General features: G+C 45.6%; 48 protein-coding genes (1 of these 48 running past the window's edge). 30 read left to right on the forward strand and 18 right to left on the reverse strand.

Going from position 1 to position 57,671, the window contains the following annotated elements; translation table 11 throughout:
• Nucleotides 1-156: 156 nt before the first annotated feature.
• Nucleotides 157-1,158 (forward strand): branched-chain amino acid aminotransferase, encoded by a 1,002-nt coding sequence (locus GVO63_RS13135; RefSeq protein WP_159580458.1) that lies wholly within the window; start codon nucleotides 157-159, stop codon nucleotides 1,156-1,158.
• Between the two features lie 65 nt (nucleotides 1,159-1,223).
• Here GVO63_RS13135 and gpmA read toward each other — a convergent pair whose 3' ends face one another.
• Nucleotides 1,224-1,970, reverse strand: coding sequence for a 2,3-diphosphoglycerate-dependent phosphoglycerate mutase (gene gpmA, locus GVO63_RS13140; protein ID WP_159580460.1), 747 nt, complete (start codon nucleotides 1,968-1,970; stop codon nucleotides 1,224-1,226).
• 177 nt (nucleotides 1,971-2,147) lie between these two features.
• A complete protein-coding gene (locus tag GVO63_RS13145; protein ID WP_236552145.1) occupies nucleotides 2,148-2,801 on the reverse strand; it encodes a cupin domain-containing protein in 654 nt (217 codons plus the stop codon).
• A 261-nt stretch (nucleotides 2,802-3,062) separates the two neighbouring features.
• On the opposite strand from GVO63_RS13145, the gene acnA reads away from it, so the two are divergent.
• A complete protein-coding gene (gene acnA, locus GVO63_RS13150; RefSeq protein ID WP_159580462.1) occupies nucleotides 3,063-5,780 on the forward strand; it encodes an aconitate hydratase AcnA in 2,718 nt (905 codons plus the stop codon).
• Nucleotides 5,781-5,907: 127 nt separating this feature from the next.
• Here the strand turns inward: acnA and GVO63_RS13155 are convergent, their stop codons facing one another.
• Nucleotides 5,908-8,124, reverse strand: coding sequence for a GspE/PulE family protein (locus tag GVO63_RS13155; protein WP_159495433.1), 2,217 nt, complete (start codon nucleotides 8,122-8,124; stop codon nucleotides 5,908-5,910).
• A gap of 418 nt (nucleotides 8,125-8,542) precedes the next feature.
• Here GVO63_RS13155 and rpsJ point away from each other — a divergent pair, with 418 nt between their 5' ends.
• The 12 genes from rpsJ (at nucleotide 8,543) to GVO63_RS13215 (ending at nucleotide 15,326) form a co-directional block, all read left to right on the forward strand.
• Nucleotides 8,543-8,854 carry a 30S ribosomal protein S10 gene (rpsJ, locus tag GVO63_RS13160; RefSeq protein ID WP_010179497.1) on the forward strand — a complete coding sequence of 104 codons (312 nt, stop codon included), beginning with the start codon at nucleotides 8,543-8,545 and terminating at the stop codon, nucleotides 8,852-8,854.
• An 18-nt stretch (nucleotides 8,855-8,872) separates the two neighbouring features.
• Entirely contained in the window at nucleotides 8,873-9,511 is a 639-nt protein-coding gene (rplC, locus tag GVO63_RS13165; RefSeq protein ID WP_014947975.1) for a 50S ribosomal protein L3, read from the forward strand.
• Between the two features lie 18 nt (nucleotides 9,512-9,529).
• Complete coding sequence (gene rplD, locus GVO63_RS13170; RefSeq protein WP_012516958.1) at nucleotides 9,530-10,135, forward strand: 50S ribosomal protein L4; 606 nt, start codon at nucleotides 9,530-9,532, stop codon at nucleotides 10,133-10,135.
• On the forward strand, nucleotides 10,132-10,431 hold the full coding sequence (rplW, locus tag GVO63_RS13175; RefSeq protein WP_159495431.1) for a 50S ribosomal protein L23: 300 nt from the start codon (nucleotides 10,132-10,134) through the stop codon (nucleotides 10,429-10,431). The genes rplD and rplW overlap by 4 nt, the downstream gene beginning before the upstream one ends.
• Nucleotides 10,432-10,445: 14 nt before the next feature.
• Entirely contained in the window at nucleotides 10,446-11,270 is an 825-nt protein-coding gene (rplB, locus tag GVO63_RS13180; RefSeq protein ID WP_105930585.1) for a 50S ribosomal protein L2, read from the forward strand.
• Nucleotides 11,271-11,285: 15 nt separating this feature from the next.
• A complete protein-coding gene (rpsS, locus tag GVO63_RS13185) occupies nucleotides 11,286-11,561 on the forward strand; it encodes a 30S ribosomal protein S19 (RefSeq protein WP_012516961.1) in 276 nt (91 codons plus the stop codon).
• Between the two features lie 11 nt (nucleotides 11,562-11,572).
• Entirely contained in the window at nucleotides 11,573-11,905 is a 333-nt protein-coding gene (gene rplV, locus GVO63_RS13190; RefSeq protein WP_105930584.1) for a 50S ribosomal protein L22, read from the forward strand.
• A 9-nt stretch (nucleotides 11,906-11,914) separates the two neighbouring features.
• On the forward strand, nucleotides 11,915-12,619 hold the full coding sequence (gene rpsC, locus GVO63_RS13195; RefSeq protein ID WP_014947978.1) for a 30S ribosomal protein S3: 705 nt from the start codon (nucleotides 11,915-11,917) through the stop codon (nucleotides 12,617-12,619).
• Between the two features lie 2 nt (nucleotides 12,620-12,621).
• Nucleotides 12,622-13,032 (forward strand): 50S ribosomal protein L16, encoded by a 411-nt coding sequence (gene rplP, locus GVO63_RS13200; RefSeq protein ID WP_014997065.1) that lies wholly within the window; start codon nucleotides 12,622-12,624, stop codon nucleotides 13,030-13,032.
• On the forward strand, nucleotides 13,032-13,223 hold the full coding sequence (gene rpmC, locus GVO63_RS13205) for a 50S ribosomal protein L29 (protein WP_014947980.1): 192 nt from the start codon (nucleotides 13,032-13,034) through the stop codon (nucleotides 13,221-13,223). Before rplP ends, rpmC begins: the two co-directional genes overlap by 1 nt.
• Nucleotides 13,223-13,480 carry a 30S ribosomal protein S17 gene (rpsQ, locus tag GVO63_RS13210; RefSeq protein ID WP_012516966.1) on the forward strand — a complete coding sequence of 86 codons (258 nt, stop codon included), beginning with the start codon at nucleotides 13,223-13,225 and terminating at the stop codon, nucleotides 13,478-13,480. The genes rpmC and rpsQ overlap by 1 nt, the downstream gene beginning before the upstream one ends.
• Nucleotides 13,481-14,015: 535 nt before the next feature.
• Nucleotides 14,016-15,326: a 3-deoxy-D-manno-octulosonic acid transferase gene (locus GVO63_RS13215; RefSeq protein ID WP_159580464.1), complete on the forward strand. Its 1,311-nt coding sequence runs from the start codon at nucleotides 14,016-14,018 to the stop codon at nucleotides 15,324-15,326.
• A 330-nt stretch (nucleotides 15,327-15,656) separates the two neighbouring features.
• Here the strand turns inward: GVO63_RS13215 and GVO63_RS13220 are convergent, their stop codons facing one another.
• Nucleotides 15,657-17,492 carry a sodium:proton antiporter gene (locus GVO63_RS13220; protein ID WP_159580466.1) on the reverse strand — a complete coding sequence of 612 codons (1,836 nt, stop codon included), beginning with the start codon at nucleotides 17,490-17,492 and terminating at the stop codon, nucleotides 15,657-15,659.
• Between the two features lie 288 nt (nucleotides 17,493-17,780).
• Between GVO63_RS13220 and GVO63_RS13225 the strand changes: the two genes are divergently transcribed.
• Nucleotides 17,781-18,635 (forward strand): hypothetical protein, encoded by an 855-nt coding sequence (locus GVO63_RS13225; RefSeq protein WP_159493132.1) that lies wholly within the window; start codon nucleotides 17,781-17,783, stop codon nucleotides 18,633-18,635.
• Between the two features lie 148 nt (nucleotides 18,636-18,783).
• On the forward strand, nucleotides 18,784-19,395 hold the full coding sequence (locus GVO63_RS13230; RefSeq protein ID WP_236552146.1) for a hypothetical protein: 612 nt from the start codon (nucleotides 18,784-18,786) through the stop codon (nucleotides 19,393-19,395).
• A 134-nt stretch (nucleotides 19,396-19,529) separates the two neighbouring features.
• On the opposite strand, the gene GVO63_RS13235 is transcribed toward GVO63_RS13230, so the two are convergent.
• The 3 genes from GVO63_RS13235 to GVO63_RS13245 form a co-directional block, all read right to left on the reverse strand.
• Nucleotides 19,530-21,440: a methyl-accepting chemotaxis protein gene (locus tag GVO63_RS13235; protein ID WP_159580468.1), complete on the reverse strand. Its 1,911-nt coding sequence runs from the start codon at nucleotides 21,438-21,440 to the stop codon at nucleotides 19,530-19,532.
• Between the two features lie 534 nt (nucleotides 21,441-21,974).
• Nucleotides 21,975-24,164, reverse strand: a complete 2,190-nt coding sequence (locus tag GVO63_RS13240; protein WP_159580470.1) for a M3 family metallopeptidase — start codon at nucleotides 24,162-24,164, stop codon at nucleotides 21,975-21,977.
• Between the two features lie 68 nt (nucleotides 24,165-24,232).
• Nucleotides 24,233-24,415, reverse strand: coding sequence for a hypothetical protein (locus GVO63_RS13245; RefSeq protein ID WP_236552147.1), 183 nt, complete (start codon nucleotides 24,413-24,415; stop codon nucleotides 24,233-24,235).
• Between the two features lies 1 nt (nucleotide 24,416).
• Between GVO63_RS13245 and GVO63_RS13250 the strand changes: the two genes are divergently transcribed.
• Nucleotides 24,417-24,935, forward strand: a complete 519-nt coding sequence (locus tag GVO63_RS13250; protein WP_159493147.1) for a YgjV family protein — start codon at nucleotides 24,417-24,419, stop codon at nucleotides 24,933-24,935.
• Between the two features lie 63 nt (nucleotides 24,936-24,998).
• A complete protein-coding gene (locus GVO63_RS13255) occupies nucleotides 24,999-25,358 on the forward strand; it encodes a hypothetical protein (RefSeq protein WP_201284898.1) in 360 nt (119 codons plus the stop codon).
• 95 nt (nucleotides 25,359-25,453) lie between these two features.
• Here GVO63_RS13255 and purU read toward each other — a convergent pair whose 3' ends face one another.
• Both purU and thpR read right to left on the reverse strand, forming a co-directional pair.
• Nucleotides 25,454-26,308, reverse strand: a complete 855-nt coding sequence (gene purU / locus GVO63_RS13260) for a formyltetrahydrofolate deformylase (RefSeq protein WP_159493136.1) — start codon at nucleotides 26,306-26,308, stop codon at nucleotides 25,454-25,456.
• Between the two features lie 133 nt (nucleotides 26,309-26,441).
• Nucleotides 26,442-27,131: an RNA 2',3'-cyclic phosphodiesterase gene (thpR, locus tag GVO63_RS13265; RefSeq protein ID WP_236552148.1), complete on the reverse strand. Its 690-nt coding sequence runs from the start codon at nucleotides 27,129-27,131 to the stop codon at nucleotides 26,442-26,444.
• A 95-nt stretch (nucleotides 27,132-27,226) separates the two neighbouring features.
• Between thpR and GVO63_RS13270 the strand changes: the two genes are divergently transcribed.
• Nucleotides 27,227-29,902, forward strand: coding sequence for an ATP-dependent RNA helicase (locus GVO63_RS13270; RefSeq protein WP_159580472.1), 2,676 nt, complete (start codon nucleotides 27,227-27,229; stop codon nucleotides 29,900-29,902).
• A gap of 305 nt (nucleotides 29,903-30,207) precedes the next feature.
• Nucleotides 30,208-31,020: a DUF4198 domain-containing protein gene (locus tag GVO63_RS13275; RefSeq protein ID WP_159580474.1), complete on the forward strand. Its 813-nt coding sequence runs from the start codon at nucleotides 30,208-30,210 to the stop codon at nucleotides 31,018-31,020.
• Between the two features lie 83 nt (nucleotides 31,021-31,103).
• On the opposite strand, the gene GVO63_RS13280 is transcribed toward GVO63_RS13275, so the two are convergent.
• Nucleotides 31,104-32,369, reverse strand: coding sequence for a lytic murein transglycosylase (locus GVO63_RS13280; RefSeq protein ID WP_159580476.1), 1,266 nt, complete (start codon nucleotides 32,367-32,369; stop codon nucleotides 31,104-31,106).
• Between the two features lie 265 nt (nucleotides 32,370-32,634).
• Between GVO63_RS13280 and mrcB the strand changes: the two genes are divergently transcribed.
• Nucleotides 32,635-34,986: a penicillin-binding protein 1B gene (gene mrcB / locus GVO63_RS13285; protein WP_159580478.1), complete on the forward strand. Its 2,352-nt coding sequence runs from the start codon at nucleotides 32,635-32,637 to the stop codon at nucleotides 34,984-34,986.
• Between the two features lie 263 nt (nucleotides 34,987-35,249).
• Here the strand turns inward: mrcB and GVO63_RS13290 are convergent, their stop codons facing one another.
• Both GVO63_RS13290 and GVO63_RS13295 read right to left on the reverse strand, forming a co-directional pair.
• Entirely contained in the window at nucleotides 35,250-35,534 is a 285-nt protein-coding gene (locus tag GVO63_RS13290; protein ID WP_159493142.1) for a hypothetical protein, read from the reverse strand.
• Between the two features lie 380 nt (nucleotides 35,535-35,914).
• Complete coding sequence (locus tag GVO63_RS13295; protein ID WP_159580480.1) at nucleotides 35,915-36,838, reverse strand: DUF808 domain-containing protein; 924 nt, start codon at nucleotides 36,836-36,838, stop codon at nucleotides 35,915-35,917.
• 176 nt (nucleotides 36,839-37,014) lie between these two features.
• Here GVO63_RS13295 and GVO63_RS13300 point away from each other — a divergent pair, with 176 nt between their 5' ends.
• A complete protein-coding gene (locus tag GVO63_RS13300; RefSeq protein WP_159493144.1) occupies nucleotides 37,015-37,737 on the forward strand; it encodes an AraC family transcriptional regulator in 723 nt (240 codons plus the stop codon).
• A 55-nt stretch (nucleotides 37,738-37,792) separates the two neighbouring features.
• Here GVO63_RS13300 and GVO63_RS13305 read toward each other — a convergent pair whose 3' ends face one another.
• Nucleotides 37,793-38,683, reverse strand: coding sequence for a hypothetical protein (locus tag GVO63_RS13305; protein ID WP_159580482.1), 891 nt, complete (start codon nucleotides 38,681-38,683; stop codon nucleotides 37,793-37,795).
• A gap of 242 nt (nucleotides 38,684-38,925) precedes the next feature.
• On the opposite strand from GVO63_RS13305, the gene glnK reads away from it, so the two are divergent.
• From glnK to GVO63_RS13325, 4 genes are all read left to right on the forward strand, one after another.
• Entirely contained in the window at nucleotides 38,926-39,264 is a 339-nt protein-coding gene (gene glnK / locus GVO63_RS13310; protein WP_012516988.1) for a P-II family nitrogen regulator, read from the forward strand.
• Nucleotides 39,265-39,296: 32 nt separating this feature from the next.
• On the forward strand, nucleotides 39,297-40,544 hold the full coding sequence (locus GVO63_RS13315; protein WP_159580484.1) for an ammonium transporter: 1,248 nt from the start codon (nucleotides 39,297-39,299) through the stop codon (nucleotides 40,542-40,544).
• 342 nt (nucleotides 40,545-40,886) lie between these two features.
• A complete protein-coding gene (gene ggt / locus GVO63_RS13320) occupies nucleotides 40,887-42,578 on the forward strand; it encodes a gamma-glutamyltransferase (protein WP_159580486.1) in 1,692 nt (563 codons plus the stop codon).
• Between the two features lie 184 nt (nucleotides 42,579-42,762).
• Nucleotides 42,763-43,689: a Dyp-type peroxidase gene (locus GVO63_RS13325; RefSeq protein WP_159580488.1), complete on the forward strand. Its 927-nt coding sequence runs from the start codon at nucleotides 42,763-42,765 to the stop codon at nucleotides 43,687-43,689.
• Between the two features lie 29 nt (nucleotides 43,690-43,718).
• Here the strand turns inward: GVO63_RS13325 and GVO63_RS13330 are convergent, their stop codons facing one another.
• The 4 genes from GVO63_RS13330 to GVO63_RS13345 form a co-directional block, all read right to left on the reverse strand.
• Nucleotides 43,719-44,795: an adenylate/guanylate cyclase domain-containing protein gene (locus tag GVO63_RS13330; protein ID WP_159580490.1), complete on the reverse strand. Its 1,077-nt coding sequence runs from the start codon at nucleotides 44,793-44,795 to the stop codon at nucleotides 43,719-43,721.
• A 185-nt stretch (nucleotides 44,796-44,980) separates the two neighbouring features.
• Entirely contained in the window at nucleotides 44,981-46,261 is a 1,281-nt protein-coding gene (hemL, locus tag GVO63_RS13335) for a glutamate-1-semialdehyde 2,1-aminomutase (RefSeq protein WP_159580492.1), read from the reverse strand.
• 4 nt (nucleotides 46,262-46,265) lie between these two features.
• Nucleotides 46,266-47,279 (reverse strand): aspartate carbamoyltransferase, encoded by a 1,014-nt coding sequence (locus GVO63_RS13340; RefSeq protein ID WP_159580566.1) that lies wholly within the window; start codon nucleotides 47,277-47,279, stop codon nucleotides 46,266-46,268.
• Between the two features lie 242 nt (nucleotides 47,280-47,521).
• Nucleotides 47,522-48,163 (reverse strand): TetR/AcrR family transcriptional regulator, encoded by a 642-nt coding sequence (locus GVO63_RS13345; RefSeq protein ID WP_159580494.1) that lies wholly within the window; start codon nucleotides 48,161-48,163, stop codon nucleotides 47,522-47,524.
• Nucleotides 48,164-48,284: 121 nt separating this feature from the next.
• Here GVO63_RS13345 and GVO63_RS13350 point away from each other — a divergent pair, with 121 nt between their 5' ends.
• The 3 genes from GVO63_RS13350 to GVO63_RS13360 all read left to right on the forward strand — a co-directional run bounded on the left by GVO63_RS13350 (nucleotide 48,285) and on the right by GVO63_RS13360 (nucleotide 53,427).
• Nucleotides 48,285-49,424 (forward strand): efflux RND transporter periplasmic adaptor subunit, encoded by a 1,140-nt coding sequence (locus GVO63_RS13350; RefSeq protein WP_159580496.1) that lies wholly within the window; start codon nucleotides 48,285-48,287, stop codon nucleotides 49,422-49,424.
• Nucleotides 49,424-52,576, forward strand: coding sequence for an efflux RND transporter permease subunit (locus GVO63_RS13355; protein WP_159580498.1), 3,153 nt, complete (start codon nucleotides 49,424-49,426; stop codon nucleotides 52,574-52,576). Before GVO63_RS13350 ends, GVO63_RS13355 begins: the two co-directional genes overlap by 1 nt.
• 158 nt (nucleotides 52,577-52,734) lie before the next feature.
• On the forward strand, nucleotides 52,735-53,427 hold the full coding sequence (locus GVO63_RS13360) for a DUF2982 domain-containing protein (RefSeq protein WP_159580500.1): 693 nt from the start codon (nucleotides 52,735-52,737) through the stop codon (nucleotides 53,425-53,427).
• Nucleotides 53,428-53,439: 12 nt separating this feature from the next.
• Here the strand turns inward: GVO63_RS13360 and GVO63_RS13365 are convergent, their stop codons facing one another.
• Nucleotides 53,440-56,559 (reverse strand): hybrid sensor histidine kinase/response regulator, encoded by a 3,120-nt coding sequence (locus GVO63_RS13365; RefSeq protein WP_159580502.1) that lies wholly within the window; start codon nucleotides 56,557-56,559, stop codon nucleotides 53,440-53,442.
• Between the two features lie 298 nt (nucleotides 56,560-56,857).
• On the opposite strand from GVO63_RS13365, the gene parC reads away from it, so the two are divergent.
• Nucleotides 56,858-57,671: the 5' end (the start) of a DNA topoisomerase IV subunit A gene (gene parC / locus GVO63_RS13370; RefSeq protein ID WP_159580504.1), read on the forward strand. 1,466 nt of this gene lie beyond the right edge of the window; 814 of the gene's 2,280 nt are visible here — the first part of the coding sequence; it begins with the start codon at nucleotides 56,858-56,860; its stop codon lies off the right edge, out of view.

The raw sequence follows: 57,671 nt of genomic DNA on the forward strand, positions 1-57,671 counted from the left end.
AAATGTTCGCTGATCCCTATATCTGTGTGTTGTCATTATTTATAGACATTCTTATTCGATAAAAGCCTTAATAGATCTGACTTACTTTTAGCAATGTGCAGGTTTTTTGGTAAACTCTTGCGAATATCATTTAGTCGAAGTAAATAGGACGAACAAATGGCCGTATTCGGTACAGTATTCATGCCAGAAATGGCGCTTGCCACCTTTGTCAACGATCAATGGACTGACACCGAATTTGTCAGCGCTGATAGTATTCAATTGCACCCTGGTGCGCATGTGCTTCATTATTCAAGTACATGCTTTGAAGGCTTAAAAGCTTTTAAACATGAAGATGGCAGTATCAACATTTTTAGAATGGACAAAAACATTGAGCGTTTTGCTCAGAGTAGCCGTCTTCTTAACTTGCCCGAAATTAATAAGGCGCAAGTAGAAAAGATGATTATTGATATTGTTGCGAAATACGCGTCTGAAGTACCTGAGCCTCCTGGTTCCATGTATATCCGTCCTACCCATATTGGTACAGAAGCCTCTATCGGCAAGGCTGCAGCCCCGTCAGCAAGTTCAATGCTGTATGTACTATTATCGCCAGTTGGCGATTACTTTGCGGGAGGTGCAAAGCCACTACGCTTGCTATTAGATGAAACAGGAATGCGATGTGCACCGCACATGGGAATGGTAAAAAGTGGTGGCAATTATGCCAGCGCTTTACCACCCATTTTAAAAGCGCGCGCTGAAGTACAAGCTGACCAAATATTGTTTTGCCCTAATGGTGACGTTCAAGAAACAGGCGCAGCAAACTTCTTACTTATTGATGGTGATGAAATCATTACTAAAGGTTTAGATTCTACCTTCTTACATGGGGTTACCCGCGCAACTGTTCTTCAAATTGCTAAAGATCACGGCATGAAAGTAAGTGAGCGTGACATCACAGTAAGTGAACTATTAGAGCGCTCAGCAAAACCGAATACTGAGGCGGCGCTTTCAGGCACTGCGGCTGTTCTAACGCCGGTCGGTACGTTTATCCATAATGATAAAGAGTACCAGGTTGGAAGCGGTGAAGCTGGCCCTGTGACCATGAAGCTAAGACAAGCGCTTAATGATATCCAATGGGGTAAAGCGGAAGATACCCACAACTGGTTAGTCAAAGTGCCAAACTAGTCTAATCAGACACCCATAAAAAAGCCTGCTTAAGCAGGCTTTTTCGTATTTGAGAAGGCGGTCGATTACTTCGCTTTGCCTTGTTTCGCTACGGCATCCATCATTGCTTTGATAGCGTCCGCATCGCCAAGATACTCTTTAGAGATTGGCTTAAGGTTTTCATCTAGTTCATATACCAGTGGTACACCGGTAGGAATGTTTAAACCAAGCACTTCTTCGTCAGACATGCCATCTAAGTATTTAACCAGCGCACGCAAGCTGTTTCCGTGAGCTGCAATGATAACGCGCTTACCCGCTTGAATGTCTGGACGAATAACGTCGTGCCAATACGGAAGCACACGCTCAATCGTTAATTTTAAGCTTTCACCACGTGGCAAGATGTCTGCATCTACGTTGTTGTAGCGTGGGTCGTGACCCGGGAAATGCTCGCTGTCGTCTTCTACCGAAGGAGGTGGAATGTCGAAGCTGCGACGCCAAATTTTAACTTGCTCTTCACCGTGCTTAGCAGCAGTTTCCGCTTTATCTAGGCCCGTAAGTGCACCGTAATGACGCTCATTTAAGCGCCAGTGACGCTCGACGGGAAGGTAGTGTTGACCCATCTCTTCAAGCGCAATATTAAGTGTTTTAATTGCACGAAGTAGTACAGACGTATAAGCCTGATCAAATGAAAAGCCAGCATCTTTAAGCAGCTGTCCTGCCGTTTTTGCTTGTGCTACACCCGTGTCGGTCAAATCAACATCATGCCAGCCCGTGAAACGGTTTTCCAAGTTCCACTGACTTTCTCCATGACGAATAAGTACCAATTTATACATAGTTGAGTTACCTGCGGCGTTTGAGTGAAATCGTCTGAACTCTTGCCATGCGTTAGACGTTCAGACGTATATTTGAAAAAACTGTCGTTATCATCCTTGATCAGCGTAGAAAAATCCAGTTTCAGCTATCACAAAATCGCAGGTAAGACGTGTGTGTGCACATGCACTCTATAAGATTTATATAAACTTCGTAAGATCGGGGTGGGCAACTTTGATCCACTCCTTCATGGATGGCTCTTCAATAAAGCTAAAGTCATTGAAATCAAAACCCGGGGCTACAGAGCATCCAACAAGTGAGTATTCACCCATCGTCGCTGCCGCTTGAAAATTTCCCGCTTTCACCACTTCAACATATTCGTTATTTTCCCCGCCAATACGCCGTTCCCACACTTGTTGGTTTTCTAATTGAAATAGTTGAAGAGGTGCGCCTTCATAATGATTCCATACTTCATCGTGTAGCACCCGATGAAAGCGGCTTACTTGACCTTTCAATAATAAAAAATATATGTGGGTAAGTGCAGGTCGCATTTGATTATGTACATAAGAACTTGTTTCATTATCGGAACGAAACACTTGGCGGTAAAAACCGCCTTCAGGGTGCGGTTCTAAATTATATTTCTTAATTAAAGGGTGTGTCATATTCGCTTCATTATTATTGTAATTTGTTGCATTACCTTTCCAATACAGACAATTGTTCAGATTCTGCAAAATTGATTTGTTTAGCTTATCTGAAAGCATAACCTTAGATGATTTATATGAAAATATAATTGTTGCGTATTTGTAAACTGGGTCGACCAGTTCTGAAGTCATGCTAAAGCGTGCCATCATCATTGACTTTGCCTGTCTTTTTTAACGCCTTTGGTACTGCCCTAACGAATGTTTAGCGGCGTGTATGGTTTATTCCAAACCAGAGAAATAAGGGTTTGGTTTAAAAAGAATTGGCGTGTCAATTTGAGGTGAACTTTTTTTCATGTTCAAGCCGTACAAATAAATCAATAAAAGCAAATAAGTGATCCCGCATAAATCTGTATTTGTGTTTCAACTTATAAGCTTCATTACAAATCATGAACAGGCAAAAAAGGATGGAAGCGTATGACATATAAGTCTTTTTCGCAGCTTGAAGTTAACGGCAAAAACTTCAAGGCGGTTAATTTTGACGGTATAGGTAGTAAATATGCACTCGACCGGCTTCCGTTCTGTATCAAAATTCTTTTAGAAAACCTGATTCGTCATGAAGACCAAGAGTTTGTTAATAGTCGCGATATAGAGCAAGTCGCTAAATGGGATACTAAAAATCACGCAGACCACGAAGTTTCTTTCGTTCCTGCTCGCGTAATTTTACAAGACTTTACCGGCGTGCCGGCTATTGTCGACTTAGCGGCTATGCGAGATGCGGTTAATAGGCTTGGCGGGGATGCCCAAGCAATTAATCCGCTTAATCCAGTAGAGCTTGTTATTGACCATTCTGTGATGGTTGATCACTTTGCTGAAGAAAATGCCCTAGAGAAGAACACGGACATAGAAATTGAGCGCAACAAAGAGCGCTATCAGTTCTTAAAATGGGGGCAATCTAGCTTTGACAACTTCAAAGTTGTTCCACCGGGTCGCGGCATTGTTCATCAAGTCAATTTAGAGTATTTAGCTCGTTGTGCTTTTACCAAAGAGCAAGATGGCGAGACATTGGTCTATCCGGACACCTTGGTGGGAACCGATTCTCACACCACTATGATTAATGGCTTAGGAGTACTGGGTTGGGGTGTAGGTGGCATTGAAGCTGAAGCGGCCATGCTCGGTCAGCCAGTTACCATGCTGCTTCCGAAGGTAGTTGGCTTCCGACTTTCAGGTAAATTACCTGCTGGTGTAACGGCCACTGACATGGTACTGACTATCACACAGCAACTACGTGAACACGGTGTGGTGGGTAAGTTCGTTGAATTTTATGGCCCTGGCCTGAAGCACCTAACGACAGCTGACCGCGCTACTATTGCAAACATGGCCCCAGAGTATGGTGCGACGTGCGGAATTTTCCCAATTGATGAAGTGGCTCTAGATTATCTGCGTCTAACAGGGAGAGAAGAAGAACAGATTGCGCTTGTTGAAACTTATGCGAAGTTTAGTCACCTGTGGCACGACGATCATTCTAAAGACGCTCAGTATCACGAAACGCTGGAGTTGAATTTGGAAGAGGTGGTTCCCTCTCTCGCAGGCCCTAAGCGTCCTCAAGACCGCATAGCGTTAGACAAGGCGGCGGAAGCATTCAAAGAATGGCATCGCTCTCAAATTGACGTGAAGGTGCTAGATGAAGAAACAGACCTTATTGCGGAAGCAGGCTTAGGCACCAACGATACGGTTGATGAAGACCATGACTCTTTTGTTGAGTTTAGGGGGAATAAGTTTAACCTTGAAGATGGTGCTATCGTTATTGCAGCCATTACTAGCTGTACCAATACCTCTAATCCATCGGTGCTAATAGGTGCAGGTTTACTAGCTAAAAAGGCAGCGGAGAAAGGGCTAACTCGTAAGCCGTGGGTTAAAACGTCATTGGCACCTGGTTCTCAGGTTGTCACTCAGTACTTGGAAGATGCTGGCCTTATGGACCCGCTTGAAGCGCTAGGTTTCAACTTGGTTGGCTACGGCTGTACTACCTGCATAGGCAATTCCGGTCCGCTGCCAGATGCTATTTCAGATGCAATTAGAAAGGCAAAACTCACCGTCACTTCAGTATTATCGGGTAACCGCAACTTTGAAGGACGTATTCATCCTGATGTCGCTGCAAACTATCTAGCATCGCCACCCTTGGTTGTTGCATACGCGTTAGCTGGAAACATGAATGTAGATATCACGAAAGAGCCGTTAGGTCAGGCGAGTGATGGTTCTCCGGTATATTTAAAAGACATCTGGCCTACCGAAGAGGAGATTCAGCAATACATCGCTGAAAACGTCACTGGTGATTTGTTTAAAGAAAAATATGCAGACGTCTTTAAAGGCAGCGGTGAGTGGAACGAGCTAGAAGTAAGTAAGACATCGGTTTACGATTGGCCCGATTCAACGTATATCAAGCACCCTCCATTTTTCGAAGTCATGGAAAAAGAGCCAGAGGCGCTGACGGCTATTCAAAACGCACGGTGTTTGGTGAAAGTGGGCGATTCAATTACAACTGACCACATCTCGCCCGCCGGCGCTATTGCCAAAGACAGTCCCGCTGGTGAATATCTTCAGGCAGAAGGCGTTGACCCGAAAGATTTCAACTCGTACGGTTCAAGACGAGGGAATCACGAAGTCATGATGAGAGGTACGTTTGCAAACGTGCGTCTTCAAAACCAACTAGCACCTGGTACTCGAGGCAGTGCAACTACCCACTATCCAAGTGGCGACAGTATGTCTATATTCCATGCCGCAATGCGTTATAAGGATGAGGGTGTACCTGCCATTGTCATTGGCGGGAAAGAATACGGTACGGGGTCGAGCCGAGACTGGGCGGCCAAAGGCCCTTCGCTCATGGGCGTCAAAGCGGTACTCGCCGAGAGCTATGAACGTATTCACCGTTCAAACCTTATTGGTATGGGCATATTGCCTTTACAATTTAAAGAAGGGGAAAGTGCAAGTTCCTTAGCGCTTAAAGGCAACGAGTCTTTCTCTATAAATGCGGTTGAGCGTGGGCAGTCTGAGGTGGAGGTCAAAGCCGTTTCGGACGAAGGGGAAACGACCACCTTTATGATGGATATCAGAATTGATACATCAAATGAGTTCACATACTTTGAGAATGGTGGAATCTTGCACTACGTGATAAGAGAATATTTAAAGAAGTAAGGGTTAGCCTGAGACAGAAAATGCCGCTTATTCACTGTCGAATAAGCGGCATTTTTGATTGTGTTGTCAGCCACGACATTTGCACCTTATACCTCATGAATAAGACGCATAAGGGCCATCGAGGCAGTTACTCACCACCGATGATTTGAACCTGTGCTAAATCGGTGTCACCTTTTATCACTTTGTAGATGGCGTCTTGAACGAGAGTGCGCATGCCATCTTTGGCAGCCTGCGCCTTCATATCGGCGACGCTTGCTTCTTTATAAACCATAGAGCGAAGCTCTGGTGTCATGCCCAAAAGCTCATGTACACCAGTACGCCCTTTGTAACCGGTATTGCCACATTCTTGGCAGCCTTTCGACCTGTAAAGCTCAAGGGGTGTTTGTATGTTCAGCTCTGGCATAAGTTCTTTGCCATACTGACGCTCTATAAATGCCATATCTGTTTCAGTGGCAAGATATTTCTCTTTACAGCTATTGCACAAAGTTCTAATGAGGCGCTGCGCTAATATACCCACGCAGGCATCAGAAAAGTTAACTGGGTCGAGCCCTAAATCGAGCAAACGGGTAATGGTTTCTGGTGCAGAGTTAGTGTGCAGTGTTGAAAGTACTAAGTGACCCGTCAACGATGCTTCTATACCCGCATGTGCCGTCTCTTTATCACGCATCTCACCGATAAGAATAATATCTGGATCTGCCCGCAAAAATGCCCGTAGCGCTGCAGCGAAGTTAAAGCCTATTTTTGGGCTTACCTGAACCTGCTGAAGTCCAGGCTGAGTAATTTCCACAGGGTCTTCCGCCGTCCAAATCTTTTTCTCCGGTGTATTTAAATACCCTAAGATGGCGTGGAGCGTTGTTGTCTTACCTGAACCTGTCGGGCCCACAACAAGTAAAATGCCGTGTGGCTTTTTAATCATCTCTTCTAGACGAGCACGGTTGGTAGGGGCTAGATTCATCTTATCGATGGGCATGGCACCACCCGATGCAAGTATACGCATAACCACACCCTCGCCAGCAACGGTTGGAATGGTGGCAACACGCACTTCGACCAGTTGTCCGTTCATTCTAAAAGCGAGTTTTCCGTCTTGCGGCACGCGTTTTTCAGCAATATTAAGATTAGACATAATTTTAATACGTGCAATAACAGCGCTATGATGCGAGTTAGGTACTTGGTTCATATCACGACACACGCCGTCTACGCGCATGCGTACCCGTGTCGGTGCATTCTTCTCTGGATCGATATGGATATCTGATGCATTTAGTCTTTTGGCGTCATGCAGTATACGGCTAACTAAACGTACGACAGCCGGCGCATCATCAGACAGTTCATCGACTTGTTCATCGCTATCGTCATTCGATGAGCTAATCTCGTCAAGAATATCACTCATCTCGCCAGGACCGCCGCCGCCAGCATTTTCACCAAGGTATTGAAGAATTAACGTGGGCAAGCTTACTGCTATTTCGTAGCTATCAATGCCCATGGCACTTTCAATTTCCATGAGCAGCGCTGCGTTGTTCGGCTCTGCCATTAACACGATAGGTTTGTCGTGCGCATCGGCAATAACCGCAACGTAGTTTCTCTTCAGATAAGAAACATTTAAGCGGCTCTCGTTTTCAAATCTGTGGTATTTGTCGGGCAAATAGGGAATAAAGGGGACTTGATAATGAATAGACAGTGAATTGCCGATTTCGTCCTCGGGTATGCGGTACTCTGATACCAGGCGCTGGATGAATACCCGAATGTCCGGTGTACTGGCTTGAATATCTTTAAGCGTTGCTTCTTCCAAAAGGCTTTTATGAACAAGAAGATCAAAAGGGTTATTGGTGCCTCCCAGCTCAAATCTGAACTTGTCGCCCAGGATTAGCGCCAGAGCACTCCCAAGTTTCAAGTCGTCTTCAGTAAACGCTCCCTCCACTTTATTGATGATTTGAATGACACCCATTAGAACGCCCGCGTTCATGATGGGAACGCAAAGAATGTTTTGCGTTTTAAAATCACTGTCTTTGTCAAATCGGTCAGCAAAACGAAGTCGAGGATGAATACTCTGCAGTAATGTAGGGCTGTATGGGTCGTCAATGACCACTGCTTTTTGAGACAGCGCGACATACCCTGCAATTGACATAGGGCTTATAGGTACCTTTATCTCAAGGGTTTCTTTACCTGTTTTGAAGCGAGCGACCAAGTCTTGATGTTGACGGCGACGCTGAAAAATACTCATACGCTGGGCACCGAACAATTCCAGAATAATTGGTTCTAACAGCCCATATGCATCCAGCAGTGTGGAGTGATTGTTGAGGATACGTTTTATTTGTGCAAATGTTTGCTGGTTATTTAGTACTTCCATATTCTCACTTCTAACAGGGACAGCCAGTCCAGTTCTAACTACTGATTATTTTTTCTAGGGTACCAAGGTATACTCATACCAAGAAAGCAACAATACTACTTATAGCCAGTTACATACAGTTATATAGCCCAAAAATATGTGTATAAAAAGCAAACTGCCTATTGCATTGCTGATTCCTTTCTGTATAATTCGCGCCCACTGCCCAATTAGGGCACGTAATTTTTAGCCGCAACCTCACTGCTTTTAGGGTGGTTGCCGAAGTAACGGATTTATCATAACTGATTAGGCTGTTGCTGGCGTGCTAGAAAAAAGAACAGGGTTCCGATAGGGAACCATCGGTTTACGCACATCTTTTCTTTCCGGAATTAATGGAAGAGAAAAGGTGAATTTTTTTGTTCTTTCGATTGGAGCTTAATCGATGCCAAATCAAAGAATTCGCATTCGTTTGAAAGCGTTTGATCACAAGTTGATCGATCAGTCTACGGCTGAAATCGTTGAAACTGCGAAACGCACTGGTGCTCAGGTAAGTGGTCCTATTCCTCTACCTACTCGCAAAGAACGCTATACAGTTCTGATTTCTCCGCACGTTAACAAAGACGCGCGTGATCAATATGAAATCCGTACTCACAAGCGTTTGGTAGACATCATCGAGCCAACTGATAAAACAGTTGACGCGTTGATGCGTTTGGACTTGGCTGCTGGCGTTGATGTTCAAATCAGCCTGGGCTAATAAGAGAGGGTTATAACAATGGCGATTGGTCTAGTCGGTCGTAAAGTGGGTATGACTCGCATCTTCACTGAAGATGGTACGTCTATCCCTGTGACTGTTATTGAAGCGACCCCAAACCGCGTTACTCAGCTTCGCACTGAGGAAACTGACGGTTATCGCGCTCTTCAGGTTACTGCTGGAACTAAGAAAGCTAACCGCATCAACAAAGCTGAAGCAGGTCACTTTGCTAAAGCGGGTGTTGAAGCTGGACGCACTCTAGTAGAATTCCGCCTAGAAGAAAACGAAGGTGCCGATATAGAAGTAGGCAGTGAAATCACTGTTGAGATCTTTAACGACACTAAAAAGATTGATGTAACTGGTACATCAAAAGGTAAAGGTTTCCAAGGTGCTATCAAACGCTGGAACTTCAGTTCACAGCGTATGACACACGGTAACTCTTTGTCACACCGTGCGCCTGGTTCAATTGGTCAAAACCAATCACCAGGTAAAGTATTCAAAGGCAAGAAAATGGCTGGTCAGCTTGGTAACAAGCAAGTGACTACGCAGTCTTTGGAAGTGGTACGTGTTGACGTAGAGAACGGCCTTATCCTTGTAAAAGGTGCCGTACCTGGCGCAACTGGCAACGATGTAATCGTAAAGCCAGCTGTTAAAGCGTAACGTCTGGGGAGTGAACTGATGGAATTAACATTGAAAGACGCGCAAAGCGCTCTTGAAGTATCCGAAGCGACCTTTGGACGTGAATTCAACGAAGCCCTGGTACACCAGGTAGTTGTAGCTTACGGAGCAGGCGCTCGTCAGGGTACAAAAGCGCAGAAAACTCGCGCTGAAGTTCGTGGTGGCGGTAAGAAGCCATGGCGTCAAAAAGGTACTGGCCGTGCACGTGCTGGTACTATCCGTAGCCCTATTTGGGTTGGCGGTGGCCGTGCTTTTGCAGCGAAGCCTCGTGACTTCGACCAAAAAGTAAACAAGAAAATGTATCGCGGTGCGATTAAGAGCATCTTGTCTGAACTAATCCGTCAAGACCGTTTGGTTGTTGTAGAGAAGTTCGGTGTTGACGCACCTAAGACTAAAGCTCTTATTTCTGCACTTAACGAATATGAACTAAACGACGTTCTAATCGTTACTCCAGAAGTTGATGAGAACTTGTTCCTTGCGGCGCGCAACTTGTACAAAGTTGACGTACGTGACGTAGCAGGCATCGACCCAGTGAGCTTGATTGCATTTGAGAAAGTGCTAATGACTGCTGATGCGGTTAAACAACTTGAGGAGGCGTTAGCATGAGAGAAGAACGTCTACTGAAGGTGCTAGTAGCACCTCACGTTTCAGAAAAGTCTACTATGGCTGCTGAAGCGAACAACACAGTTGTATTTAAAGTAGCTAAAGACGCGAACAAAGCTGAAATCAAAGCAGCAGTTGAAAAACTGTTTGAAGTTGAAGTTCAAGGTGTTCGTACTGTGAACGTTAAAGGTAAAACTAAGCGTCACGGCATGTCTTTCGGTAAGCGCAGCGACTGGAAAAAGGCCTACGTGGTTCTTAAAGAAGGTCAGGACATCGACTTTGTCGGTGGTGCTGAGTAAGAAGGGGATTAGAAATGCCATTATTGAAAGCTAAGCCAACTTCTGCCGGTCGTCGTCACGTTGTTCAGGTCGTTAACCCTGACCTGCACAAAGGTGCACCTTACGCGCCTTTGCTAGAGAAAAACAGCAAGTCTGGTGGTCGTAACAACGGTGGTCGTATTACCACTCGTCACATCGGTGGTGGTCACAAGCAACACTATCGTGTAATCGACTTCAAACGCAACAAAGACGGCATTCCAGCTAAAGTTGAGCGTTTAGAGTACGATCCAAACCGTTCTGCTAACATTGCACTAGTATTGTACGCAGACGGTGAACGTCGTTACATTCTAGCTCCTAAGGGTATGAAAGCAGGTGATGCTATCCAGTCTGGTTCGGATGCTCCGATCAAGTCTGGTAACACTCTACCTATGCGTAACATCCCTGTAGGTTCTGTTGTACACGCCATTGAAATGAAGCCTGGCAAAGGTGCACAAATTGCACGTTCTGCGGGTGCTTATGCTCAGATCCTAGCACGTGACGGAAACTACGTTACTCTACGTCTGCGCTCTGGCGAAATGCGTAAAGTTCTATCTGATTGCCGCGCCACCATTGGTGAAGTTGGTAATGCAGAGCACATGCTTCGTTCACTAGGTAAAGCTGGTGCTACACGCTGGCGTGGTGTTCGTCCTACCGTTCGTGGTGTTGCCATGAACCCGGTTGATCACCCACACGGTGGTGGTGAAGGTCGTACATCAGGCGGTCGTCACCCAGTAACTCCTTGGGGTATTCCTACCAAAGGTAAGAAAACTCGAAGCAACAAGCGTACTGATAAGCTTATCGTACGTCGTCGAAACAAGTAATAGCGAGGATTCACCATGCCACGTTCTCTCAAGAAAGGTCCTTTTATTGACCTTCACTTGCTGAAGAAGGTAGAGGCTGCAGTGGAAAAGAACGAACGTAAACCAATCAAAACTTGGTCTCGTCGTTCTATGATCATCCCAGATATGATTGGGTTGACCATTGCGGTCCATAACGGTCGCCAACATGTACCTGTCATTATTAGTGACGAAATGGTCGGCCACAAGTTGGGCGAATTTGCGCCAACGCGTACTTACCGCGGCCATGTCGCGGACAAGAAAGCTAAACGTTAAGGGGTAGGAAGATGGAAGCATTAGCTAAACACCGTTTTGCCCGCACGTCGGCTCAAAAGGCACGCTTGGTTGCGGATCAAATTCGCGGAATGCACGTTGAGAAAGCACTTGAGCTTCTTGCGTACAGCCCGAAGAAAAGCGCAGCGCTAGTAAAGAAAGTTTTGGAATCTGCGATTGCTAACGCAGAGCACAACGAAGGCGCGGACATCGACGAGCTAGTCGTTGCCAAGATTTTCGTTGACGAAGGTCCAACTATGAAGCGTATCAAGCCACGTGCCAAAGGCCGTGCTGATCGTATCTTTAAGCGCAGCAGTCACATCACTGTGGTTGTAGCGGATAACTAGGAGTAGATAATGGGACAGAAGGTACATCCTACAGGTATACGCCTGGGTATCAGCAAACCATGGACATCTACCTGGTACGCTAATACTGCAGACTATGCAGATAACCTGTATAACGATCATCAGGTACGTCAGTATCTGACTAAACAACTTAAGAACGCTTCACTATCTAAAATCGTGATCGAGCGTCCTGCTAAGAGCATCCGTGTGACTATTCACACTGCTCGTCCAGGCGTAGTAATCGGTAAGAAAGGTGAAGACGTAGAGAAGTTGCGTAACTACGTATCTAAGCTAGCCGGTGTGCCAGCTCAGATCAACATCGCTGAAGTACGTAAGCCAGAGCTAGATGGCCAGCTAGTAGCTGACAGCATCTCTAGCCAGCTAGAGCGTCGTGTTATGTTCCGTCGTGCTATGAAGCGCGCAGTACAAAACGCAATGCGTCTAGGCGCGAAAGGTATCAAAGTTGAAGTTAGCGGCCGTTTGGGCGGTGCAGAAATTGCACGTTCTGAGTGGTATCGCGAAGGTCGCGTTCCTCTGCACACTTTCCGTGCGGACATCGATTACGCAACCTCTGAAGCGTCAACTACTTACGGTATCATCGGCGTTAAAGTATGGATCTTCAAAGGTGAAGTTCTAGGTGGTCTACCTACAACTCAAGAGCAAGCACCAGCTGCTCAACCTAAGAAGAAAGGCCGCAACGCTAAGCGAGAGGGCTAATCATGTTACAACCAAAACGCATGAAGTTCCGTAAGATGCACAAAGGTCGCAACCGCGGCTTAGCAGCGGGTAATACTGTTGCCTTTGGTACTTACGGCCTTAAAGCAGTTGGCCGTGGTCGAATGACTGCGCGTCAAATCGAAGCAGCGCGTCGTGCTATGACTCGTCACGTTAAGCGTCAAGGTAAAATTTGGATTCGAGTTTTCCCTGACAAGCCAATTACTGAGAAGCCTCTTGAAGTGCGTCAAGGTAAAGGTAAAGGTAACGTTGAGTACTGGGTATGCCAAATTCAGCCTGGTCGTGTTCTTTACGAGATGGAAGGTGTTCCTGAAGCTCTAGCACGCGAAGCGTTTGAATTGGCAGCGGCTAAACTGCCATTTAAAACAACCTTTGTAACTCGGACGGTGATGTAATGAAAGCGACTGAACTGAAAGAAAAAAGCGTAGAAGAGCTGAACGCAGAGTTGATTAACCTGCTACGCGAACAGTTCAACCTGCGCATGCAGCACACAACAGGTCAGCTTGAAAAAACTGACCAGTTGAGAAAAGTACGTCGTAACATCGCGCGTGTTAAAACCATTCTGACTCAAAAGGCTGATGCGTAATGACTGAGCAAAAAATTCGTACAGTACAAGGTCGTGTGGTTAGCAACAAGATGGATAAAACCATCACAGTTGTTGTTGAACGTTTTGTTAAGCACCCAATCTATGGGAAGTTCATCAAGCGCTCTACTAAGCTTCACGCCCACGACGAAAACAACGTGTGCAACCAAGGTGACGTAGTAACAGTACGTGAATGTCGCCCGCTATCTAAGAACAAATCTTGGATGCTAGTTGACGTTGTTGAGAAAGCTGGCGTTTAATCGCTAACTTTTTCAAAGTCTTAAAAAAGCCGCTCTCGAGCGGCTTTTTTGTGTTTAATTGAGGTGATGTTATACGTTTTCCACTTGCCTCTTGATGACATCAACCCTGTGGTGAGAAAAACGGGAAATGGAATCTTCGAATTTATACCAGTCTGCACAGATCATTACCCACTCAGCGAGTATTAAAATGTTCGTAATCGCGGCGTGTTACCGCAGGTATAGGGGTTCTACGTCAAGGTGACACAACAAAGAGTACAGACATTTCAAACTTGCCAGCGCCTTCTGAGTGGGCAATTATCTATGCGGATTTGTATTACACATTTTGTTCCCGATAATATAGCGACAATAAGGCGAAAAGCGCTTATTGAATGCGTTGATCGTGCTAAAGCATTAGATTAGGCTTTCACGACTCAAATGCAGACGACTCAAAGTTAGTCGAACACAATTTCACAATAGTATTATGGCTGCTAAGGTAGTCATCATTCACTGCATTATGCTGAGCAGACAAGAGTGAATTTAACCCAAAGGAAGTACTATGCCGGTTGCCAGACGCAGTGACTACAAGCCTAATTTTGTTGAAACACTCTGTCGCTGGGGCTATTCATGCGTATTGGTGCTTCTTGTTCCCTTTGCATTTGCTCATCTTGCGTTGAAGGGCTCAACGAAAAGTAAAGACGGTAAACACCGACATTTCGAACGCCTGGGGTTTGTCACCCGTCCACCAAAAGAAAACGGCTATCTATTTCACTGCGTTTCAGTTGGAGAGGTCGTTGCGGCATCATGCCTGATTAAACGCATAATGAGCGTTGAACCCGAAGCACAAATCACAATAACTACGACTACGCCTACAGGGTCAGCACGAGTTAGGGATATTTTTAAAGATACTGTTCACCACTTTTATCTACCGTATGACTTGCCTATAACAATGGCCGCCATGTTAAAGCGGGTAAAGCCGAAAATGGTCATCGTTACCGAAGTAGAGCTGTGGCCAAATTTAATCCACGCTTGCTGGAAACGCTACGTACCGGTCATTGTTATTAATGCGAGAATGACCGACCGCTCTGCAAAACGCTACAAAAAAATAGGCCAGCTATTTAACCCGATGTTAGCCAAGCTTTCGCATGTATGTGCACAGGGGCAACGTGATCACGATAACTACGCGTGGCTAGGTTTAGATAAAGATAAGCTCACACTCACTAATAATATTAAATTTGATCAAGCGGTTTCCCACACAGATACTGCGTCCTCTTTTCTTGATATTAAGCGTGGTGAGCGCCCGCTGTTGGTGGCTGGAAGTACACACGAGCCAGAAGAAAAAGCGGTACTCGAAGCGGCCTTATCAGTATGGAAAGTATCACCTCTGTTTCGCATGATAATCGTGCCAAGGCATCCTGAACGGTTTGAAACTGTAGCGAAGATCATAGAAAAATATAACCTGCCGTTTGTGAGAACCTCAGACGTTACTTCGATACCTGAAGACGTTAACATTGTGCTTCTTGATGAGATGGGAAAATTAAATCAAGCATACGCGGTAGCAAGTTTCGCTTTTGTTGGAGGCTCAATAGCCCAACGAGGTGGTCACAATGCCCTTGAACCCGCGACGTTTTCATTACCTATCATGATGGGCCCGCATACCTTCAATAACCCTGTTATATGCGAGTACCTTGAAGACTGTGGTGCGCTAACAATTGTTGAAAACGCCACTCAGATTTCCGCTTTGTTAAACAACTGGATAGAAAACCCTACCAAGGGTGAGCAAGCCGGACGTGCTGGAAAACGTGTATTACAGAATAATAGTGGTGCATTAGATGCAACCTTGGCCTGTGTTCGTCGCTATTTAAATTGACATTTACGCCCGAAAGCGCCGCTCCAGAATTAATAAATTATCTATGCGGATTGGTATTACTGTAATTGAACAAAAAAAGAACCCCTCATTAGTGCGCGGCGCGCACCAAAAAAGACCTTCTAGAGCGTTGATTCATGCGCTCAAGCAAGGTTGAATTTATAAGTTATTGATTTGATTATGTATGCAAGAGTTGGTTCAACATTTGCTAAAAAGAACCGACAGCGTAGCAACAGTAAAATCCAAATTAAAACGCACCTATTAAAAAGGGCACTGAGTTACGCGGTTTTCCAGGGAGAGGCCTCCTGCCGGTGGGCAGGAGGCTTTCTTACTTCAGGCTCCCGTACCTTCATCCTGAACTCTTTCAGAAGCCGTCTCAATACGTTCTGGCTCAATCAAGCTAATTAAACGCCAGCCTGCTTTAGGTTCAATACTGTTGCCGTTTATAAACGTATAGCTCTTGCCTTCAGCATTTATCGCAATGAGAGGCGTTGCTCGGTCACCGTATCTTTGAATATATTGCTTATACGTGAATTCTTCTGACAAACGGGTCGTTTTGACCTGAGAGTCTCGCGCAATCGCTGACGCCAGATAACCGTAGGTAACACCCTCATCGAACAGAGTTAACTTCTTCGCATACTGTTCACTGACCTGATGGCTTGGACGCGTTGACTGTTCGTTGTTTGTTAACGCCCATACTTTGTCTTTGCCCATGGTGTATTCAAAGTGGTAAGCAATAAGCGGATTGAGTTGTTTGTACGGCGACATGATAAGTACTGTGCCAAACGTATTTAAATCAAGATGCCGTGCAGCGTGGTCCGACATAGGGTTGCCGAAGTACACGGGAATGTCCATCATACGTGCTTCACGGATAGCATCCCAGTTTGTATCAGCAATAGTCACGTCTAGTTTTTGATTTAGCATTTCACACGCCAATGCGCGGTTAAACTTACTTCCGCCGAAGATTAAATAGCCAGTAGGCGCTGGCGCCCGTACTTTTAAGAGTGAAGCGACAGTGCGAGAGGTCAAGCTTTGAACGACAACGGTTGCAATGATAACCATGAACACTATGGGCACGATAATCCCCGCACCCTCGTAACCGATTTCTTCTAATTTCAATGAGAAGAGTGCTGACACGGCGGCAGCCACGATACCGCGAGGCGCTATCCAGCTTAGCAGTGCTAACTCATTGAGTTTCAGCCCGGTGCCGATAGAGGAGGCCAATACTGATAAAGGTCTGGCTATGAACATAATGGCCGCCAACACCACGATGGAGCCCCAACCAACATCTATGACTGATTGTAGATTTAGACGAGTGGCAAGCAGTATAAAAAGACCGGATATAAGCAAAACGCTCAGGGTTTCTTTAAATTCTAGAATGTCTTCCACATCTACGTCTTTCATGTTGGCCAGCACCATACCTGCAATCGTCACGGCCAGCAGGCCAGATTCATGGGCGACATAATTAGAAGCCGCAAAGACGCCCAATATAATCGTTAACACAGCGGTATTGAGCAGATAATGGGGAATCCATTCTTTTCTGATAGACAACCCTAATAAATAACCTGCAGCAAGGCCCAGGAAAGAGCCTATGCCTACGGTTTTACCAAAGGCTACGAGGGTGTGTGTGATAGCGGTTTCCTGCGATGCCACAATGAATTCAAACACCAGTACAGCAAGCAATGCACCGATAGGATCGATGACTATTCCTTCCCAGCGCAATATATTCGCTAGATTTGTCTTAGGCCTTACCGTACGCAGCATAGGAACAATAACGGTAGGGCCGGTGACAGTAACGATAGCGCCAAACAAAAAGGAGAGCTGCCAAGACAGATCTAAACTGTAATGTGCCGCTGTCGCCGCAACGAGCCACGTTACTACAACGCCTATGGAGCACAGGTTTCTCACCATGTTGCCATGGCCCGCTATATCGCTGAATTTCAGGGTAAGTGAACCCTCAAATAGAATGATAGCAACAGAAAGGGAAACGACAGGAAACAGTAAGTCGCCAAATAACGAGTCTGCGTTTAGCACACCGAATACGGGGCCCACGACAATGCCTACAATTAATAGTGGGAGTATCGCAGGAAGCCTAATCTTGTATGCCAAATACTGACAGGCAATAGATAGCAATCCTACCGAAACAAGGGAAAGTAGCGGGTCTGACAAAGTGAATCCTTAACGTATTAGTATTATTCCATCGTATATCAGTCTAAGCGTCTGTCATACAGCAACTTTAGGACTAGGACGTCTTGAAACATACGAGAGATTGTTAAGTTTAGACCAGTATTTTATCGTGTGCAGAACCAGACGAGTCATTTTCGGCTACGCTTAAAACACCAATATATGAGGTCACCAAGTGTGTTTGGTAAGCTAATTGATAATATGAAATTACTCGTGAGTAAACTATAGAGTTTGATATTATCTGAAACGTAGAGATTATTTCGGAGCTTCTCATTGAACAATTTATTTAGGGTTGTGATTTTATCATTAGCAATCACGCTAAGCTCGGCCTGTGCCATTAACTACCCAACGCCTTCTGCCTCGTTAAAAATAAACTCTATAGTGACGTTACCAGAAGAGCTTGCTGAAACATCCGGGCTTTTTTGCGAGGAAGAAGGCATGTATTCGCTTAATGACTCGGGTAACGCCCCAGTCATCTTCCATGTCAATTATCAAGGCGAGATTACTGAGCAAACGAGGCTAGCGCTTACCAATAAGGATTGGGAGGCCATTACTGCAGATTCCGCATTCTTTTATATCGCTGACGTCGGAAATAATAAAGGTAAAAGAGAGCAGGTCGAAATTCACAAAGTGAATCGCAGTAATGTGAATGACATTGAAACCATCACTTTAAAATATGCAGGCAACAACGCGAACAACAATATTCCCTACGCCCATGATTTCGATTCAGAAGCCATGGTCATGTTCGACAATAAGTTACTCTTGTTTTCAAAGAGTTGGCGAACAGGAATAACACATATTTACCATGTGAATGACACTAAGAGCGTTCAAACATTGAGTCCATTTGCCTCTATTGAGGGGTTACCCGGTGTGGTAACGGGTGTCGATTTTGACCGTGTACGGAATCGTTTTGTGATAACCGGTTACAAGTCTGACCCTTTTGGAAACTTTGCGACCTTTTTGGCGCAAGTGTCAAAGGAGTTTACGCTGCTTGATATTTGGCCGTTAGATGAATACAAACAAGTTGAAGGAGTATGCGTCGATACTGAAGGGCGCTACTGGTTTAGTGAAGAAGCGACAGAAGGCCGTGAAGCGTCATTATCAAGCGCGTATATTGAAGCTAAATAGTTGGCGTAAACCCGCTTAGCGCTCTCCTTATTGAATGTAAGAGAGAAATTCATAGTACTACCTCAGTAGTTATTTTTTATCGGGTATTAGTAATATGACTAATACCCAACCCTTTATTTTCTTGTCTATACTGAAATTGAAGATGTAAATGATATTTCAAGAGGCAGTGAAAATGCGACGATTTACTCGGTCACTAGTATCAGCATGTATTTGCCCTATTTTTCTTATGGCAAGTGCAGCGCAAGCCTCTGTGGTTGAAAAAGCACAACAATGGTTGAATCAGTACGCAGATAGCGAGGACACATTTTCGCTTACCCTGACTAAAAACAAAATTAAATTTGAGGGCTGTAAGCAAAAGCAGTATCAGCTTGCTTTTAGTCAACAAATTGCCCCGATGTTTAATATCGAAGCCATAGTTCATTACAACAAAGGGACCCTTGCTCATGGCATTTTGTCTCAGCGGGTAAGAAGTCATGAATTTGAATTAGTAAGTTGGTGGGATAGTGGTGATTACCGCGTAGGGTTAAGCCATAAAGTGCGACCTCGACACGAAATGAGAATCCCTGTCGCCGACACCATTAGGCTTCCCACTAGTACATCGGCGGGTGTTTATCTGGAAATCCCTTTTAAAGAAGACAAACACTTACTGACCATTGGTGCACTCAGAGAATCATGGGAAAGCGATGGCGCGTCGCTTCAGTTACCCTGGCGCGCTAGCACAGATAACCAAGTTAAACTTCACTACGCCATCAATTTCTAAAGGCAAAACTAGGGCTGTATTTTCCCCTAGTTGGCGTCTCTACGCGCTCGCCAACTTGAGTAATTATCTATGCGCGCTGGTATGATCTTGTCTTTGGGTTTTACTACGCAACGCAAAGTGGTTTCACATCACCACTATAGCTTGAAACGACTCACTTCATCGGAAAGCTCTTTAGCTAATTCATCAAGCTTGTCGCTCACATTGACCAAAATTTGTGTGGCGTTAAGCGTTTCTTCACTTGAGGCACTGATGTCGTTAATATTTCGGCTGATATCTTCAACCACAGTGGCTTGCTCTTCTGTTGCGGTGGCCACCTGGGTGTTCACATCATTAATATGTGCAATTTCTTCAGCGATATTTTGCAGAAGCGTATCAATTTCGGTTGTGGCACTCACTACGTCAGTAGTGCGTGTTCGGCTAGACTCCATTTGTGAAACCGCTGACTTGGAGTCCTGTTGAAATTTATCAATTTTCACCTGAATTTCATCTGTCGCTTGAGCAGCACGCTGTGCAAGAGTTCGAACCTCATCAGCAACCACAGAAAAGCCTCTGCCGTGATCGCCTGCTCGCGCTGCCTCAATGGCGGCATTAAGTGCTAACAAGTTAGTTTGCTCTGATATCCCTCGAATAGTATCCAAGATGCCGCCTATGGCCGATGTGTGCTCATCAAGTGACTGAATAACGCTAGAGACATCTTGTATTTGCTCCGAGAGCCCTTGTATTGCATGTACGGCTCGTTGAGTAATCTCTCTTCCTTGTGCAGAATTGGTAGTTGCAAGATTAGCATTTTGCGCAGCAAGCGTTGCGGATTGAGCAACCTCGTTAACGGTGCTGCCCATTTCGGTTAAAGCCGCTGCTGCCTGTAGCGTCTGATCCCGCTGGCTTTTCGTTGAACTTTCAGTTTGATGAGACTGCATTGCCAAGTCTTGCGCAGACGTTTTAAGCGCATGGCTGGTTTTCGCGACTTGGGAAATAGTGCCGTGAAGATGGTCGATAAAGTTGTTAAAACCTTCCACCAAACGCGCAATTTCTTTCTGTTCTGGTGTGGGAATTCGAGAGCGCAAGTCTCCTTGTCCCTGTCCAAGTTGCTGAAAGACGTCGGCTAGCGATTCAAGAGGTTTAGTTAACGAGCCTGCTAACCAGATCCCGATAAGCGCAAATGCCCCTGCAATCGCTAGCGCCCATATTATGATTTGTCGACTGCCAGCATTTAATGAAGCATAAAGTTCATGTTCGGGCACCTGAGCTACAACATACCAGCCCGCTTTTTCAACGTAGGTACTTGCAAATAGCTGGGTATTACCCGCGGAGTCGCTGGTGGCCATAGCAAAGCCTTGGCGGTTAAGGAGCTTGCTAGAAGTATTTGAATCGCTGATTGAAGTAAGCTTGGCTTTACCGAGTAATTCCGTATTTGGATGGGCGATGATGGTGCCGCTGCCATCGACTAAAAACACAAAACCGGTTTGTGCAATTTTTACGGCATTGATGATTCCGAGCAACTCATCAACGGATTTGGCAACGCCTGACATCCCTCTACCGTTAACTTGCTGATAGTTGGCAAACAGGCGATAGCCTTGCCCTGGCTCATTATACAGGCTTAAAGAAATAGGTTCTCCGCTGTCTTTATAAGCAAAAAACCAACCGTCAAATTCATCGTTTTTAAGAACGCGTAGAAATCCTTCTTGATTCCAGTATTTGTACGTTGTTCTATCGACAAACGAGGCCACGGTTAAATCGTTAAATTCGACGATGTTATTCAAATAGCCGAGAAGACGACGCTCACCGGCGCTGTCTGCGCCAGCCTCAGACCATTCAAGGATGTCTGGGTTTGAAGCGATACTGTGGGCAACGGTTAGCATCACACTCGCCTCTCTGTCCACACGATTGCCAACTTGTTTGAGAAGAGAAGGAAGCTGTAATTCTTCCATGCTTTCCTTCACAAGGTCGCGGGCAATCCACTGACTAATTGAACCGACCAGCACTGCAGCTGCAAGCACCGCAACGATGAGAGAAATAATAAGTTTTTGTTTTATACTGAAAGTCATAGCTTTCGACCACGTAAGTTAATGCTGAAATTACGAATGAAGATGACGTGGCATTGCAGGCACAGCGACGTCTAGTACCCGTCGTCACAACGACGTAGTACAGCGATGTAAATTTGGCGCTATTTTTATTATTGTCACGCGCACACGTTATCGGCGCTTTATTAGTAAAGTTTATACTTTTTAAGACCAATAAACCCGGTAAGATTGTGAATGACAACGGACCAAAAGGTCAATGAAAAGATGAGTGCTCTCGCATTCAGGGCAAAAAATACTAATCCGCATAGATAATTGCCAGACTTTCCCGTAGGGCGAGTTTAAAATGTCCGTACTCTTTGTTGTGTCACCTTGAGGTAGAACCACTATACCTTCGGTAACACGCCGCGATTGCGCACATTTTAAGTCTCGCTGAGTGGGTAATTATCTATGCGGACTGGTATAAAAAGGCCTTCAGCTCGATGAAGAAGACTGAAGGCCGTTTGTTTGCTGCGTGTCGAACGTATTCAACTACAGCTTAAAGAATAACAGTGTTATTGCTTACTCTTTAGCGTCTTTCAGGATAGGAAAGCCACGGTCACGCATTAACGCGTCTACCTTAGCATCGCGACCACGGAACTTGCGGTACGCCTCGGCTGGGTCCATAGCGTTACGTACGGCGAATAGGTATTTCACTAAGCGGTCGCCCACCTCTTTGTCGTAAAAACCACCCGGGGCTTCCATAAAGGCTTCTGCTGCATCAGCAGTCAATACTTCGGCCCACATGTACCCGTAATAGGCCGCTGCATAACCCTCGCCAGAGAAAACGTGGCCAAAGTGCGGTGAGCGGTGGCGCATAACGATTTCTTCTGGCATGTCGAGCTTCTTCAGCTCTTCACGCTCAAAGGTGTCAGGGTCAATCTTGCTAGGGTCGGTAGTATGATACTTCAGGTCCATAATGGCAGAAGCCATGTATTCAGTGGTTTTGAAACCTTCGTTGAAGGTTGAGGCCTTTTTAATCTTCTCAACCAATTCAGCAGGAATTGGCTCGCCTGTTTCATGGTGTACTAGGTAGTTGTTAATAACCTCATCTGTGGTTAACCAACGTTCCAGTAACTGAGATTGGAATTCAGTGTAATCGCGCACGCCAGAATGCGAAGACGGGTATTTTACGTCAGATGCTAAGAAGTGAAGTGCATGACCAAATTCATGGAAGTAGGTTTCTGCGTCATCCCAAGAAATAAGCGTTGCTTCGCCTTCTGCGCCTTTAACAAAGTTTGAATTATTAGAAGACAACACGGTTTTCTTGCCATCAAATGTTGTGTAAGAGCGGTACGTAGTTGCCCAAGCGCCAGAGCGCTTACCTTGACGTGAGAATGGGTCAAGATACCAAAGACCAATGTGTTCACCGCTGTCTTTATCAGTCACTTCCCATACTTTCACGTCTTCGTGGAAAACAGGTACTTTGCCTTCTTCAACAGGGGTAAAGTTGAAGTTGAACAAGCGACCAGCAACATAAAACATGGCTTCACGTAGCTTATCAAGTTGAAGATATTGTTTAACTTCGTTCGAGTCTAAATCGTATTTGGCCTGACGTACTTTTTCTGCATAGAAGCGATAATCCCAAGGCTCAATCGTAATGTTTGCACCTTCTTCATCGGCAATGGCCTGCATGTCAGCCACTTCTTCTTCAACGCGAGCAATAGCGGCCGGCCATACTTTCATCATCAGATCCATGGCGTTTTCTGGGTTTTTCGCCATACGGTCTTCTAGACGCCACTGGGCATAGTTTTCATAGCCCAGTAGTTCAACTCGCTCGTCACGCAAAGTAAGAATTCGTTTGATGATGTCGTTGTTGTCAAACTCGTCCGCATTGTCGCCACGATTGTAATACGTGCGCCATACTTTTTCACGAAGCTCTCTGTTTGTAGAATAGGTAAGGAATGGGTCCATTGAAGAGCGGGTGTTAGTGATGGCGTATTTACCCTCTTCACCGCGAGATTCGGCTGCCGCTTTCGCTGCTTTTACAAATGATGCAGGTAGGCCGTCTAGCTGATCTTCCGTAATGTAGGTTACATAGTTTTCTTCATCAGCAAGGACGTTATTAGAAAACTTAGTATGCAGTGTGGCAAGTTCCTCGTTTATTTCTGCGTAACGTTTCTTCGCTTCGCTATCTAGGGTCGCGCCATTTCGAGCAAAGCTATTATAGGTCATCCACGTGATGCGCTGCTCTTCTGGTGTTAATGACTTAAGTTCCTCAGACTCATAAACGGTTTTTACTCTTTCAAAAAGCTTTTCATTTTGCGTAATTTGAGTGAAGAAAGCCGATAGCTTTGGCGACATTTCGGCCTGAATTTCACGGAACTCAGGGCTAGATTTGTTTGAGCTCCAAATGCCGTAATAGGTAAATACGCGACCAAGCTCTGCACCAGCTCGCTCCATTTCAACAATGACGTTTTCAAACGTTGGCGGCGTTTCGTTGTTCGCGATGGCTTCGATCTCTTTAAGATTCAATTCCATGGCTTTTTCTAGCGCAGGCTTTAAATCTTCCAAACTCATCTTATCGAAAGCAGATACGCCGCCGTACGGGCCTTTAAACTCTTGAAGTAGCACGTTATCAAACTGTGCTTGTTGAGATGTCGCTGTCTTTTGTACATCTGTGCTGGTGGTTTCAGGTGCTTTTTGTTCTGAACATGCACCTAATGCAACTACAACCGCCATAGCGGTGAGCGATGATTTAAATTTACCCATGAATTTTCCTGTCTATTTTTATCTTTACGTTTTTTGACAAAACCATCTTAAGATAATGTAAAAATAAGTTAAATGCTCTTTAACGTAATTCCCTGCACTACAACGGTTTGAAGAGAAATCGTGCTGATATGTAGTTCATCGAAATTGTTCAAATTTTGATTGGCTTTATAGGGGTTCGAAATTACACTGCGCGCGTTCTTTACTACTGCATTCTGCAGTTTGAAATTCACCTGTTTTGTTGCTGTGTTCATTATGTTTGAAATTCTCCTTCACGCGTTTCCTGTCGGCTTCGCGTTGGCCTCTTTTTGGTCTAATACTGAACGTAAATTACTTTTGCTGAATTTGGGATTGTGTATCGCAATCGGCTCGCTTCTTGTTTTCGAGCAAGCGTGGGGTGGGGCTATTGTCATCACAGTAGCTGGAATCAGTACGAGCTATCGTCTGATAAAGCAAAGGCTGCTGTCTCCCATCGCCACCTACATCACATTATTCACCATGATGTGTATTGTGCTGACGGTGAACAATCTAACCGGTAAAACGTCACTCATTGAGGCTATGCCTGTGTTAACGTTCATGGCGTACCGCTTTGGTGAACTCCACTGTAAAGAAGCGGGTTTGAGGGTGTGCATGATTATTGGCTCAATCAACTTCACCGCGTACGGCATAATTACTCAAACCTGGGGGTTAGCCATTACCGAAGCGCTATTTGCAGCTTCGAACCTGTGGTATTACATGAAGCTTAGACGAGCCATGCGTACCAGCCCTGTTTGAAGCATAAAATAATTCATATAAGTCTTTAAGCTCTATCAACCAAATGCTAAGAAGGTGGACGTAATGACGCCATTGCTTGTATTGAAACTAGCGGCTACCCTCGGCAGCGTAGGGCTATGTATTGGCTTTTTTTCTTATCTAAGAAGCAGGCACTTCGGTGATAGATATCCCATTGAAAAGTTGATAGAAAAAGAGGGTGATTTTGTGGTGTTTCACTTTTTACAGGGACTTGATCGCCAGCCCCTCAGAGTTAACGCCAAAACTATCTATGCGCTTAATTTTTCTCACCATTATCTTGGAGTTATCTTGGAAAGCGGCAACGGGTTTGACTTTCACTATCCTCATAAGGAAGCCGTAATAAAAGCGAGACTTCAAGAGGTGCTTGGTGATGATGGGTTTAACAACGTAAAAAAAAATGTCTAAATAAAACGAAAAAAGTGTAGAGCGAAAACAGTGTAAAGAGAAGCCCGAAAGTAACGTTTACTGCCGGGCTTTTTTAGTTTTATCAGTGTAAAGACTTACGCAAACACCACGGTTTTATTTCTGTGAATAATCACGCGGTCTTCTAAATGGTAGCGTACACCGTGAGCCAGTGCCGTTACCTCACAGTCTTTACCTTTGCGTACCATGTCTGCTGCACTGTCGCTGTGACTAATACGCTTTACGCTTTGCTCAATGATCGGACCTTCATCTAAGTCTTTAGTGACGTAATGACAAGTTGCGCCGATTAATTTTACGCCGCGATCATAGGCTTGCTGATAAGGCTTGGCACCGGCAAAGCTAGGTAAGAAGCTGTGGTGAATGTTAATGGCCTTACCTTGCAAATCTTGGCATAACGTATCAGGCAAAATCTGCATAAAGCGGGCAAGCACGGTCAAATCAATATTGTATTCTTGAAGTAAGGTGGCGATTTGCGCAAATGCCGCCTCTTTACCTAGTGCTTTAAAGTCGACCCAATGAAAAGGCACTTTGTACCAGTCTGCAAACTGTTTCATTTGCGGGTGGTTGGCAATAATGACCGGAATGTCACAGTGTAGTTCGCCTGTATGCCAGCGATGAAGCAAGTCAACTAAACAGTGAGACTCAAGGCTAGCTAACAGCGCAACGCGCTGCTTTTTATTCGAATCACTCAGTTTCCAATTCATTTGATATTCATTGGCAAGAGGAGTGAATTCTTCCACAAAGCTTCTGTGGTCTAGCTTGAGCGAGTCGGTGCTTATTTCATGGCGCATAAAAAAGCGACCGGTTGATAGGTCAGTGTGATGGTTCGCCTCGACGATCGTGGCATTATGGTCCGCAAGAAATTGCGAAACGCTGGCAACTAGCCCAATTTGGTCAGGGCAATCTATAACTAATCTAAATGTTTGTTGCATGAAGGCAGCATGAATTAAAAAACAGGCTCTCTTTTTACCCGTGACGTTCTGCGTTGTAAAGGTGATAGGCTATTTAAACCCAGCTTAAATTGCTATAACTCATAATCACTATTGATAACGTCGTCGTTTGTGTTTACTCATCGGTTATTCCTCTGCGCAATTTCTCTCTGATAGACATATCGTGTTTTAACGCCCATGACTGCCGAATTGGATAGCATACGCCCTGTGGCGAAGATACCGATTCGAATAAGTGAAACGCAGAGATATGCAAATCTACGTTCGGATTATAAAGAGGAAGGGGTAACGTGGATGTCGCCTTTCTAACGAGGGTAACATGCGGTTTATACTCTTTGCTCTCTACTTCAATGGATGCTTTTCGCGCCGCTTTGCGAGAGAGCTTAGCGAGCTCCATCAATGCTCTGGGTTTATCGTTCGGGGCAGCATATAAAATTTTGGGGCCATTCCATATCCCTGTTGTATCAAGCGAAAGCGAAAAGGGCTCACTCACAAGTTGATCCAACTCATAAACAAGCGCTTCGTGCTGGCGATGATTAATTTCGCCCAAAAAGCTTAACGTCAGATGAAAGTTTGCTGCAGGCACGGCATAGGGCTGCGAAGTGCCTTGATGAGTAACCGGGTGTTTGCCTGACTTTCGGGGGACCTGCACTGCGCCTCTAGCCCATTGTCTAGGCATGACTTCAGGCAAGGCCTGCTGACGCCAGCTATCAAGAGCAAGTTTTTCTGTAGCGCTGAGATCTAATCCAATAAAACATCGCATAGCGTTGCCCTCTAGTATGCACGTTGCGAACGTATTAAATGTCATGAGCTTATCATGTCTTAATTGTAGAGTTCTAACACACTTGATAGCACTAATCAGGTACACTAGCGCGACGAGTTTACAACCCTTTTATACCCTTTATGTTACAGACGTTTTCCCATTTACCCGCTTATGAACTTGCAGCACCGCTATGCGAGGCAATTGCAGACCATAACGTCATCATTGGGGCGCCGCCGGGTGCGGGAAAGTCCACCGTGCTGCCTTTGTCGCTGCTACAAGGGCCGTTTGCGGGCAAAATTTTGCTTATGCAGCCTCGCCGTGTTGTTGTAAGAAGTCTTGCCGATTATCTGGCAAGGCAACTTAAGGAAAAAGTAGGTGAAACGGTTGGCTATCGTATAAAAGGTGAATCAAAAACATCGTCTACCACACGGCTTGAGATTATTACTGAAGGGGTGCTCACCCGAATAATTCAGCAAGACCCTGAGTTAAATGGCGTGGCTGCAATCGTGTTTGATGAATTTCATGAGCGCAGTATTCACAGTGACTTCGGTTTAGCGTTAGCGCTTGAGGTACAGGCTGGCCTGCGCGATGACCTTCGGCTAGTCGTCATGTCGGCAACGTTAGATGTAGCGCCACTTACAGCACTGCTCGGTGAATTTAGCACTTTGCCGGTAGTTAACCTCAACACGCAAGGCCGGATGTTTCCTGTTGATATTCGTTACACACAGGATGTTCCCGCCCATGAATTAGTACAGAAAGTTGTCAACACAATTCAACAGGCGGTTAGCGAACACCAGGGTGATATTTTGGTTTTTCTGCCTGGGCGGGGAAGCATAAACGCCGTAGCACGGGATATTAGGCCACTCACTGAACGTGAGGACCTTGCCCTTCATATGCTCTTTGGAGCGCAAAGCAAATCTGCGCAGCAAGAGGCTATTACACCAGATAGTAATGGACGACGAAAAATTATTTTGTCCACCAACATTGCCGAGACAAGTTTAACTATTGATGGGGTGACAGTGGTCATTGATAGTCTTTGGGAAAACAGTGCACAGTATCATTCGTCAAGTGATATTACCGCGCTTACCCAACAGCGCATTTCGCAAGCGTCTGCGGTTCAAAGAGCAGGGCGAGCGGGGAGGGTAATGGCCGGAACCTGTTATCGCTTGTGCAGTAAAAGCAGTTTTGAGCGTTTAGCAAAACACAGTGCTGCTCAAATAGAAAAAGAAGATATAAGCAGCTTTTTACTCGACACTTTTGCGTGGGGAAGTACACCTGATACCCTTGCACTGCTAACGAGACCCACGCTCGCGCAGCAGCGCTCTGCGCTGCGAAAGCTTAGCCGCGTAAACGCTATTTCTTACAAAGAGGATGAGCGAAATAATCATAACGGTCTTCATGCTCAAATAGCCGCCGGCGCCAGTATTACTGCTTACGGTCGAGACCTCGCAAAATTACCCTGTCAGCCTCATTTGGCCCATTTGCTACTCAGAGCAAAAGCGGGGATCGATGGGCTTTGTGATGATGAGAATAATGCGTTAAGACATGCTGCAGTCTTTGTCGTTGCATTGAGTGAAAGTAATGTAAGCGCAAGTGGTTCGGCAACGGTAATGGACACCTTGCTTCATGCTAGCGGTAACGTTCGCAGTCAATTGCTGCAACAAGCGACTCGCTATTTACGGTATGTGAATAATTCAGATACACCAATACGTCATCCTGACGTGCATGCATTGGATGAACGGGCTCTGGGTTTGTGTATTGCGATTGCGTTTCCTATGCAGCTGGGATATCTGCGAACATCGTTGCCGTCAAATAACGGCGGTACGAAAAAGTGGGCAAGTGGCGGCAGTATATCGAAGGCAGTTCAGCCAGCGTCAGATTTACGGGAATATAAATTGGCAAGTGGCAAAGGCGCAGAACTTTCCGTGTCAAATGGCGTGAATGTTGTCAGAGGCGATAATAGTAATGGGTCACCTTGGCTGGCAGTACTTGATGGGCAGCTTATAAAAAGTACGGTAACAATTCGTCTCGCCCAGTCGGTACCCGAAAATTGGCTGCGTTTAGCATTTCCCGATGCGTTTAGTGAAAAACGCAGCGTGGCACTAAATAGCGACTCGGGGCAGATGGAAGCGCGACGCATCACAGGTTTTTTTGAAATCATGCTAAGTAGTTTACCCGTATCAGGGCAAGAAAAGACGCGTGATAGTGACTTTTGGGATGAAGCATTTACTAATGGTTGGTTTACCTATCTTGAGGCTCTACCGCTTTGTGAATGGCCTCTATCGCAGTCAGACTGGCAGTGGTGGCGAAGAGTCGAATTAGCCGCAAAGCTAAATTTGCCTCAGGAGAAAGCATTTAACGAGCCAGACCCATGGCCCCCTTCGTTAAGCGACTTGGTGTATAAGGCAAGAGACAGCTTAAAAGCATCACTTAAAGGTTGTAAAAATATTAAGTCGCTGAATCAATTACCTTGGAAGACGGCATTAAATAACGGGTTGTCTTGGCCACAACAAGACGCGCTTGCGACACTTTTGCCTACGCACTTAACCGTCCCTTCTGGAAAAAAGTTTCCCTTGGACTATCGCGAAAATGGCGATGTTGTACTGTCTGTAAGGTTACAAGAAATGTATTCGCAGCACGCCCCTGTCACTATTGCTGCGGGTAGGATCACGGTAGTGTGTGAATTGCTGTCACCGGCGGGAAGGCCTTTGCAGACTACCAGCGATTTAGGCATGTTTTGGCAAGGCAGTTTTAAAGAGATTCAAAAGGAAATGAAAGGTCGTTATCCGAAGCACAACTGGGATTTGCCTGAATAATAATACGGCATCTGTCTTAGTTTGATGCAGAAGGCTACAAAAGCCGCCCCGAAAAGTCTAAACCTTAATAAATTCAGACAATGCTAAAGCGTCGTCAACGTTAATGCCTGAGTAGCAAAGAGTACGTTCTAACTTATTATTGCCGAGCGGGTATTTAACCAATGTGTTGCAGGCATCAATTGAACTCAAGGCTCACATAAGACGATTAAACCCTCTTCATGAGAGTACACATCAGTGGTCAGAAACACAGAATTACGCTAAGTTGTTACTTTAATTGTTTGAATTTTCTGAGATGAGGTTACGCCATGAAACTACATAGACAGGGCTCAGCTGCGCTATTGCTCATAGCATCGCTTGGCGCTCAAGCACATGATTTCTGGCTAGAGCCTACGCTTTATTTTGCAAAAGCACCAAGCTCGATTGCGCTGCAGTTTAAAGTCGGTCACAAAGAAGATACCTCTCATTGGAACCTCACTTGGAATAAAATCGTGGCGCTTCGGACGTATTCTTCGGATGGTGTTACTGATATGGGGTCAAGCATAGTGCCCAAAACCGCACTGCTTCCTGGTCTAGCGAAAACCGCTGAGCTAGCACCCGGTACCCATGTCATAGGGTTTGAAAGCTATCATGCAACCAGCGTGTTAGGCGCAGAGAAGTTTAATCAATATGCAAAAGATGAAGGCTTAACTGAAATACTGGCTTATCGCGCGTCTACAGGTCAAAACGACATTGCCGGTGAGGAACTCTACTCCAGAAAGGCGAAAACGATTGTTCAAGTGGGTGACACCATCACTGACAACGCACTTAAACCTATTGGCCATACGTTGGAAATTGTGCCTCTAAATCACCCTTATAAGCTGGTCGATAACACGTTGTCTGTTCAAGTATTATTTAAAGGGAAACCGCTGAGTAATGCACTTATTGATGCGATGTCATTAGTGGACTACAACGCCAAAGCGCAAGTGGTAATGACAGATAAAGAGGGTAAGGCGATATTTAAACTTGATACGCAAGGGCCTATGATGTTGAACACCGTATGGGGCGTACCGCTAACAAATAGTAATTCTGCAGATTTTGAAACCTACTTTTCAAGTCTGACATTCGAGTATCGTCAGTAACCAACGAGAACGGCCTTTACGTTTTTGTTGGCTACTGAAAAACACGACGTTAGAAATGTGCGCCTTCACTGGCGCAACATGCACTAAGATTCTGATTTTTCTTTGTTTTTAATCTCAATGTCCAGCGCTGCCATTACTTCAAGCCCCGGAAATCCATCAGCGATCATGTTGTTGCTAATTTGATAATTACGAATCCCTTCACGTGTGGCGGGGCCGATGATGCCGTCAGGTTTACCTACATCAAATCCCAATTTATTGAGCTTGCTTTGTAGGGCAATAATGTCTTTACGGTTGTAGGCGGGGAGATCAGGCAGCGTAGCTTTGATGCCAGCAGCTCCCGCTATGCGGTCGGCCAGCACGCCAACTGCAATGGCATAAAACTCAGAATTGTTCCATCGCATGATTACACGGAAGTTTTGGTAAGCTACAAATGCGGGGCCATTATGGCCTGCAGGAACAATCACATAAGCTGAGGTATCTCCTTCACCTAACGCGGTGCCATCAGCTTTTTTAACACCTTGAGCGTGCCATTCACTCAGTGGTTTTCTGTTCTTGTAACCTGATTCTTGGTAATCAAAGTTTTCCGGCAATTGCACTTCGCGACCCCAGCGAAAACTGCGCTCCCAGCCTAAACTCGCTAGGAAATTGGCCGCAGACGACAGCGCGTCTTCTTCGCTTGCCCATAAGTTAATTTGGCCGTCACCATCGCCATCGATAGCATAGTGCGTATAGGCAGAGGGCATAAACTGAGTATGACCCATAGCACCAGCCCACGAGCCAATCATGTCTTCTTTCTGTAGTTTCTCTCTTTCCATAAGCTTAATGGCGACAAGAAACTCTTGCGTGAAATACGCACTTCTGCGTTTGTCACAAGCAAGGGTTGCCAGTGAATCAAGCACGGGCATTTTTCCTTTGTACGACCCAAAATTCGTTTCTAGGCCCCAAAAAGCAAGGAGATAGTGAGGCGGTACCCCGTATTTATCGTTAAGTTTATGCAGTAGCTTTTCGTGTTTGGCATACATCTCTTTGCCTTTTTCAGTTCGCCACTCAGTCACTCGTTTACTGAAATACCCTGGAAAGGTTTGTACAAATTCAGGCTGACTTCTGTCTAGTTCAATGACCCTATCTTGGTGAACAAGGCGTCCAAATACATCGTCGATAACCTGTTGACTGACCCCTTCCTGTTTGGCCTTCTCGGCAAGAGTGTCAGTACAACGGGTAAATTCCTCATTCGCGGAAGCAGTACCTATTAAAGCGCCTGATAAAAGAATGGCAAACGATAAACGTATCAGGCCGCTCCCTGCTGAGAGTATTGATGGAAAAGAAGACTGAAATGAATCTGAGCGCATAGTACGGTTCCTGTGTTACTTCCCTGCATGCTATCGCATTGTGACCGCGAAACGCGAATAAAATTCATCTATAGCACCAAGCTTTTATATTCGCCATGCACGTTACCTCAAAAGGCTTTACAGTGTGCCCAAATGGAAACAGTTGTTGCGAAGCGGCCTCAATGGTAATGTTTACGCAACTAAAAGCGGCGTTTTCAAAGGCGTGCGTTAATCAATATCGCAATGAATGCGATGTCATCATCAATGATCTTCATGGCGTTTTCACGTGGCAAAAAGACAGACTAAAGACAATACATCTTCAAATAGTAACGCATCGGCAAACAACAAGCGCTCAGCTAAACGTTCGTGGTTTTTTACCTTGTTCTGGCGTGCGTGTCTTATTGGGCTGGTGGTGCTTGGCGCATATGCGTTTTATCTTGATGCTCAAATCAAACATGCTTTTTCAGGGAATAAATGGGAAGTACCTGCACAAATTTTTGCTCGTCCTTTAGAGATAAGTAAGGGCGAAGAAATCACCCCTCAAGAAGTCATTGATGAATTAAACTTGCTTGGCTACAGAAAAGTCACGTTTGCCGATAGCAGTGGTGAATACAGCTATCAGAACAAAGTGCTTAACGTGCAGCGCCGGGCGTTTCAATTCCCAGAAGGCGCTGAGCCTTTGAGACATATCGTGTTGACGTGGGAAGGCGCACGTATTGGTGAAATCTATGATAAGTCTCAAGGACGTCCTTACGGCGCTGTAAAGCTGGAACCTTGGCTCGTTACGCGTATGACAAGCGGATCGCAGGAAGACCGCATGTTAGTTACCCTCGACTCCATTCCTGAAATGCTGCCAAAAGCCTTAACGTTGGTTGAAGATAGAAACTTCTACAACCATCACGGTGTCGCTCCGCTTTCTATTTTACGTGCGCTAATGGCGAACATTGCCGCAGGAAGAACAGTACAGGGGGGAAGTACACTGACACAGCAGCTGGTTAAAAACATGTTTCTAACCCGCGAGCGTTCTATTGTGCGTAAGGCCAAAGAAGCCATAATGGCAGTGATTATTGATGCTCGCTACAGCAAGTCAGAAATAATCGAAGCCTATTTAAACGAAGTATTTCTTGGGCAAAATGGCGATATGGCAGTGCATGGTTTCGGTCTTGCTAGTTATTTCTACTTCGATCGGCCTGCCAACGAATTGAGCACCCCCGAAATAGCCACGCTAGTCGCAATCATTAAGGGGCCGTCATACTACAATCCGCGCAAGTATGCTGAGCGTACTAAAGAACGTCGTGATCTCGTGCTGCGAATGCTGTTTGATGAAAACGAAATTAACCGAGATGAATACGAACGCTACGTAAGCATGCCGCTAGGATTAGCCAGTGGCGCAAGTTTAGCAAGCGGTAAACATCCTGCGTTTATGGAACAGGTTCGCCGCGAATTAAACGACATTTTGGCTGAACCAAGCTTAAGAGACTCTGGTGTTAAGGTGTTTACAACGCTTGATATCGTGGCACAGCGACGAGCAGAGAAAGCACTGTCGGGTACCTTAGATGGCTTGCAAAAAGACAGAAAAGTTCCGTTACAAGGGGCGATGGTCGTCACCAATAGCGCAAGCGGTGAAGTACGCGCGATTGTCGGCGGAAAGGACTTCGCATTTAAAGGCTTTAATCGTGCACTCGATGCAAAACGTCCTATCGGTTCGTTAATAAAGCCCGCCGTCTATTTGACCGCGTTAGAAGATCCCACTCAGTTTAATCTGGCAACGCCACTTAAAGACGAGCCCATTACCCTTGAAAGTGAAAATGGCAAAACGTGGTCGCCTCAAAACTATGATAAAGAGTTCAGAGGGCAAGTACCCTTGCTTCAGGGGCTCGTCGAATCTCTGAACGTTCCAACGGTTGATCTAGGTATGCAAATAGGGCTCGATGCGTTGGCCGATACAATTGAGCGTTTAGGTGTTACTACGCCTGTTGACAAGGTCCCGTCTCTTACGCTTGGCGCATTTGAGCTTACGCCCTTTAACACCAATCAAATGTATCAAACGCTGTCGAACGACGGTCGTTATATTCCTCTTCATACAGTGACTTCAGTGGTGACGAATGAAAATGCGCTACTTTGGAAAAAAGCAGAGTTTTATGCGCAGCGCGCTGATGAAGCGGCAATCTATTTGCTCAACTATGCGCTGTATAAAGTCACGACTGAAGGCACTGCAAAACGCATAGTGTGGAACTTCAAAAACGTGAATATGGCAGGTAAAACCGGTACCACTGATGACTACAGAGATAGTTGGTTCAGCGGCTTTGATAGAAACAATGTGGTCACTGTTTGGGTCGGCAATGATGATAATCAACCGGTGAATTTAACCGGCGCGGGTGGGGCACTCCCTGTCTTCATAAATTATATGAAGTCCCAATCACCGAAGTCGCTTTCTAGACGCTTCCCCAAGGGGCTAGGCATCGCCCACTTTGATGCTAAAACTGGTGCGGTGGTCGTTGCCGGGTGTGCAGGTAGTTTAAGTGTACCTGCTATATTGGATGTTCTTCCGCCTCCTCAACAAGATTGCTCAGGTCGACCGGTCGATAAAAATGGCAATACAAAAGAAAAAAGCTGGTGGGAGCGTATATTCGGATAAAAAACTCCAGTAAGAAGATAGAAAACACAATTACTTCAAATACAAACGCTGTGCTTTCTATCTCCCTCTGGAGTAAAGGCCCAGGGAAGGCTAATCGGATAAATCTAGGTAGTTAGGCACTTAATTGTTGTCATTGCGTTTTCAGTGACTTTTCTGAAGAAAAATACGCGCCGTTGAAAAAACCAACGCACTCACCAAAAACGCGACAACCGGGCCGAGTACTACCATAAACAGTGTGGCGGCGGTCAACATCTGCAATCTCCTTATGCATCGTTATCGTCAGAGCTCACAGGCTCAATAGGGGTTATGGTAATTTCCGCTACCAAGGTTTCGTTTTCTTCTACCTCTGGCTCGAATGTGTGGCTAGCGGTGAGCACGTCATAGGTTACGCTGAGCGCGAGTTCCTGTTTCACATCAGCCATGGCACGTTGGACCATAAAATCGGTATGCGACGCAATGTTGTTCTGAGAGTCATTCGCGAATGCTTGTGCACTTAATGCGCTAGCCACCAAAGTAAGTGCAGTGAAAGTTTTACGACCGATAAACATAGTATTCTCCTAAAAAAGTTATGTTAGACACTGCACTGGGACATACTGCGTGGCAGCTATCATTATTGCTTAAGGTTTCGATAATTAGTCGTTATCAATTAACAATTAGTTTATAGCGAGGGATGTGCCAGTTCGGCATATTTGTTCAAGTTGTTGAAATGTATGGTTTTTAAGTGTTTTATCGACGGGCGGGGAAAAGTTGTAAATAAATGAAAAGCTAAAAAATAGCGAATTTGAAAGTTAAGTGGTCAAATTGGCTAATGTCTATGCGGATTGGTACAACGAGTCCATTGAAGGTTTGCGCAGCAGCAGAGCCCACTACGCAAAAAGTTTGAAAAACCTATTTATCCCTATTGCATTAATAGGGACAGGTATAAGACTTAACGTTTTTTGTTTTTAAGTTGGGATGCCAACGTAACAGTGACCGCAACGATTACACCAGCCGCAATACCGACCGCACCATCTGCTAGTACAGACATGACTAACGATGCATCAGGAAAAATTCCGATAAACCAGTCAGTGATAACGTGCAAGAAACCTATGCTGTGGGTAAGGATCCCGCCACCCACGAGAAACATGGCTACAGTGCCTACCACTGCAAGTGTTTTCATTAACGCTGGTGCGGCCACTAACAGTGCTCTTCCAATGAAACGCTGAAGGGAGTTCATTGTTCCTGTTAAGGATTTGCGCAGCATATAAAGCCCAACGTCATCCATCTTCACAAGCGCCGCTACCAGCCCGTACACGCCAAGCGTAATTGCTAAGCTTAATGCTACCAACACACCTATCTGGGTTGTAAGACTTGCGTTGGTAACGGTGCCTAATGCAATCACAATAATTTCAGCAGACAGAATAAAGTCGGTGCGTATTGCGCCTTTAATTTTATCTTTTTCAAAAGCGACCATGTCGACGTCGTCATGACTTAACGCTTCCAGTCTCGCCTCTCGGTGCTTTTCTTCGTCTTCATGGGGAAGATACTTATGCAGCAGTTTTTCGGCCCCTTCATAACAAAGATAAAGGCCACCTAATACAAGTAGGACTGTAATAAGAGAGGGAATAAACGCACTAATTGCGAGTGCTGCAGGTACCAAAATGGTCTTGTTTAAAAGCGAGCCTTTGGCGACAGCCCACACAACGGGTAGTTCCCTATCTGCTTTTACGCCCTGAACTTGATCTGCGTTTACGGCGAGATCGTCGCCGAGTACTCCCGCGGTTTTTTGCGCAGCCACCTTTGACATAGTTGCAATGTCGTCCATTAACGTGGCAATGTCGTCTAGTAGAGCAAGTAAGTTGGCAGCGGCCACAGCAATATTCCTTTTATTTGTAAGTAGACAGGTTGTGTGCATTGCGTAAACCCATCAACGTTATGGGAAAGCAAATGCGAAGTGCAAAGAATACGTGCACCCTTTGACTTTTGGCAACCCATCAATCAGCGATACTTTAAAAATATGATGTCATTATTATAAAACGCGATGAAAGCATGACAAAAGTTTCCGCATTACCCTCACTTTCTATTCGATCTTATGCAAAGACCGCGAAGAGTCACGCACACGCGCATTATCAGCTGGTGCTTCCCATCAATGGGCATATTGAAATCTCGCAAGACTGTTTTAGCGGCAGTGTTGGAGTAGGAGAGGGCGTGTGTATCGCGCCCAATGAAGTGCATAACTTTAGCGCAAACGAAAATGCAAAATTTGTTGTGGCTGACTTACCGACGGTGCCTCTTCAGTTGCAAGATAAAAAACAGCCAATTTTCAGCGTCAACACGGCTTTTCAAGCCTATTTAAGCTTCATTGACGTTCAGTTATCGCACTTTGCGTTTGATGCACATGATGAAATGATTAATCTCTTTAATTCTCTGCTTGCGAAATGCGAGATAGGGGTGGGCATGGACAGCAGAATAACGAGGGTGCTAAGCCATATACACAGTGATTTGGCCGGCTCACACTCGTTGCGCACCCTTACAGCGCTTGCCTGCATGGGAACAACCCAGTTCAAAATTCGGTTTAAAGAAGCGACAGGGTTGAGCTTGCGGGAGTATCTAGTAAAAGCAAGAATGGAGAAAGCGAAGGCCCTGCTAAACAACACCGATACCCCGATGCTAGGTATTGCGCTTTTAACGGGATATGAAGATGTAGCATCATTTAGTCGACGTTTTAAGGCATATTTTGGTCAGTCACCTAAGTTTTATAAGAGAAAATAGTCTCACAGCAGCCCACGAAGAGCGACCCATCAAGCGGATATTCAAGTGCGCTAACTTATTGCACATTCTGCTCTTCGTCCACCGGGTGTTTCTTGATCCGAGCGTCTATAAACCGATTGTGGTCTCCCATTTTGGTGCACTCCAGAGTGCCGCCCGCTATGCCACTAATTATTGCTAAGGTCTTGCTTGCCGTACTGCTGCAGTTAACGCGTTTGGTGTACCGTTTTTGTTCAATGGCTTCGCGCTCCAACGTGCTATAGCCTTTCAATTCTGGCCTGTTTTTACGTTGCTGATAGGCCGCAGCCGCTCGCTCAGCATCGTCTGATATCTGATTGTCACGATACTCTCGAAAGTACTGTGCAGCGCCGTCTTTTGCTGACAAGTTGAGGGCGCCAGCGCGTCGATTTGCATCGGTTGAATGAGCGCGAGATGTTGGTGCATTAGGGTGCTCAAACGCGTCAAGAGCGGGCTCAGCCTCAGCATTACTTTTTTGTTGCGTAGGTTTTTCTCGCTCTGGATTAACCTCTTGCGGTATGTTAGTCGTTGAATCTTTTGACTTATTTTGCGTGTTGGGCAGTGTTTTTTGCGCTTGTTTTTCTACTGGAACTGCGCTTTCTACCTGCCTTTCTATTGTTTTAGCGTCGACGGTATCTTCAGCAATTTGTTGTTGAGTAGGTGTGGTCGACGGATAGTAAAGCCTTGCGCTTATTTCAGCCTTTGGCGCCGCATCTTTAAAACGCGGCTTCTTTTGACTATCAAGACTTAATTGAGATAGCACAACCACTAGGACAGCACCTAGCCCGTGGATCAGAACTGAAATCAAAAGAGGACGCCACGCCGCCTCTTTCGATGCACGGTGCGATTCTAGCCTGTCAGGCGCAAAAAAAGATGGGGCAATCGTCGTCATAGTAAACAACAGACCATGCGCGCAAACGAATAGTTCCATCCTAATTTCATCGCGCTAATTGGGCCTCTCACCTCAACATTCTCTTCTTTCGCTTCATTAGGGGGCATTTACTGGGTGTTGCACCATTGTGGTGCGGCAAATTTGTTCAAAAGTGATGCTTGTAAACTTATGTTGTTGTATTTATTGAAGAAACATTTGTGGCATGGCTCTTGGTATATCTTCTGACAGTTGGAAACACGACCACAAGTCACAGATTAATAAAAACGAACTGGGAGCAACACATGAAACTAGTCACAGCGATCATCAAGCCGTTTAAGCTAGATGATGTCCGTGAAGCCATTTCAGAAATCGGTATCGACGGTTTGACCGTGACCGAAGTAAAAGGCTTTGGACGTCAAAAAGGACATACTGAACTATACCGTGGAGCGGAATATCAGGTGGATTTTCTACCTAAAGTCAAACTGGAAATTGCTGTTCAGGATGATCAAGTAGAACGCCTGGTTGAAGCCATCGTTGGCGCTGCCAAAACAGGCAAAATTGGAGACGGCAAGGTGTTTGTTTACGACCTTGAACACGCCGTTCGTATTCGAACTGGTGAGTCGGATAGCGACGCGCTGTAAGCCACAACGATATATTTGCGGAGAAAACCATAATGGAAATCACTTTTGAACTTGGGTATGCGCTAGATACCTTTTATTTTCTAATCTGCGGTGCATTAGTAATGTGGATGGCTGCAGGTTTTGCGATGCTTGAAGCGGGTCTTGTTCGAGCCAAAAACACCACAGAAATTCTAACTAAAAACGTGGCGCTTTTCGCCATTGCTTGCACCATGTATATGATTTGCGGCTACGGCATCATGTATGGTGGCGGCGATTGGGGGCCTTTCCTAAGCGGTATCATGGCTGATGGTGCCACAGGTGTTGCGGAAGAGCCTGCAACCTATGCGCCTTCTGCTGACTTCTTCTTCCAAGTTGTATTTGTTGCTACAGCAATGTCTATCGTATCTGGTGCGGTTGCTGAGCGTATGAAACTTTGGGCATTCCTAGCGTTCTCTGTTGTTATGACAGGTTTCATCTATCCGATGGAAGGTGCTTGGACATGGGGTGGTGAAGCGGTATTCGGTATGTATACCCTTGGCGACCTTGGTTTCTCTGACTTCGCAGGTTCTGGTATCGTTCATATGGCCGGTGCAGCTGCAGCCCTTTCTGGTGTACTTGTACTAGGTGCTCGTAAAGGCAAATACACAGCAGACGGTAAAGTGAACGCCATTCCTGGTGCAAACCTTCCGCTTGCGACGCTAGGTACATTCATTCTATGGATGGGTTGGTTTGGTTTTAACGGTGGTTCTGTTCTAGCTACTGCGACTGTTGAAAGTGCAAACTCAGTGGCTATCGTGTTCATGAACACTAACGCTGCTGCTGCAGGCGGTGCTATCGCTGCGCTGATTGTTGCTCGCATCTTGTTCGGTAAAGCTGACTTAACAATGGTACTAAACGGCGCATTAGCGGGTCTTGTTGCGATCACTGCAGAGCCTTCTACGCCAACGCCACTGCAAGCGACACTATTTGGCGGCCTAGGTGGCATCCTTGTAGTACTTAGCATTGTTGCTCTAGATAAAGTTAAGATTGACGATCCAGTGGGCGCTATCTCGGTTCACGGTGTGGTAGGTCTTTTAGGTCTAATCCTTGTGCCTTTCACAAACGATGGTTCAAGCATCACTGGTCAGCTAATCGGTGCTGCGACAATCTTTGTATGGGTATTCGTAGTAAGCCTAATTGTATGGCTAGTAATTAAAGCGGTAATGGGGGTACGTGTGAGCGAAGAAGAAGAATTCGACGGCGTAGACATGAGTGAGTGTGGTTTGGAAGCATACCCGGACTTCACAAGCAGCCGTTCTTAATGACCTTTAAATGAGGCAACTTAAGCAATAACAACAATGCCTCGTTAACTTTTCTAAGCCCCGCATAGCGGGGCTTTTTTCTTTGTTTTTCTTAGTAAGAAAGAGTACGGACATTTTAAATTTGCCCTTCGGGAAGGTCTGGCAAGCTTCCTAGCCTCATTCTGGGAGTTGGAAAGGAATAGCTATTCCTGCATTCCCTCGCTTTGCAAGGACACTTGCCAGCGCCCTCCGAATGGGCAATTATCTATGTGGATTGGTATAGCGTGACAATAAGGCTACACTAGAAGCGTGTGATATCCCTACGCACTTATGCTGTGCAACGTTTTAAATGAAAGGAACATTATGACTGTAAAAGCCCGACTTCTTTCCTTGATACTTATTCTCTTTAGTATCGATTGTTTAGGTTATGACAGAATTACAGGGCATACGTTTGCAAGTCGCTCGGAAGTTATTGCAAAAAATGGCATGGCGGCCACGAGTCAGCCTTTAGCTACTCAGGTAGCGTTGGATATCTTAAAGCAAGGTGGAAGCGCTGTAGACGCGGCTATCGCAGCCAATGCAATGTTGGGCTTGGTTGAGCCTACGGGCAGCGGTATTGGCGGCGACTTATTTGCTATTGTATGGGATGCAAAAGAGAAAAAACTGGTGGGATTGAATGCCTCGGGGCGTTCGCCAAGACAGTTGACCAAAGCTGTGTTTGCCGAGCGCGGCCTTCATCAAATTCCCAAGTTCGGGCCCTTACCGGTTTCGGTGCCTGGCGCGGTAGATGGCTGGTTTGCTCTTCATGAAAAATTCGGTAAGTTGCCAATGTCTACGGTGCTTATGCCATCTATCAAATATGCTCGCGAAGGTTTTCCTGTTTCTGAAGTGATTGCGTATTACTGGCAAATGAATTACGACCGCATTGGACATTATGACGGGTTCGCAGACACTTTTCTTATTGATGGTAAAGTACCGCAAAAAGGCGACATTTTTAAAAATCCGGGGTTGGCGGTTACTTATGAGAAAATCGCGACAGCGGGGCGTGACGCTTTCTATAAGGGCGATATAGCGCGTACCATAGATGCATATATGAAGTCGCAAGGTGGCTTTCTCTCTTACCAAGATTTAGCGTCGCACAAATCAGAGTGGGTTGAGCCGGTTTCTGCCAACTATCGCGGTTACGACGTGTGGGAGTTACCGCCTAATGGGCAAGGCATAGCGGCGCTTCAAATTCTCAATGTTCTTGAGCACTATGATATTGAAGGAATGGGATTTAACTCCGCCGACTATATCCACACCTTTGTTGAAGCCAAGAAGCTGGCCTTCGAGGACCGTGCGAAGTTTTATGCTGATCCAGCGTTCAATGATATTCCGGTCGACTGGCTTATTTCAAAAGAGTATGCAGCGAAGCGTCAAAAGCTTATCGATAGCGAGCGCGCCGCGAACCGGGTGGATGCGGGCATTTACGAGGGTGATACAATCTATCTGACTGTTGCTGATAAAGAAGGCAATATGGTGTCTTTAATTCAAAGCAACTATCGCGGCATGGGTTCAGGGATGACGCCTCCCGGCCTTGGTTTTATTCTTCAGAACAGGGGGGAGATGTTTACGCTAGAAGACGGTCATTTTAATGAGTATCGTCCTGGTAAACGACCTTTCCATACGATCATTCCTGCCTTTGTCACGAGAAATGGTGAGCCGGTGATGAGTTTTGGTGTGATGGGGGGCGGCACGCAGCCACAAATGCATGCCCAAATTATCGTAAATATTTTAGATTTTGGCATGAACCTGCAAGAAGCCGGCGATGCGCCAAGAATATTACACACTGGCTCAAGCAGCCCAACAGGCGCACTTATGACCGATGGCGGCTATGTAAGCTTAGAGTCGGGCTTTAGTGAAACAGTACAGCGCGAACTTATGGAGCGGGGCCATAAGCTTCAACGAGTCGTAGGCGCCTTCGGTGGTTACCAAGCAATCGCTTGGGATGGACAAAAAGGTGTCTATTTCGGGGCTTCAGAAAGTCGAAAAGATGGACAAGCTGCCGGCTATTGAGCACACTAGAACAAATTGTGAGCGGTAAAATGAACCTTACTCATAACAAGCTACTTCGCTTGAAAAGGTTTCCAAGCTTGAAGTAGTGGCTACGATTGATAAAAAGATTCGCAACGAAATTCAAGGCGTATGAACGCCAGTGGCGAAACGTCACAACTAGACGTCAATAAGAATAAGAGCGGCAATGACACAACCACAAAAAGGCCTCTGCGCTGAGCCAAATTTACATGCACAGTATTTATTACTGAATGTGATTGACGACGATAGTGAAGCCGTTCGCGCTAAACTGTCGCGTGTACTGGATATTTTTGAACACTTCGAAAACGAACATTATGAAGCGATGGTGACCGGTGTTGTCGCGATAGGTACAAGCTATTGGCCCGAAGTTTACCCTGGCTTGATACCGGTCGAGCTTGCTCCATTTCCAGATATGCAATGTGAAGATAGAAGTGCGCCAACCATGCCGTGCGATCTTTTTATCCAAATTCGCGCCGACCGCCTCGATATTTGCCATGCTGTTGGCATTGAAGTCATGGATCTATTACGTATCCACGTCGAGCTTGTTGAACAGATAAGAGGGTTTCGGTATTTGGATGGCCGTGATCTCAACGGCTTTATGTATGGCGCCGATAATCCTCGCGGCATGAAACGTCGTGAAGTGGGCATTGTGGGTGAGGACGATCCTGACTTTAGTGGTGGCAGCTATGTCCATATTCAACGTTATCGCCATGATTTAAGGCGTTGGAACAGTCTCTCTAACCGGCAGCAAGAGCAGGTAATGGGTACGACACAAGAACATAATTTGGTAAGTAGTGAACAATCTCCCTCTTCTCATAGCGTTAGAGCAAGCAGTGTTGGGCCAGGTGGCGACGAGCCGCGGCTAATTAAACAGGGAATGCCCTATGGCGACATGGTGTCTCAGGGGTTATTTTTCGTAAGCTGTAGCGCGAGTGCGCGACCCTTTAAGCAGATGCTTCATAGCCAAATTTATGGTAATGGTGAAGGTGACTATGACCGCTGGCTAGACTTCACAAGTGCCGAAACTGGCGCGGCTTTCTTCGCGCCTTCAATCAACTTCATTCGGCAGCAGGCAAAACTATCTGGAAACTAACGCCGCTGAGAAACGTAACGCGTCAATGACTAATAATGTAGCGCGCCATCCCAATCGTCTTCAAGATTGCGATTTTGGTAAATCCTACACACATCTAGGTGATGGTGAGCAAGTGAGTCATCTGGATTCATTGCGATAGCCGCCTCAAAAAAAGAAATGGCATCGTCCCATTGCTGATTTATTCTGCAGGCTACGCCGGCGGCAATTTTAGATTGTGATGCAAGTCGGCGCTCTTGCTCTTCCTCCGGAAGGTGGCTTAGTACTTCATAAATCTCAATCGGTGTCTTTCGTCCTTTCACTCTAACCCAATCAAGTAGTCGGGTTTTGACAGGATATCCTGAACCTATGGTTTTAAGTACCTGCGCACTCACGATAATGTCTGCTTTATACTTGGGAGTTAATGACTCAAGTCGAGACGCTATGTTTACGCTGTCGCCAATGACAGTAGTATCCATTCGGTCTTCTGACCCCACTGTTCCCATGATTACGGGGCCAAAATGGATACCAATGCCCATGTTAATAGCTTCGTAATTACTATTCTTTCTGTGGCCGTTATAAATAACGAGGGCTTTGCGTAAATCCAGCGCTGCATTAATGGCATCCATGGCTTTTTGCTGTGGCGTACCGCCTGGGTGGTCGAACAACGACATAATAGCGTCGCCCATAAACTTATCAATAAAACCGTGATTTTGATGTATTGGGTCGTTCATTCTCGTGAAATATGAGTTAAGAAAGTTCATTAACTCCTGCGGCGTAATGCGCTCAGAAAAACCAGCAAAGCCTCGAATATCGCAAAACATGATGGCCACGTTGTTTTCGGTCGCATAACCAAGACCCAGAGAGTCAACATCAGAGTTTGCCATGTGTTCAACGAATTGTCGGGGAACAAATTTTTGGAAGGTTTGAGTGAGTTTGAGGGCTTCGTCAGCAGCCGCTTGAAAACGGGCGTCGTCCTCGTTTTTTAATGCAGAACGATGTACGTCTACGCGGCGGGACAGGGCCTTTCTAAAACGGTACTTTAGGCGCCGACTACGCCTGACATAAAGAAAAGAAACAATCGTGCTATAAATAAAGAGCGCACCCAATGCGCATGTTTGCCAATCCATTGTTAGTCACACCTTTCAACGTCTTTCTTTTACGGGCTACCAATGTAGCCAAAGAGAATTTCCAGATACGCCGAGAAAGTATAAAGGAGAAGACGGTACGAACACATTATTTGCACGTAATTTTTCATTACATATTAATAATGTGTAAGTACCGAACTCAAGGTAACAATTAGGAAAGCATTAACTTATAAGGTAGAGAATACTTTATCTGCAGCAGCCAGTGTTTTCTCAATAACTTCAGCGTTATGCGCTTTGGAAACAAAGCCTGCTTCGTATGAAGCTGGTGCTAGGTAAACGCCTTGTTCTAACATGCCGTGATAAAATTTATTGAACTGCTCAGTATTACAGTTAATTGCCTGCTTATAATTGGTAACTTTCTCAACGTCAGTAAAGAATATCCCAAACATACTGCCAGCAATATTAGTAGTTAGGCTAATATTGTGCTTATCAGCAAGCGCCTGAAATCCATCCACCAGTGCCTGCGTATTTTCAAAAATTGAATCGTAAAGTCCTGGCTGTTTTATTTGCGTTAAAGCTGCAAGACCAGCCGCCATAGCAACAGGGTTGCCTGAAAGCGTACCCGCTTGGTAAACAGGCCCGGTTGGAGCAATATGGGTAATGATGTCACGGCGACCACCGAAACAGCCTACCGGCATACCACCCCCGATAACTTTACCAAGACACGTTAGGTCTGGCTTTACGTTAAAACGCTCTTGTGCACCACCGCGAGAGACGCGAAAGCCCGTCATGACTTCATCGAAGATTAAGACGCTACCGTATTCATCACAGACGGCACGAAGCCCTTCCAAAAAGCCTTCAACAGGAGGAATGCAGTTCATATTACCTGCAACCGGCTCGACGATAATACACGCGATATCATCGCCATGTGCTTCGAAAATTTCTTTTACGCTGTCTAGGTTGTTGTATTCAACTGTAAGCGTATGCTCGGCAACATTGGCTGGAACACCTGGCGAACTCGGTACACCAAGGGTTAAGGCGCCAGACCCAGCTTTCACTAAGAGTGAGTCTGCATGGCCATGATAACACCCCTCGAATTTAACAATCTTATCTCGGCCGGTATAGCCTCGCGCTAGGCGTATTGCGGACATCGTGGCTTCGGTTCCAGAGTTCACCATGCGTACCATTTCCATCGACGGCACCAATTCGCTTACCAATTCAGCCATAATGACTTCGGCTTCTGTTGGTGCGCCAAAAGAAAGCCCGTTGTAAGAGGCTTCGATAACTGCTTCACGAATTTTGGCGTTGTTATGGCCTAAAACCATAGGGCCCCAAGATTGAATATAATCAATGTACTGCTTGCCATCCGCATCCCACATGTAAGCGCCGTCAGCTTTCGTGATAAAGCGCGGCGTGCCGCCGACGGCTTTAAAAGCGCGAACGGGTGAATTTACGCCACCGGGAATGGTCTTTTGGGCGCGGGTAAAAAGGGCTTCAGATTTTTGCATGTAATTACTTACTCTTATTGCTGTACCAAACCACGTCACGCTCGTACTTGGTAAGTAGGTTTTCTACACCAAGCGTTAGCGCAAACAAGGCCATTCTTACCAGCACGCCGTTATCGGTCTGTCTAAAAATAGCGAGGTTTGGATTAAGGTTTAGATCGTTATCTAATTCGTTGGCTTCCATACGTGAATCACGTGGAAGTGGATGCATGATAACGGTCTTCGACTGAAAATGTTTGGTGTAAATCGACTGATTAAGTCTGAACTTACCGCGATATTTATTGGCTTCTTCTTGTGAAGGAAAACGCTCTTCTTGAATACGTGTTTGATAACATATATCCGCATCCATATTGCCTTCGAGTGTATCTGTGATAGTAAGCTGGTGGCCTGCATTATCAATCGCATCAATAATTGGCTGGGGCATGGCCAGTTCTTTTGGCGAGATCAGCGTAAAGCGAATATTTTTAAACAAACAAAGAAGGCGCGACAAAGAATGTACCGTTCGTCCGTAGCGCAAATCACCAATCATTGCGATATGTAAGCCGTCAATACCGTGACCATTGTATTCAAGTTCACGCTTAATGGTGAACAGATCTAATAGTGCTTGCGTGGGGTGTTCGTTCGCGCCGTCCCCACCGTTTATTACGGGGACACGACTGCCTTCTGCAAACTCTGCCACTGAACCCGCCGCCGGGTGTCGCATGGCAATAATATCTGAGTAGCCACTTAACACACGGGCCGTGTCATACAAGGATTCACCTTTAGCCAGGGCAGAGCTCGACATGCCCGTAGTTTCTCTTACTTCACCGCCTAATAAGTTGAAGGCGGTACCGAAACTCACTCGCGTGCGGGTACTGGGTTCAAAGAAAAGGTTACCGAGAATTGCGCCATCAAGTACGGTGGTACGCTTTTGCCGTTTGGCGTAAGGTTGCATGGAATTGGCGACTGAGAACACTCTCTCAATGGCGTCGCGATCGAATTGATTAACCGAAAGAATGTGGTTACCGGTAAAGTCAGACATGCGCTTCTCAATCATCAACGAAAACGCCGCTAGTTTATTATATCGCTTCATTTAAGTCATTAGGGCAAGGTGATCTTTGCACTACGTTTTTGTAAGGTTTCCGAAGAGATTAACGGGGAAAAAGTCGTTCTCTTCCTCCGTGAGTTTGCGTTTATTTCTGTAATTATCTATGCGGACTGGAATAAGCGGGTAACGCGCTAACTGAGTAAAAGCGTGAAACACGTTTTAATGTTTAGCGACCATTATTTTTGTGTGTAATGATTGAAGAGTACAATAATCTTTTCTGCGGCACGAACCACATGTTTTTCAATTTCTACATCGGAGAGCGGCGCGTGGATACCACAGAGCATCATAGTGTGGAATTCGCCCCTTAACAGCGCGCAATAATCTCTCGCAAGTTGCCTTGCTAGATGTCGGTCTGCGCTACCTTGGCCGAATTGTTCAATTACGCTACTTAATGTTTCAAGAGATGCTTCAGGGCCCGCTTGGTAAAAAAGCGTTGCGACGTGAGGACTATGCACAGCCTCTGCAATGATAACCCGAAAAATAGCGATAGTTTCAGGGTCTTGCAGTAAGCGTATAAATTGGCTGCCGACTTTAATTAAGCATTCAGTCAGTGAAAGAGAATTGGCCGTTGAGCTAACAAGTTGTTGAGTATCTAACTGATATGATTGACATTTCGAAGTTATTGCCGCTTTAAACAGGGCATCTTTGCTATCGAAGTGTGAATAGACGGTTTGTTTGGAGACACCGGATTCTTTTGCAACAGTATCCATGGAAGTGTTAGCAAACCCTTCTTTCAAGAAAAGACAAGACGCTGCATGCAAGATCATGTGATATTTCTCTTCACTTTTTGGTCGACCTTGCTTTTTTAAAGTAGCCAAATAACTTCTCGCTTAAAACTGATATATCAAACTGGACGGTCTAGTATTTATATACTAGCATAGCACAATAAGTATGCAAATATAGCCTAGAGCATGCTCTAGAATGGTTAAGGGACTTGTTATGACTGCTTCAGCTTCGCCCTCAGAAGGTGGCAAACTCACGCTTATCGTTTCTATTGTTGGTTTTACAGCGGCCTTAGTTGTTCTATTAATGACCGCAGGTCTCGGCAATGCGACACAGTCCCCTGAAGCGAGAGTCCCTGTCGCTGTATCAACAAGTACGGTTAGCATACAGTCGGGCTTTGAAACACCGGTAAATGTATTTGGCTTAATTGAATCGCCTAAAGCCACGACGCTTTCTTTTGATGTGGCAGGGCAGGTGACCGCCCTTTTTGTTGAAGAGGGAGACGTGGTGAGTCAAGGAGACAAACTTGCCCGTCAGGATGTCACTAGACTTAATGCGCGACAGCGCGAGCTGCAGGCTTCTCTTGAACGCGCCAATGCGGACCTTGCTCTTGCCAAGGTGAATAGTGATAGAACCACGTCATTGGTAGAAAAAAAGCTAGAGTCAGCACAACGATTAGACGAAGTAAGAGCAAGTCTAAATGTGGCGAAAGCCCGGGTAAGTGAAATTGAGGCCGCACTGCATTCCCTTGATGTGGAAATTGAAAAAACCACACTGGTCTCTCCATTTGATGGTGTAGTAAATCGACGCTTCTTTGATGAAGGGAGCGTGGTAAATGCAGGCAGTCCAGTATTTGGCATTACCGGTATAGAAAACTATCAGGCGCGTTTTGCGGTGCCCGCAGACGTAGTTGAGCAGTTTGATATTAACGAACCTGTACTCGTTAAAGTTGGGGATGTAGACGTAGCGGGCACGGTTACCCAGCGTTTGCCTGTTCGCAATGTACAAACTCGAACCATTGATATTCTTATCACGTTGAACAGTAACGAGCGTGTTCGACCGGGCGATATGGCCATTTTATCTGGTTTTCGCTCTCATTCCGAGACTGGTGCCTGGCTTCCTATCAACGCGCTTAGCAACGGGTTGCGAGGCTTGTGGCGAGTGTTTGTGTTGACCAACCAGCAGACGCCTACGCTTGAGGCGCGTGTAGTTGAAGTGGTTTACACCGATGGAAACAAAGCATTTGTTCGTGGTGCGCTCAAAGATGGTGATATGTACGTAAACGAGGGAACGCATAAACTAGCACCTGGACAAATGGTATCTGTTCCTAGCCAGCACCAAGCCGGAGCACGCTAGTGAAGACGTTCAATTTTGACCATGACAAGCCTTATCCTTGGTATACGCTCTTCTATCGAAGAGGGCACTTACTGATATTAAGCCTGCTCATTCTTATTACTGCGGGTCTTTCTGCTTTAGGCTCATTACCAAGAATAGAAGATCCGCGTATAGATACTCGCAATGCGCTCATTATTACTCAGTACCCGGGGGCCTCGGCTGAGAGGGTGGAGGCGCTAGTCAGTGATGTACTGGAGGACAGGCTAAGAGAAATTTTCGAAATTAAAGAGGTGAAGTCAACGTCCCGAGCCGGTATATCTATTATTCTCATTGAGACGCAAGATTGGATTGATAACACCACGAATGAGCAGCTTTTTAGCGAGATACGCGACGCCATAGGTGCGGCAGCAGAGTCATTTCCAGAAGGCGCAATGGCACCTATTTTCGATGAAAAGCGCGGGGCAACCGCCTTCACCTTGTTGCTTTCTGTACGTGCCGACCACTTTGAAAATACCCCTATTACGCTAACTGCTCGATTGGCCCAAGAACTGACAGACCGCCTTCGCAACGTTAATGGAACTGAACTCGTGCGTGTATACGGCGCACCGCAGGAAGAAATCAGCGTTAATATCGATCCCGTAAAACTGGCGGCTACTGGCCTTACTTTGCAGCAGGTCAGTGCGCTAATTAGTCAATCGGACCCCAAATTACCAGCAGGAATGTTGAATTCAAAGCAAAGCAACCTTCGTTTTACGGTTGGTGAAGGGCTTACCGGTGTCAATATGATCGCGTCCATTCCGTTAGTAAACTCGCAGGGCCGCTACTTACGCGTAGAAGACGTTGCTAGGGTCGAACGAAGCTTCACAACACCACGAACTGAAGTGGCGTACCTAAACGGCGAAGAGTCTATTTTTGTAGCAGCTCGCATGCAGCCATCGCTTCGCTCTGACGTATGGACAAAAAATGCACGTGAGGTGGTTGAGCAATTCAATCAAGATTTCAGTGGTACGTTGACGGCAACCATCGCGTTTGAGCAGGATGAATATACCACCACACGACTAAACGATTTATCCATGAACCTGTTAATGGGTTGCGCCGTGGTCATGCTGGTTATCTTACTTTTTATGGGGTTTCGTGCAGCGTGGATTGTGGGCTTGGCTTTACCCTTATGTGCCGCTTTCGCATTGTTTTCCCTAAGTTTTTATAATGAGCAAATTCATCAAATGTCCATTTTTGGCATGATCATCGCCATTGGTTTGCTCATAGACAACGCAATTGTTATCACTGATGAAATTCGAATAAACCTGCAAGACCCAAATTTAACGCGCGTGGGTGCTATGGCTAAGAGTGTCTCTCATCTATTCGCTCCGCTCTTGGCATCAACATTGACGACAATTTTAGGTTTTATGCCGATTTTTCTTTTGAACGGCAATATCGGTGATTTTGTGGGTCCGATAGCAATAAGTGTTGTCATGGCGCTAATTGGTTCGTTATTCATATCTCTTACTATCATTGCTGCTCTAGCGGCTCGCTTTTTACCTAAAAATGACAGTGCTACGAAGGAAAAATCAACGTTTCAACCATGGTGGCAAGTTGGTATTCAAGCGCCAAGTGTTAGCTTGGCATTCAAAAAGCAGCTAGGTCGATGGATTAAACAACCTGTTCTAGTGTTGCCGGTTATCACACTACTTTGCTTATCAGGCTTTGTTTTATCAACGACCCTCGCTAACGTGTTTTTCCCGAGTGCGGACAGAGATCAATTCGAAGTCTATCTATGGACCAAGGAAGGAAGCAGTATCGACAATACCGCCTTTTATGTGCGAGAAATTGATCGCGCTATACGAAGCGAAGAAGGGGTAGAACAAGTAAGCTGGCTGGTTGGAGGCTCTGCTCCTTCGGTGTATTACAATCAAATGATGACCCGTGACAATATGCCTTACTTCGCCAATGCTGTCGTATCGACGGCAACGGTAGAAGACGCAGCCTCCCTTGTAGGAAAGCTTCAGCGCGAACTTGATGTTGATTATCCAGATGTGCAAATCGTGGTGCGTGCGTTTGGCCAAGGCCCACCTGTTGCCGCCCCTGTAGAAGTAGAAATTTTTGGTCCAGATTTAAACACCTTAAACGACCTTGGCGATAAAGTGCGCATGTTGATGTCTGAAGTTGACGGAATCTCACAGTCAATCAGCAGTGTTTCTATGGGAGAAGCAGAGTTAAAAATTAATGCGGACAGTGACAGCCTTTCCTATCTGGGTTTGTCCCTTTCAGAGCTCGCCAACCAAATGCAAATTAATTTTTCTGGCATAACAGGGGGCTCGGTATTAGAAAGCACAGAGGAAATTCAGGTTCGAGTGAGACTAGATGAAGCGTTTAGGCAAAATGTGATAGGTGTCGACGCCATGCCCATACCGGTTGCGGGTGACCACGCCATTTCATGGTCACCGCTTGCTGCGGTGACGCATTTAACGCTTGAGCCTGCAACAAGCAGTATTACACGTGTTGATGGGGAAAGACTGAATCGAATACAGGCTTTTTTACTGCCAGGCGTGCCGCCGATAGATGCCAGTAATCACCTGAGAGATTTACTGGAAAGCCGCTTGATTTTACCTGAAGGCTACCGCATTCACCTAGCCGGTGATGCTGATGAGCAGCAACAGGCGCTGGGTCAACTTGCTACTTATGCGCCGGTGTTACTGGTTTTAATGATAACAACGTTAATTCTTACCTTTTCGAGTTTACGCATGGCTGGCGTTATTGGTCTTGTCGCCATTCTTTCGGTAGGGTTGGGAATGATGAGCTTGTGGATTTCTGGATTGCCAGTAGGCTTTAACCCTTTACTCGGCTGTGCAGGGCTTATTGGAGTAGCTATCAACGGCTCTATTGTTGTGATTGCAGCAATCAATGCAAATCCTAAAGCAAAACAGGGTGATACCAAGTCCATCGTTGAAGAAACCATGAGCTGTAGTCGTCATATCTTGTCAACAACCTTCACAACGGTAGGAGGATTAATTCCGCTACTTCTCTTTAGCGAAGGGAGTTTCTGGCCTCCGTTGGCAGTCGTGCTGGCTGGTGGGGTGGGTTTCTCTGTCATACTTTCTCTGGTCTTTACACCCACGTTGGTAGCGGCGTTTCAACGATATCGATATAGAAATCACGCAGCGACATCATTTTAAGGTTAAACTATCTCTTTTTAATAACCGTATTAATTGAGCTAGTTAGCGTATGCGAAAAACAAATCCAATATTGCGCTGGTGGCACACTGACTGCGTAACGTGTAAACGCACGCGACTTTATATTGTTTGGGCCATAATTATGTTGGTGGTGTATCTCTATGTCTGGCACTAGTGTTGAACCTATCTTTATTCGTGCAGCGTCAAAAAGTAATGGCATAACCAGTGTAGTATTGGGGTGCATTGGGCTCGTCACTTCTGCTCTATGGCTCGCGTTTCTACCCGAATGGCTATTTTTGGCCGGCATTTTTTTAACAAGCGCCGCGCTCGTTTGCTTGTTAGTAGGCTATTTCAAAATTCGCGAACCGGACTATAGCTTAGAGATTGCCAAAGACTTTATCACTTACCGCCACCGCCTGGGCAGTTGGCGTATACACTGGGATAATCTTCAACGGGTAGACTGTCCCCGCGTTCGCCTTGGATTAGACCATGTTCCCCTTGAAACGGTGGGTTTTAAGCTAAAAAGTTATACGGATTTTCTGCACACTATTTCGCCGCGGCTGGCCACACACTTATTAATGGAACAGCGCCCTTTGCTAATGCAAAACACAGAGGGAAATTGTGCTTCTGGTAGCTGTTATGAGCAATCCATGTTCGACGACAGGCAATACGTTATGGAAGATGGCACCGTTATAAGGGGCATTAAAGCAATGTTAGCCCATCGCATGGTAGAGTTGAGAAAACGACTTGGCTATGACATTTTCATTGCTAGCTCGGAACTTGATCGCGATGCCGGCGAATTCGCTGCCTTCATATCACAATGCCAACGAGCTCGACAGGCAGAAGACGTGTAACGAAAGGCGCTGTCAGCGCTCATCTTTACTTTCTTTTAGCACTTTTTTCGCTTCTTCGATAAGCGCGGGTAAGTGTTCCTGTACGCGTTCGTGTTGACCTAGTTTAAGTGCGCTTTCTGTTTCGTTGGCCAAATGCTGCAATCTTGGTAAGCCCGTATAACAACTGGCGCCATGTAGTTTATGCACTTCAGATTTGAGCTCATTGTAATCTTTTAACGCCCAAAGCGTAGTCAGAAGCTCAATCGTTTCCGGCAGCAAGTCTACGAAGCTATCAAGCATCTCTTTTGCCGTATTTTGGTTTTGATTAGCCCGTTTAAGTGCAAGCTGCCAATCAATGGAAGGAAATACGATTTCTCCAGGCTCAATATTGATACACCAAGACTTAATCAAATTAATCAGCTGCTCAACTTCAATCGGTTTAGGGAGATAGTCGTCCATACCCGAAGCAAGCAGTCGCTCTTGTTCTTCTTTGAAAGCATGAGCGGTGACAGCAACGATGGGGGTGCCCATATTTAGTGGCGATTTGCGGATTTCTCTTGTGGCCTGCAAGCCGTCCATACCTGGCATTTGCACGTCCATCAGGATCAGGTCGAATTCTTGAGTTTGGCATTGATTGACGGCGTCTTGACCACTTATTGTCGTAGTCAGATTCACAGGAGAGTGGTCAAGCCAAGTGTGTATTAGCTTAAGGTTCATTTCCATATCATCAACGGCTAATACGTTCGCCTTTGGCAGGCTGACTATTTTTTCGTGTATTGCATTTTTTACGGGCTTAAGTTGATGGTGTACCAAGCTATCAAGCTTAGTCAGCGTCATGGGCATACGTATTTGCGAATGAAAATGTTGTGACAGGCTCGGGTATTGTGCAAAGGGTTCGGGACCTGAGTACCAGAGAATCCGCTTCTTAGCTGGAAACTGCACAAATTGACCGAGAAAGGTGTCTCGCAGTGTCATTTTACTCACAGGTACAGTCGCCATAAAGAAGTCGTATTGTTCCGACAGTGTGGCGAGATACGCTAGTGATTCTACAGACGTCACGGTCGCGCCCAACCCAGATAGAATTTTTGCACTTGAGCGTCGCGTTGTTGGAACCGGGTCAAAAATAACCACTTTTTTCCCCGCCCAAGCTTCAGAATGGGACAGTGAAAATTTTTGGCTTAACTGATTCATTCGCAAGGACACGTTAAATGTTGACCCCTGGCCCAGCACACTTTTAAGTGATAAATCACCATTCATTAACCGCACTAATTCGCGGCTAATAACAAGCCCTAATCCTGTTCCTTGATAGTTACGGTTGAGTGCATCATCTACCTGAGAAAACGCATTAAAGAGTTTTTTTCTATCATGTCGGCTAATACCAATACCCGTATCTTCAACCGTGATATTAAACTCGTGGATACCGTGAGAAAGAGAGCGACCACTCACCGAAAGCGTAATGGTACCGCTTGATGTGAACTTTAACGCATTGCTAAGCAGGTTATTTAAGACTTGCTTGATACGAAACACGTCACCAATTAATTTTTCAGGCAATGGATTTAAATCGAAAACAAATTCAATGCGCTTACTGTGTGACGATTTCGCCATTATAGTGACCATTTCCTCCAACAGCTTGTTGGGTGAAAAGGGCTGGTTATTGATTTGCAGCTTGCCTGCTTCTATCTTTGAAAAGTCCAGAATGTCGTTAACAATGGTGAGCAAGTTATCTGCCGCGGTATTGACTATTCTAACCTGTTCTTGCTGATCACTTGGCAATGAAGCGTTATTGAGCTCTCTACTAAAACCTAAGATAGCGTTGAGTGGGGTACGAATTTCATGGCTCATGTTTGCTAGAAACTGAGATTTTACGTTACTCGCTTTAATCGCATCTTTTCTCGCAATATCTAAGCGTGCGTTTTGTTCCTCAATAAGCTCAACATTGTTGCGCAGATCATTAGTGGCTTGTTCAACTTCACTTTCTAGCTGTCTTCTACTTTTCTCCATAAGCGCAAAAGAAAAGAGTCCGGCTTCGAGAAAAACGCCTACTTGGAAACAGTATGTGGTGAAATCATTGGAGGGCAATACCCCGACTAAGCTAAGCATTCCCACGATAGCGCCACTGGCGAGCATGGTCCAAGCAACAATAAAGTATCGTGCGGGCTTAAACTTGTTAAAGAACGCTTCAAAGCCGGCGTAAATGTAACTCAAAATGGCCACTAGCCCCAGGCCATACACGAGATTGTTTTTCCAGATTGATGGCATCACATCAGTAAAACAGATAAAGGCGATGAGCCCTTGGCCAATCATAAGTAATTTAATAATGGGGTGTGCGGTCGGCGAATTTTTCTTTGTCTCTAGAAACGTAATGGTAAAGAAACCCGAGGAAAGACCAATGATGACAAAAATAAGCTCCGAGTGACCAATTATCCACCCTGGGAGCCCCTGACTGAATACTAGATGGGTATGACCGCCCCATACAAACTGCCATAAAATCACCGCGAAAATGTAGCCCACATAAGCAAGAAGACTGTTTTCTTTAACACCAAAAAACAACACTAGATTGTAAATGGCGAGAATAAGTAGACCACCGTAAAAAAAGCCCCATAAAAGGCTATCAATTTGATAGGAGACGGCATGCAATGGCTCTGCTTGAATACGCAGCGGGGCTATCAGACTGGATGACCGACTCTCTATGCGAACGTAGAGATCTACTGGCCTGCTGTTTAGGAGTTCAGCACGAAAGGTAGGTACGCGAAAACGCTGTTCTTTTTGTGCTTTCCCTTGATGACTTTGCGCTAACACTTTGCCGTCTTGAACCAAGTAAAAATCGACGCTATCGAGCTGACTAAAGTTTATCGAAAATACCCAATTCCTTTCGTTAGATACATTCGCGATACTCGTTAATAGCCACATGCCGTTGTTGCGAAAACCAAAATTGGGGTTGTTATGAGGGTGCAAAAGAAAGTCGTTTCGCCTTCTGGCTACATCACTGATAGTAAGTTGATAATCGGTTTCAAATAAAAAGAACAGGGAATCAGATAAATCTAACGTATTTGTCTCATCGAAAAGCTGCTCAATATGTTGAGCGTGAGCACTGGATGCTGCGCAGCCAGCGAATAAGAGAAACAGAAAAATGAATACGCGAAAGATAGCCATGTTTATTTGTACTTTTTATCGTTTTTGTAAGGTCTATTATGTTTATCGCAACTGAATAATAAGCGGTAATACTCATCGACTCTATTTAACCACTCTCTTTAGAGAATAACAAAGCAAACACTGAAGACACTAAACAAAGCTATCACAATAGTTTTCAAAGATTGCACACAATTGCGGTTTCCCCCACAATAGCTTGTAACGTTCACGTGCTTTCTTAAGTCGTGCGCTAAAACATAGACAAACGACTGCCGTACTATCACGAGCGAATTGGTATTAATAACAAAACGAAAAAATTATCATGAGTGACGAGATCATTATTAATCGCGATGGGGTAGAGCAACTTCCTCTTCGACGTTTCACCGAAGACGCTTATCTTAACTATTCCATGTACGTCATCATGGACCGCGCACTGCCGCACATTTCAGACGGTTTAAAGCCGGTGCAGCGTCGTATTATTTATGCGATGTCTGACTTAGGATTAAGCGCTAACGCCAAATATAAAAAGTCTGCAAGAACCGTGGGTGACGTTTTGGGTAAATTTCATCCCCACGGCGATTCAGCGTGTTACGAAGCGATGGTTCTTATGGCGCAGCCGTTCTCTTACCGATATCCACTTGTTGACGGTCAGGGAAACTGGGGCGCGCCAGATGATCCTAAGTCGTTTGCTGCTATGCGTTATACCGAAGCAAAACTTTCTCGTTTCGCTGAAGTGCTGCTCAATGAACTGGGTCAAGGTACTGTCGATTGGGTACCAAATTTCGATGGAACCTTGGAAGAGCCCAGCGTACTTCCCGCGCGCTTGCCGCATATTCTGCTTAATGGCGTGACTGGCATTGCGGTGGGTATGGCCACAGATATTCCGCCTCACAATGTAAGAGAATTGGCTAATGCGTGCGCCATGTTGTTAGATAACAGCAAAGCTGAGCTCAGTGATGTGCTAGAGCACGTGAATGGACCGGATTACCCCACCGAGGCGGAAATTATAACGCCAAAAGCTGATATTCAAAAACTGTACGAGACTGGGCGTGGTTCAATCAAAATGCGCGCGGTTTATACGGAAGAGAATGGTGATGTGGTGATTACTGCGCTGCCTCATCAGGCGTCAGGGGCCA

The sequence above is a fragment of the Alteromonas sp. KUL106 genome, from assembly GCF_009811415.1.
Taxonomy (GTDB): Bacteria; Pseudomonadota; Gammaproteobacteria; order Enterobacterales; family Alteromonadaceae; genus Alteromonas.

Bases quoted from the DNA above. Each gene is read 5' to 3' on its own strand.
- GVO63_RS13315 (WP_159580484.1), top strand. From the start codon at position 39,297: ATGGAAATCACTTTTGAACTTGGGTATGCGCTAGATACCTTTTATTTT.
- glnK (WP_012516988.1), top strand. From the start codon at position 38,926: ATGAAACTAGTCACAGCGATCATCAAGCCGTTTAAGCTAGATGATGTC.
- rpsJ (WP_010179497.1), top strand. From the start codon at position 8,543: ATGCCAAATCAAAGAATTCGCATTCGTTTGAAAGCGTTTGATCACAAG.
- purU (WP_159493136.1), bottom strand. From the start codon at position 26,308: ATGCAACAAACATTTAGATTAGTTATAGATTGCCCTGACCAAATTGGG.
- GVO63_RS13275 (WP_159580474.1), top strand. From the start codon at position 30,208: ATGAAACTACATAGACAGGGCTCAGCTGCGCTATTGCTCATAGCATCG.
- ggt (WP_159580486.1), top strand. From the start codon at position 40,887: ATGACTGTAAAAGCCCGACTTCTTTCCTTGATACTTATTCTCTTTAGT.
- hemL (WP_159580492.1), bottom strand. From the start codon at position 46,261: ATGCAAAAATCTGAAGCCCTTTTTACCCGCGCCCAAAAGACCATTCCC.
- GVO63_RS13340 (WP_159580566.1), bottom strand. From the start codon at position 47,279: ATGTCTGACTTTACCGGTAACCACATTCTTTCGGTTAATCAATTCGAT.
- GVO63_RS13235 (WP_159580468.1), bottom strand. From the start codon at position 21,440: ATGACTTTCAGTATAAAACAAAAACTTATTATTTCTCTCATCGTTGCG.
- GVO63_RS13280 (WP_159580476.1), bottom strand. From the start codon at position 32,369: ATGCGCTCAGATTCATTTCAGTCTTCTTTTCCATCAATACTCTCAGCA.
- GVO63_RS13325 (WP_159580488.1), top strand. From the start codon at position 42,763: ATGACACAACCACAAAAAGGCCTCTGCGCTGAGCCAAATTTACATGCA.
- rpsQ (WP_012516966.1), top strand. From the start codon at position 13,223: ATGACTGAGCAAAAAATTCGTACAGTACAAGGTCGTGTGGTTAGCAAC.
- rpsC (WP_014947978.1), top strand. From the start codon at position 11,915: ATGGGACAGAAGGTACATCCTACAGGTATACGCCTGGGTATCAGCAAA.
- rpmC (WP_014947980.1), top strand. From the start codon at position 13,032: ATGAAAGCGACTGAACTGAAAGAAAAAAGCGTAGAAGAGCTGAACGCA.
- GVO63_RS13215 (WP_159580464.1), top strand. From the start codon at position 14,016: ATGCCGGTTGCCAGACGCAGTGACTACAAGCCTAATTTTGTTGAAACA.
- rplP (WP_014997065.1), top strand. From the start codon at position 12,622: ATGTTACAACCAAAACGCATGAAGTTCCGTAAGATGCACAAAGGTCGC.
- thpR (WP_236552148.1), bottom strand. From the start codon at position 27,131: ATGACATTTAATACGTTCGCAACGTGCATACTAGAGGGCAACGCTATG.
- gpmA (WP_159580460.1), bottom strand. From the start codon at position 1,970: ATGTATAAATTGGTACTTATTCGTCATGGAGAAAGTCAGTGGAACTTG.
- rplD (WP_012516958.1), top strand. From the start codon at position 9,530: ATGGAATTAACATTGAAAGACGCGCAAAGCGCTCTTGAAGTATCCGAA.
- GVO63_RS13305 (WP_159580482.1), bottom strand. From the start codon at position 38,683: ATGGAACTATTCGTTTGCGCGCATGGTCTGTTGTTTACTATGACGACG.
- rplC (WP_014947975.1), top strand. From the start codon at position 8,873: ATGGCGATTGGTCTAGTCGGTCGTAAAGTGGGTATGACTCGCATCTTC.
- GVO63_RS13290 (WP_159493142.1), bottom strand. From the start codon at position 35,534: ATGTTTATCGGTCGTAAAACTTTCACTGCACTTACTTTGGTGGCTAGC.
- rpsS (WP_012516961.1), top strand. From the start codon at position 11,286: ATGCCACGTTCTCTCAAGAAAGGTCCTTTTATTGACCTTCACTTGCTG.
- GVO63_RS13145 (WP_236552145.1), bottom strand. From the start codon at position 2,801: ATGATGATGGCACGCTTTAGCATGACTTCAGAACTGGTCGACCCAGTT.
- GVO63_RS13255 (WP_201284898.1), top strand. From the start codon at position 24,999: ATGACGCCATTGCTTGTATTGAAACTAGCGGCTACCCTCGGCAGCGTA.
- rplV (WP_105930584.1), top strand. From the start codon at position 11,573: ATGGAAGCATTAGCTAAACACCGTTTTGCCCGCACGTCGGCTCAAAAG.
- GVO63_RS13270 (WP_159580472.1), top strand. From the start codon at position 27,227: ATGTTACAGACGTTTTCCCATTTACCCGCTTATGAACTTGCAGCACCG.
- GVO63_RS13250 (WP_159493147.1), top strand. From the start codon at position 24,417: ATGTTTGAAATTCTCCTTCACGCGTTTCCTGTCGGCTTCGCGTTGGCC.
- rplW (WP_159495431.1), top strand. From the start codon at position 10,132: ATGAGAGAAGAACGTCTACTGAAGGTGCTAGTAGCACCTCACGTTTCA.
- GVO63_RS13245 (WP_236552147.1), bottom strand. From the start codon at position 24,415: ATGAACACAGCAACAAAACAGGTGAATTTCAAACTGCAGAATGCAGTA.
- GVO63_RS13155 (WP_159495433.1), bottom strand. From the start codon at position 8,124: ATGGAAGTACTAAATAACCAGCAAACATTTGCACAAATAAAACGTATC.
- GVO63_RS13230 (WP_236552146.1), top strand. From the start codon at position 18,784: ATGATATTTCAAGAGGCAGTGAAAATGCGACGATTTACTCGGTCACTA.
- GVO63_RS13360 (WP_159580500.1), top strand. From the start codon at position 52,735: ATGTCTGGCACTAGTGTTGAACCTATCTTTATTCGTGCAGCGTCAAAA.
- rplB (WP_105930585.1), top strand. From the start codon at position 10,446: ATGCCATTATTGAAAGCTAAGCCAACTTCTGCCGGTCGTCGTCACGTT.
- GVO63_RS13330 (WP_159580490.1), bottom strand. From the start codon at position 44,795: ATGGATTGGCAAACATGCGCATTGGGTGCGCTCTTTATTTATAGCACG.
- GVO63_RS13240 (WP_159580470.1), bottom strand. From the start codon at position 24,164: ATGGGTAAATTTAAATCATCGCTCACCGCTATGGCGGTTGTAGTTGCA.
- GVO63_RS13300 (WP_159493144.1), top strand. From the start codon at position 37,015: ATGACAAAAGTTTCCGCATTACCCTCACTTTCTATTCGATCTTATGCA.
- GVO63_RS13350 (WP_159580496.1), top strand. From the start codon at position 48,285: ATGACTGCTTCAGCTTCGCCCTCAGAAGGTGGCAAACTCACGCTTATC.
- GVO63_RS13135 (WP_159580458.1), top strand. From the start codon at position 157: ATGGCCGTATTCGGTACAGTATTCATGCCAGAAATGGCGCTTGCCACC.
- acnA (WP_159580462.1), top strand. From the start codon at position 3,063: ATGACATATAAGTCTTTTTCGCAGCTTGAAGTTAACGGCAAAAACTTC.
- GVO63_RS13365 (WP_159580502.1), bottom strand. From the start codon at position 56,559: ATGGCTATCTTTCGCGTATTCATTTTTCTGTTTCTCTTATTCGCTGGC.